Raw genomic sequence first — 57,671 nt, forward strand, 5'->3', positions numbered from 1 at the left:
AGGTAGGACAGGGTAAGGAAGAATGGATGGAGTAAAGATTTAAATTTGTATGTGGTTTTCAGAGTACATAAAAAATGAAAAAAGCACTTGCAAAATGCATGTAAAGTGTTTATAATAATAAAAGTAGTCCTCGATAGCTCAGCGGTAGAGCATTCGGCTGTTAACCGAAGGGTCGTTGGTTCGAACCCAACTCGGGGAGTTCTAAAATCTGTCAGCCAATTACTTGCAGATTTTAATTTTGAAAAAATCAATATCCGGCTCCGTGGTCAAGCGGTTAAGACATCGCCCTTTCACGGCGGTAACACGGGTTCGATTCCCGTCGGAGTCATCTGGCGCCATAGCCAAGTGGTAAGGCAAAGGTCTGCAACACCTCTATCACCAGTTCAAATCTGGTTGGCGCCTCTAGGAGAAATCTGGAAACAATTGTTTCCAGATTTTTTGGTATACAAATATAATATACCATATATAAAAATGCGGTATGTGAAGAATGTGCTTCCTACATCAAAAAATAACAGAAAATATATTGAAAATCAGCTTTCGGGTGCCATTGAGCAGATGGAAGAATATATCAGAAAGTATCCGATGTTTCTTGTTATGGATTATGTGTAAAACTATAGATTATTATAATAATTAAAATATTGTTTCGTCATCTTGAATATGCTATACTTGAATTATGTTTATAGGGGCAAAGCTGTTGAAAAACTGTGACGCAAAGCCAAAGGGACTAAGGCAGTACGCTATGTCAGCCGGTTGCAATAAGAAGATGCGGATAGGTTAATAGAGTAAGTGAAAAAAGCTATTCGGCTTAAATTTTAGTCACCTGTATAACGTAGGTGACTTTTTTGTTTCATAGGAAATTACATTTTCTATGTAGAAAAGCTTCCGGCAGAATGCATAGGAGATGAGGGAAATGAAAAAAGGAAAGAAATTGAAGCATTCTGCATTTTGCTCATTGTGACATTGTTGCTTATTTTTGTCAGAATACTGTATCAGCCGGGTACGGAGTCGGAAAGGGGCGAGTTGTACACCTTCAGCAATGGATGGTATCAGCTGGAAGTCTGCATAGGAGACCGGCTTCTCTACCAATATAAGGATAACAGATTTGAAAAAAACAGGCAGATGAAAGGGAAAATATGGGCAGATATTTCTTTGCCGGAGAAAATCGGGCAGGAAGTGTTATCAATCAGCTATGAAACTAAAAAGAATGCCAGACTATATGTGTATGCCCCGATGATCGGAGAGTTTTGTTTTATTTTTAGGCAGCATCTTCTAGGATCATTTTTTTCGATACTGATGATTTTGGGAATGACTGGTCTCGGTCTCGTCTCGGTGATTGTCTTTTTATATACCAGACACAGACAAATTGTAGAAAAGAAATTTTTAAATGTAGCACTGTTTTTGATTCTATGCAGTCTGTGGTGCATTTTTGATTCAGGGATTTATCAGATGTATGGAAGTCAGAACGCAGCAGGAACACTGATATCCTTTTATGCGTTTATGACGATGCCTGTTCCCATGCTGTTATTTGTACAAAATACAGTGAGTGAAAGTGTAAGATGGATACCGCAGGTCTGGATTTTTCTTCTTTATGCAAATGCTGTTTTACAGGGATTCTTGTATTTTCTGTTTAGGATTCCTTTTATAGACATGTTATTTATCACACATCTTTTATTATTTACGGGGGTTGTGTCTATGATTCTTCTTTTGTGGAAAGAGTATCGGAAAACGCAGGAGAAGGAAGTAAATCTCTGTCTAAAGGCATTTGGTGTATTAGGGATAAGCGGTGTAATCGCACTGGTACTGTACTGGGTATTATCCATTTACTGGTATGAATCTATTTTCCAGTTTGGCATTCTTCTTTATATTGCTGTTTTGTTTTGGGGATTGCTTTGTAAAGTATCCAACAACATTCAGTTTTGCCTGGAACAGGAGATTTATAGGAGAATGTCCTTGGAAGACCGGATGACAGATATGAAAAACCGGAAATCATTTGAGATGTATATTGAAGAGATCCAGGAGGGTGCGATTTTACTTGAAAATGTATTATTGTTGTTTGTGAAAATTGCAGAACTGAAGAAGATTAATGATATATCTGGAAGACAGATGGGTGATGAAACGGTTATCCGAACGGCAAGAAGCATCCAGAGTGCAGAAAGGAGTGTTCTGGAACAGCAGGCAGACGATATGCTTTGTTCAAATAAATAAAACCGGCGGAGGATAAATATGACTTATAATATAGATTTTCTTATTGCGGCAATGGTTATATTGTTGCTGGTTTTATGGTATTTTCTGGGACAGAAAAGAGCAGAGGATCTGAATAATCAGGTATTCCTTTTCTTTGCCATCATCGGTATTTTAGATGTGGTTGCGGAACTTGCCAGTAATTATTATATTTCTTTTCCAAATAGTAATTGTGAAATTGCTGCAATGCTTGCAACAACGATCTTTTATCTGCTTCAGGCATTGCTGCCGTTTACGGTGATCTGTTATATTCAGACATTACATGATAATAAGATCATTTCGGCAAAAAAGATGTTTTTATCAGGTGTGCCGACATTCATTCTGATGGGGATGATTCTGACAAACCCGTTCACGGAAAAGCTGTTTTATTTTGATATACCGGCAGGCTATATGAAAGGTCCATGGTATATGCTGATGTATTACAGTGCACTTTGTCATATGGCAGCAGCCTTGATCCTTATTGTCATATGGCGGAAAAAACTGGGCTATCAAAAAGTGAAGAGTCTGCTGGAAATCCTGTTGATATCCGGTGCGGGAGTGGTGATCCAGCTTTTATATCATCCGCTTCTTACAACAGGGTTTGGTATGAGTCTGGGAATTCTGGTACTATTTATTACGATCAACAATCCTCATGCAAATATCGATACACTTACCGGTTCACTTGAAGAATATGAATATTATCTTACGCAGCTGAAGAGAATGTTTGATGGAAACAGTAAGCTGAATGTCAACAATAAAATTATTACGATGCCTGTGATCATAAGCGGGATCATGAATGCGCAGAAACTCGGAGACAGCGGGCTTATTCTAGAATATGCTGAATATCTGGAAGCCTTATCTGCGAAAAATGGTCTGACAGAGGTGATACAGGATGATTATCAGACGATGAATGGTTTCCTTTATAATAAACGGGTAGAACAGTATTTGCATAAGGCGATTACAGAGGATCTGTTCGAGATATACTATCAGCCGGTTTACTCTACACGGAAAAAATGCTTTATCACACTGGAAGCGCTAAGTCGCCTTCAGCATCCGGAGCTTGGCTGGATCGCACCAGATGTATTTATTCAGATTGCAGAAAAAAATCATATGATCGAACAGATCACAGATCTACAGTTTAGTCGTGTCTGCAGATTTTTAGGAGAAAACCGATACCTGATGAGGCATCTTCTGAATGTAAAAGTGAACCTGTCTTCTCTGGATCTGATGAGAAATGACTGTAGCAGACATTTTATCCGGATTATGGATGCTTATAAGATTCCACATAACTGGATACAGTTTGAAATCACGGAAACGGTTGCGACTGAATGCAATGCGGGTCTAAGAAGAGTTGCGGAGGAATTTACGGACGCTGGCATTGGTTTGTGTCTGGATGATTTTGGTTCCGGATATGCGAATCTGAATACGGTAATGAGGCTTCCGTTTTCTGTGATCAAGGTTGACAGATCTCTGCTTTTTGATATCTGCAGGGATGAGAAACGGGCAATTTTCTATGAAAGTGTTGTAGAAACATTTCATAAAATGAATTATCATATTGTTTCCGAAGGGGTGGAAACACAGGAAGAAATGGAACAGATCAGCAGCTGGGGAGTCGAGATGATCCAGGGCTATTATTTTTCCAAGCCGCTTCCTGAAAAAGAGCTTTTGGAATTGCTGAAGAAGCAGGATAATATAGAAAGATAAAATTAAGAGGGAAGGGAGATAGTAGATACACATGGGGACATCCGATTGCGGAGGCAATTCATCAGGCAGACAAATTAATGTATGAAAATAAAAGAATGTCATAAAGAGGAGGAAAGAAAATGTTACTTATTAAAAATGCAAAAGTTTATGCACCGGAGTATGTTGGAAAAAAGGATCTTTTAGTATGTGGGGGAAAAATTGAATGTATGGAAGATAAGATCGAGGATTTTCCGATCGCATGTGAAGTTATTGATGCAGAGGAAAGAATTCTTACACCGGGGTTTATTGATCAGCATGTTCATGTTACCGGAGGCGGTGGGGAAGGAAGCTTTCATACCCGTACACCGGAACTTCAGTTGTCAGAACTGGTAAAAGGCGGAATTACAACGGTTGTAGGACTTCTTGGAACGGACGGACTTACAAGGAGTGTTGAAAATCTTTACGCAAAAGTACAGGCTTTATGCGAAGAAGGGGTAAGTGCGTATATGCTTACCGGTGCATATGGATATCCAAGTCCGACTATTACCGGAGAGGTAGATCGGGATATTATGTTTGTTGAAAAAGTACTTGGCGTGAAACTTGCCATTTCAGATCATCGGGCACCGAATGTGACGGAAAGCGAACTGATCCAGCTTGCGAGCAAGACCAGAACGGCAGGTATGTTAAGCGGAAAACCTGGAATCGTGGTGCTGCATATGGGAGATGCAGATGCTGGATTGTCGCCGGTGTTTGAAGCTTTGGAAAAGAGTATGATTCCGATCAAGATTTTCCGTCCGACTCATGTGAACCGCAGAAAAGGTCTTCTGGAAGAGGGCTATCAGTTGCTTGAAAAGGGTGGATACATCGATCTCACCTGTGGCATCAGTGAGGACTTTTGTCCGGGCGGATGCATTTTAGAAGCAAAAGAAAAGGGAATCCCGACGGAGCATATTACCATCAGCTCCGACGGACACGGAAGCTGGTCAAAATACAGAGAAGACGGAAGCCTGTTGGAAATCGGTGTTTCCTCAGTAGATGCGCTGCGGGAAGAACTTCTGTATATGGTACATGAGCTTGATATGAAGTTGGAAGATGCACTTCCATATATGACATCACATGTAGCGGAGGCACTGGGATTGCAGGGTAAGAAAGGGACAATACAAAAAGGAGCCGATGCAGATCTGCTTTTGTGGGACAATGACCTGAAGCTTGACAGTTATATTGCAGGTGGAAAAATCTTTATGCAAAAAGAAAAAATCATTTGCAAGGGAACCTATGAAAAATAGGAATTGAATAAAGTACAACGTTAGCCTGTTAAAATATTCCCTTGCGGAAATGCCGGAAAAGCCTTAAAATAAAGGAATCATGTGTATACAGAAAGGAATATGCTTTATGGAAAAAGGGACTATTTTTAAATTTCATAACGATCTGGATACAGACCAGATCATCGCATCCCAGTATCTGTTGCTGCCGAATCTTGAGGAGATGAAGAGCCACGCATTTGAATCTCTGGATCCGGATTTTGCACAGAAGGTAAAACCGGGAGATTTCGTGGTCGGAGGAGAGAACTTTGGATGTGGATCTTCCAGAGAGCAGGCTCCGGGTGTGTTAAAAGCGTTAGGTGTAAAAGCTGTTATCGCAAAATCATTTGCAAGAATTTTTTATAGAAATGCTATCAATATCGGACTTCCTGCTATTGTCTGTAAAGACCTTCCGGATGAAGTAAAGACCGGAGATCAGATGGAGCTTCATATGCTGGAAGGAACCGCTGAGGCAAATGGAAAGGTTTATTCCTGCACAAAACTGCCGGAATATATGCAGAATATTTTGAATCAGGGCGGACTTATTGCGTCTCTGAACCGTGAGGAGGAATAGACGATGGGAATGACAATTGCTGAAAAGATCATTGCAGCGGCAGCCGGTGTGGAAAGCGTAAAGCCGGGTGACATCCATACAGTAGAACTGGATCGTCTGATGAGTAATGACGGAACTACACATCTTACCGTTGATATGTATAATAATAAATTAAAAAATCCACATATTGCAGATACAGGCAAGCTGGTATTTATCGTAGATCACAACGTACCGTCTGACTGTCCAAAGACAGCCGCATCCCAGAAGAAGATGCGTGATTTTGCAAAGGCAAACCACATTGATTTCTGGGAAGGGAAAGGTGTATGCCACCAGATTATGATGGAAAATTATGTTCGTCCGGGAGAACTGATCTTTGGTGCAGACAGCCATACCTGTTCTTACGGTGCACTTGGTGCATTCGGAACCGGTGTTGGATGTACAGACTTCCTTTACGGTATGGTAACAGGAACTTCCTGGGTAATGGTACCGGAGACTGTGAAATTCAACCTGGTTGGAAAGCTGCCGGAAGGTGTATATGCGAGAGATCTGATCCTCACCATCATCGGTGAAGTCGGAGCCAACGGATGTAACTATCAGGTGATGGAATTTACCGGAGAGGGCGCGAAGACTCTGACAATCAGTGACCGTATCGCACTTTGCAATATGGCAGTAGAAGCCGGAGCTAAGACCGGTATTTTTGAAGTTGATGATGTGGCAATGGAATATTTAAAAGAGCATGGACGCGAGCCAAAGGCTGTATATCACAGCGATCCGGATGCGCATTATGTAAGAGAATATACATTTGACTTATCCAAGGTAGAGCCGGTTGTTGCAAAACCGGATTTTGTAGACAATCTTGCGCCGGCAAAAGACGTGCGCGGTATCAAGATTGATGAGGCATTCCTTGGATCCTGCAACAACGGACGTATCGAAGATCTCCGTGTAGGCGCACAGGTTATCAAAGGAAAGAAAGTATCTGAAAAAGTAAGATTCCTTGTTGTTCCGGCAAGTCAGACTATTTACAGACAGGCTCTGGAAGAAGGACTGATCGACATCTTCATGGATGCAGGTGCGATCGTGATGAACCCGAACTGTAGTGTATGCTGGGGAAGCTGCCAGGGCGTAATCGGTGAAAATGAAGTCCTGATCAGTACAGGAACCCGCAACTTTAAGGGACGTGCAGGACATCCGAGTTCCAAGGTATATCTTGGATCGGCTGCAACCGTTACAGCATCTGCCATTGCCGGAGAAATTGCACTGGCAAGTGATGTGTAAGAGACGAAATTACGTTTGACGAGGTGACATAAGATGGATAAATTTACAGGACGTGTATGGGTTCTTGGAGATGACATTGATACCGATATCATCATTCCAACTGAATACCTTGCACTCAAGACAATCGATGATATGAAGCAGTATGGCTTTTCTCCTCTTCGTCCGGAACTTGCCGGACAGATCCAGAAGGGGGATATCATTGTAGCAGGAAAGAACTTTGGTTGCGGTTCGTCAAGAGAACAGGCACCGGAGATCATCAAGGCAATGGGTGTGCAGTGTGTGATCGCCAAATCATTTGCAAGGATCTTTTTCCGTAATTCGATCAACAACGGACTTCTTCTGATTGAACAGCCGAATCTTTATGATGATATGAAAGAGGGCGACGAGATCACGGTAGTGATGAATGAGCATGTGGATTATAATGGTAAGGAATATCCGATTGCTTCTCTGCCGGAGAATCTGATGAGCATTATTCAGGCTGGCGGTCTGGTAAAAGCCATGCGCAAGCTGAATGGACTGGATTAACCGGAAAGGAGAAGAAAATGGGCGAGACGATTATTGAAAAAATTATCAGACACAATACAGGAAAAGCCGTAAAGCCGGGAGACATTGTGACGGTTAACGTTGACCGCGTGATGATCCATGATATTTTCATCCCCTTTGTGGCAGAAAAATTTGAAGAAATGGGATTTACGAAACTGCATGATCCGGACAAGGTTGTTCTGATCTATGATCATCTGGTTCCGGCAAGTCAGCAGGATGATACCAGACATTTTCGTACCGGAGATGCATTTGCAGATAAATACGGACTTACACATGTACACAGAAGTGACGGAATCTGCCATCAGCTGATGACAGAGGCTGGCTATGTTAAACCGGGTGATATCGCATTCGGAACCGACAGCCATACCACAACTTATGGTTGTGTTGGAGCATTTTCATCTGGTATCGGTTATACCGAGATGGCAAGTATCCTTGGAACCGGAACGATGTGGATCAAGGTACCGGAGACGATCAAAGTTGTGATCGATGGTGAACTTCCGGAAAATGTCATGTCAAAGGATATCATCTTACGACTGATCGGTGATTTGAGAGCAGACGGTGCGACTTACAGAGCACTTGAATTTGCCGGAAGCACCATTGAAAATATGACAGTTGCAAGCCGTATGACAATGGCAAACATGGCAATCGAAGCAGGAGCAAAATGCGCACTTTTCACACCGGATGAGAAAACTGCCGAGTATTGCAATATTGAATTAAATGATTATCAGAAGAGTCTGGTTGGTGATCCGGATGCAACTTATATGAGAACGATCACTTATAAAGCAGAGGACTTTGTACCGGTTATGGCCCTTCCGTCACAGGTTGACAAAATCAGAAATGTATCTGAGGTAGAAGGAACCGAGATCGATCAGGTATTTATCGGCTCTTGCACAAACGGACGTCTGGAGGATCTTCAGGCAGCAGCAGAAGTGTTAAAGGGCAAAAAAGTTGCGGATTTTGTAAAACTGATCGTGACTCCGGCGAGCCGTAAGATCTACAAACAGGCAGCAGATATGGGAATCCTTACGACTTTATCTGAGGCAGGTGCGATCATTACCCATCCGGGTTGCGGACTTTGCTGTGGACGTACCGGAGGAATTCTGTCAGACGGAGAACGTGTGGTTGCAACCAACAACCGTAACTTCCTTGGACGTATGGGAACTTCTAAGGTCGAGATTTATCTGGCATCTCCGAAAACAGCGGCAAGTTGCGCGGTGGCAGGAAAGATTGTAAGTCCAAAGTAGAGGAGTTCACTATGAAAAAAATTGGATTTATCGGTGTTGGCATCATGGGAAAATCCATGGTGCGCAACCTTATGAAAACAGGATATGAACTGCATATTTACGCAAGAACAAAAGCGAAAGTCGATGATGTGATCAGCGAGGGTGCAATTTTCCATGAATCTATCAAAGAATGTGTACCTGGATGTGATGCAGTGATCACCATCGTTGGTTTTCCGAGAGATGTGGAAGAGGTTTACTTCGATGAAGGCGGTATTCTGGAAAATGCAGATCCGGGAACCTATCTGATCGATATGACAACTACAAGCCCGATGCTTGCAGAAAAGATTTCAAAAGAGGGCACAGAAAAAGGATTCCATGTGCTGGATGCGCCTGTAACAGGTGGGGATACCGGAGCAAAAAACGCTACATTATCCATCCTTGTCGGCGGCGAGAAAGAAGATTATGAAGCTTGTATGGAGCTTTTCAAAGCAATGGGAACAAACATCAATTATCAGGGAAAAGCCGGATGTGGACAGCATGCAAAGCTTGCTAATCAGATTATGATCGCCGGTGCCTTAAGTGGTGTATGCGAGGCCTTTTCCTATGCGCAGGCCAAAGGACTGGATCTGAATGTCCTTTTTGATTCGGTCTCTACCGGGGCAGCAGGAAGCAAACAGTTGGATGTTTTCGGACCGAAGATCATTGCCGGAGATTATGCACCGGGATTCTTTATGAAGCATTTCATCAAGGATATGAAGCTTGCGCTGACTGAGGCGAATATGAGCGGACTGAGTCTTGAGGTGCTGAGTCTGGTACTGTCAAATTATGAAGAGTTGGCACAGGAAGGGCTTGGAGATCTTGGGACACAGGCGCTGATCAAGTATTATGATGTGCAGGATGTAGAAGAATAATCGTATGTGATTTAGGGAGCTGTTTTGCAGCTCCCTGATATTTTGTGTTTCATAAACAGTAACGAGAAAACCCGCTGATCTTTTGACCAGCGGGTTTTCTTGTGCTTTTATTTAATTTCTAAAGGAATGAGAGTAAAGTGCGGCAATCGGGGTAACCCGATTGCGCTTACTTTATGAGGGGGGAGATAGTTGTTTATCAACTATCTGACTCTTAGTATACAGATAAATTGTGTTCAAAATATGTCTATATCATAAAAGAAAAAGAAAATTTCTTAAGGAAAAATGAACTATCGATTAAGGAATATTGATTAGAGTACAATAAAAAAATCATTGCGAAAGTACTTTCAAATGTAATCAGATTCTTTTTACATCGTTGCAACTGCGGTAGTTTAATGGTATACTGGACATATTGCAAAAGTAGAAAATGGCAGCAGAAGCTGTCGGCAATGTTTACAAGGCTCATTGGGGTTATGTGAAATATATAAGAGAGTAATACGGAGGAACAGAACAGATGGATTTGGTAACAGTAAGAGAATTATACAGAAACAGAGAGGAATATCTGGATAAAGAAGTGACCATCGGGGGATGGGTGCGCAGTATCCGTGATTCTAAGACATTTGGATTTATCGTTGTAAATGATGGATCTTTCTTTGAAAACCTTCAGGTAGTATATCATGATAATATGGAGAACTTTGGCGAAATTTCCAAGCTGAATGTTGGTGCGGCAATCATTGTAAAAGGAACACTTGTCGCAACACCACAGGCAAAGCAGCCATTTGAGATCCAGGCAACAGAAGTTGTTGTAGAAGGTACCTCTGCACCGGATTATCCGCTTCAGAAAAAACGTCACAGCTTTGAATATTTAAGAAGTATTGCACATCTTCGTCCAAGAACCAATACTTTCCAGGCAGTGTTCAGAGTACGTTCACTGACTGCTTATGCAATCCACAAATTCTTCCAGGAAAGAGGATTCGTATATGTACATACACCGCTGATCACAGGAAGTGACTGTGAGGGTGCAGGAGAAATGTTCCAGGTAACAACACTGGATATGAACAATGTGCCGAAAAATGCAGACGGAACTGTTGATTATTCCAAAGATTTCTTTGGAAAAGAGACAAACCTTACCGTAAGCGGACAGCTGAACGGTGAAACTTATGCACAGGCATTCCGCAATATTTACACATTCGGACCGACATTCCGTGCGGAGAATTCCAACACCACACGTCATGCCGCCGAGTTCTGGATGATCGAGCCGGAAATCGCATTTGCAGATCTGGAAGATGACATGATCCTTGCAGAAAACATGCTGAAATATGTTATCCGCTACGTGATGGAAAACGCTCCGGAAGAGATGAATTTCTTCAATTCTTTCGTAGACAAAGGACTGATCGACCGTCTGAACAACGTTGTAAATTCTGATTTTGCAAGAGTTACTTACACAGAAGCAATCGAAATCCTTGAAAAGCACAATGACAAATTTGAATACAAAGTATCATGGGGAGCAGATCTGCAGACAGAGCATGAACGTTATCTGACAGAAGAGATCTACAAACGTCCGGTATTCGTTACCGATTATCCGAAGGAGATCAAAGCTTTTTACATGAAGATGAATGATGATAACAAGACCGTAGCAGCAGTTGACTGTCTGGTTCCTGGAATCGGTGAGATCATCGGAGGAAGCCAGAGAGAGGACGACTACGATAAACTTGTTGCAAGAATGAAAGAGCTTGGACTTAAGGAAGAAGATTACGGATTCTATCTGGATCTGAGAAAGTACGGATCTACAAGACATGCAGGATTCGGACTTGGATTTGAGAGATGCATCATGTATCTTACAGGAATGTCCAACATTCGTGACGTAATTCCGTTCCCAAGAACTGTGAATAACTGCGAACTGTAAAAAAGAAGAATGAAGAAAAAGGGGACCGGGAACTGCATCAAAAGGGTGTGTTTTCCGGTCTGCTGTTTTATACGCAAATCTTTCTATATACGGAAAGGAAAAGTGAAATATGAATATTTTAGTTGTAGATGATGAAAAAGAAATTGCGGATGTCGTAGAATTATATCTGCAAAATGAATACCATGTTTTGAAATTTTACACAGGGCAGGAAGCATTGGAATGTATTGAGAAGACAAATGTGGATCTGGCAATCCTGGATGTGATGCTGCCGGATATTGACGGTTTCACGATTCTGAGAAAGATCCGCGAGAAATACACATTTCCGGTGATTATGTTGACCGCGAAGACGGAGTACCGGGACAAGATCACCGGGCTTACGATGGGGGCTGACGACTATATTCCGAAACCATTCAACCCGCTGGAGCTGGTAGCGAGAGTGAAAGCACAGATGCGCAGATACACGCAGTACAACGATGGTAAGAAAAGTGATTCTGAGAATATCATTGATTTTGCAGGACTCTTGTTAAATAAAGAATCCCATGAATGCATCTATAATGAGCAGTCTCTTCCGCTGACACCGACGGAATTTGAGATTCTGTGGATTCTTTGTGAGAATCGCGGAAAGGTGATCAGCTCACAAAGATTATTTGAAGAGGTCTGGCATGAAGAGTATCTGAAGAACAGCAACAATACGGTGATGGTACATATCCGGCATCTGCGTGAGAAATTGAGTAAACCGACTGGAAAATCAGATCTTATCAAGACTGTCTGGGGAGTGGGATACAAAATTGAAGAATAATTACAGAAAATTAAAACTGAGCATATTGCTTCAGACGGTTTTTATTACGGCCCTGACGGTGCTGGTTGGAAGATTTATTCTGGAGTATTTTATCGATGGTATTTATAATGACAGCTTTGCCAATGGCTTTTTGCGAATATTGGAAGCTTTTCATGTGAGTGAAGAGACCGCAACATCTTTGTATTGGCAGTGGATCGGCAATAATAAAGTGTTCTTTATGATCCTCGGTTTTTTACTTTTATTTTCGTTGTTTTTTTATGTGGCACTTTCAAAAATGACGCGTTATCTGGAACAGGTAGAAGATGGGATTGAAAATATTATTTCTGCGTCTGACCAGCCAATCCGGCTGATTACGGAGTTAAAACCAATCGAGGATCGTCTCAATGAGATTAAAGAGACATTAAGGAGCCAGGAGGAAGAGGCAGAAAAGCTTGAGCAGAGGAAAAATGATGTCCTGCTTTTTCTGGCACATGATTTAAAAACACCGCTTACTTCTGTGGTGGCGTATCTGAGTATGCTGGATTCTCATCCGGAGATGCCGGCAGAGGAGCGCGCCAAATATACGCAGATATCTCTGGAGAAGGCGAATCGACTGGGGGATCTTTTGAAAGAGTTTTTTGAAAGTATAAAGTTGAATCTGCAGGATATTGAACTGGATAAGGTGGATATTGATCTGACCATGATGCTGGAACAGATTGCAGACGAACTCTATGGGGTACTTCAGGAGAAGATGCTGACCTGCAAGGTGGAAGCAGAGGAAGAGATCCTGATCGAGGGAGATCCGGATAAGCTTGCCAGGGTTTTTGATAATATTCTGCGAAATGCCATAGCATACTGCCGGGAGAAAAGTGTGCTTCTGATCCAGGCTGCCAAGGAGGAGAACCAGGTAAGAATCTGTTTTGAAAATGAAGGAGATACGATACCGGAAGAGAGCCTGAAGAGGATCTTTGATAAATTTTATCGCGCGGATGCGTCGAGATCCAGCAGTACCGGAGGAGCAGGACTGGGGCTTGCCATTGCAAAAGAGATTGTAGAGCTGCACAAGGGACAGATCATTGCCGAGAGCAGTGGGGGAAAGACACGTTTTATCGTGACACTTCCCCTTAAAGGAGGAGTAGAAAGTAATGAAATTCATACACACAGCGGACATTCATCTGGGGGCAGAGCCGGACGCAGGAAGTTCTTACACCGCAAAGCGACCGGAAGAACTGTGGAATAGCTTTGAGCGTCTTTTAAATATCTGTGAAGAAGAACAGACAGATCTTCTTCTGATCGCAGGGGATCTGTTTCACAGACAGCCGCTTTTAAGAGAGCTGAAGGAACTGGATTATTTATTTTCCAGACTGACACATACACAGGTCGTGCTGATGGCGGGCAACCATGATTACCTGAAAAGTACGTCCTATTACCGGAATTATAAATGGCAGGGACCGGTGCACATGTTTTTGTCTCAGAAACCTGCCTGTATGGAATTTAAAGAGCTTGGGGTCCGCATATACGGACTCAGCTATGAGGAACGGGAGATCACAGAACCGCTTTATGAGAAAATCCTTCCGGAAAAAAGAGGAATAGCCTCCATCCTTCTGGCCCATGGCGGCGATGAAAAGCATATCCCGTTCCGAAAGAACGAATTACTGAAGCTGGGATATGATTATATTGCTCTTGGGCACATTCATCTTCCGGCAGAGCTTGCAAAGGATCGGATGTATTACGCAGGATCCTTGGAGCCTACAGATAAAAATGACACCGGGAAGCATGGTTATATCAAAGGGGAGATTAAAAATGGAAGAACCCGGATGGAATTTATTCCTTTTGCATCCAGAGAATATGTGCATATGGAAGTAGAAGCAGGAAGAGAGATGACCGGACGGGAAATGAAAGAAAAAATAGCCCTTGCCATACGAGAAAGAGGTATACAGAACATTTATAAAATCATTCTGCGGGGATTTCGGGATCCGGATATGATCTATGATACCGACCGGATGGATTCCTATGGAAATATTGTCGAAATCCTGGATGAAACAAAGCCGGCATATGATTATGAAAAGTTGAAAAAACAAAATGCAGGAAATCTTCTGGGCTGGTATATAGAAAGCTTTGCAGAAGCAAAGGATGACAGTGTGGAGGCAATCGCATTGGCTGAGGGAGTACAGGCCATGCTGGAGGCAAAGGGGAGCAAATTATGAAGATAACAGAACTGATCCTGAAGAATTTCGGTAAGTTCACGAATAAGCAGATCCTGCTTTCGGATGGGATCAATATTATTTACGGAGAAAACGAATCGGGAAAAACAACGCTGCATACCTTTCTGAAGGGAATGCTTTTTGGAATGGAAAGAAAGCGCGGACGTGCCGCCGCAACAGATACATTTCGTACCTATGAGCCTTGGGAGAATCCAAACTTTTATGCGGGAATCCTGCGGTTTACCTGTGGCGGTCGAAAATTCCTGCTGGAGCGAAATTTCGATCGGTATGCAAAAGGCGGCTCTCTGATCTGTGAAGATGATGGAGAAGAATTGTCACTTGAGCATGGGGATCTGGAAATTCTGTTAGGTGGTATGACAGAAAGTGATTATGAAAATACAGTTTCGGTAGGACAGCTCCGGGTACAGACCGGAGAAATACTGGCGGCGGAGCTGAAGAATTATGCGGCAAATTATTATGCAACCGGGAACAGCGAGATTGACCTCGAAGGGGCGCTTGCCCTTTTAAAAGAGCGGAAGAAAGAGCTGGAAAAAGAAGAACGTGAAAAGAGGCAGCTGATCAGCGAAAAGAAAGAGCGGGCAGAGATGGAGGCATCCTATGTCTGGCGGGATCTGCATCAGTTAGAAAATGAAGCGGAACAGCTGAAAAGAAGCTGTGAAGAGAAACGCAGAGAATGGGAAAGCTGGGTAAATGAAGATAAAAAGCGGAAGAAACGGGAAGAGGCAGCAGGATATTTTGCCGGGTGGAGGATTCATCCACTGGAGGCAGTGAGTATGCTGGGGGCATTTTTTGTGACTTTTCTGCTTTTTCATAAGCCGTGGAATTTTCTTGTGGCAATCGTGGTGGCACTGGCTGAAGGGCTGTATGTCTGGAATTGTCTGAAAGATGGAAAGAAGAAAAAGAAAGCCAGATTACAGGAGATAAAAGAACAGGGCATTTCTCTCAAGGCAGATTATGAGAGGCAGAAAGGAAAGCTTGCAAAAGTACAGGAAACCTATCATGAAAAAGAAGTGTTGTATGAAAATCTGCAGGAACGAGTCGGCGAGTTCGATGAGATGAACAGTGAAGAGATAGAGCGATTAAAAAACAAGCAGGGTGTTGAACTTGCTATGGAACAGTTGACCAGACTTGCCGCACAGATGCAGAGCCGGACAAGCGATCTTATGAATACAGAAGTATCTGCAATCATGGATGCCATCACAGATGGAAAATATAACAAACTCTGGGTAGACGAAAATCTGCATGTGCAGCTTATGAGTAATGGGAAAAAGATATCCATGGATCAGGTAAGCCGTGGAACTCTGGAACAGATTTATTTTGCAATCCGGATGGCGGCAACAAAAATTCTCCACGAGGAAGAATGTCCGGTGATCCTGGATGATGCATTCGGCTATTATGATGACAGGAGACTTGCGCAGACCCTTCGCTGGCTGAAAGACAGTAAGCGGCAGATAATTATATTCAGTTGCCAGAAGCGGGAGATGGAAATGCTGGAAAAGATGGGATGCGTATATCATAAGGTGATGTTGTAAAGACAAGGAGGAAGATTTTATGATTCGGCTTCAGGATATTGCAGAAATGGCAGGTGTCAGCCGTACTACGGTATCTAATGTTATAAATGGCAATACCAAAAGAGTTTCCCAGAAAACGATTGATAAAATCACGACTATTCTTAAAGAACAGAACTATGTTCCGCATATGGGTTCCGTGATGCTTTCCGGCCATGGTTCCAGAATTATAGGTGTAGTACTCGGATTTTCTTATGCACATGGCATGCAGTCGCTTCAGGATCCATTTGTGGGAGAACTGATCGGAACGATTCAGATGGAAACGGAAGAAAATGGATATTATGTTATGCTTATTGGCGGTGAAAGTATTCAGAATGTAGTGGATATTGCCTCAAAATGGAATGTAGAGGGATTGCTTATCCTTGGCTACAATGAAGAACAGTATCGCAGTCTTTCGCGCAGATTAAACAAGAAAATGATTCTGATCGATGCTTATCCGGAAGGTGCTTATACGTTCCAGAATGTCGGTATAGATGATTATTCGGGAGGGTATCAGATCGGAGAATACCTGTATTCCTGTGGATATAAGAAAGCATTGTTTGTTGCGGAAACGGAGAGAGACAGTGATTACTATCGGTGGATGGGATTCAAACAGGCGATGGAAAAATCGGGGGGATTCTGCAGTCGTTCCCGATATATAATTATTCCGGGTGAAAAAAGATTGCGTCTCAGAAAATACAGAGAGCTTCTCCCACGTTTTTTAGAAGCAAAAGCACTTGCGTTTTCCTCAGATTATAATGCGATAGAAGCGATAAATTTCTTTTTTGATGAAGGCATCATGGTTCCGGATCAGATTTCTGTTACAGGATATGATGACAGTGTCTACGCAAGTATGGTTCGACCGAAACTGACAACGGTTCATCAGGATGTTCCGCAAAAGGCGCATGTGGCGCTGAAACGTCTGCTGAAATTAATTCAGGGAGAGACACTGGACGAATTAAATATAAAAAATCCAGTCTATCTGGTAAAGAGGGATTCTGTCAGGGAATGACAGGATCCTTTTTTTAACTTTGCATGTATACAGGTAAGCCGGTGGAATGGTCTGGTTGTTTTTGTGCAGACTGTATAAAAACAGGGAATAAACTTTGTTGTCTTTTATAGTTTCGCGAGAAACTCCTTGATTTTGCTAAGATGTATGGGGTATCATGAATAGTGTTGTTACAGGAGCGGTTAAATAATACTAAACAATTATAAACGAGGAGATTTGGCATGGAGAAAAAATGGTGGAAAGAAAGTGTAGTATATCAGATATATCCAAAGAGTTTTAAAGACAGTAACGGTGATGGTGTGGGAGATATCAGAGGAATCATACAGAAACTGGATTACCTTAAAGAACTTGGGGTAAATGTGTTGTGGATTTCTCCGATGCTGGAATCTCCTCAGGACGATAATGGTTATGATATTTCTGATTACCGCAGAATTTATGAAGAATATGGAACGATGGAGGATTACGAGGAATTGTTGTGTGAAGCACACAAAAGATCCATCAGGATTCTGATGGATCTCGTAGTCAACCATACTTCAGATGAACATAACTGGTTTATTGAAAGCAGAAAATCAAAAGATAATCCATATCGTGATTATTATATCTGGAAAGATCCGGTAAACGGAAAAGAACCTAATAACTGGGGCGGAGTATTTGGCGGTTCTGCTTGGGAATATGATCCGCAAACTCAGATGTATTATCTGCATCTGTTTTCAAAAAAACAGCCGGATCTCAATTGGGAAAACGAAAAAGTACGCCAGGAAGTTTATGACATGATGAAATTCTGGTGTGAAAAAGGAATCGATGGCTTCCGAATGGATGTTATCAGTATGATTTCCAAAGATCAGAGATTTCCGGACGGAGAAATGAATAACGGTCTTTATGGGGACTTTGGACCATATTGTGTACATGGTCCAAGGATCCACGAATTCCTTCAGGAAATGAATCAAAAAGTTCTTTCAAAATATGATATCATGACAGTCGGTGAGACCGCAGGAGTTACAATAGAAGAAGCACAGAAATATGCGGGTGATGACCGAAATGAATTGAACATGGTATTCCAATTCGAGCATGTGGAGAGTGGATGCGGAGATTATGGAAAGTGGACAACTGCAAAATATGACTTCAAAGAGTTCAAAAATATTATGATCAAATGGCAGGAAGAACTTCAGGGTAAGGCGTGGAACAGTTTGTTTTTAGGTAATCATGATCAACCGAGAAGTGTCAGCCGTTTTGGAAATGACAATCCGGTATACAGAGAAACCTCCGCAAAAATGCTGGCGACCTGTATTCATATGATGCAGGGAACGCCATATGTATATCAGGGTGAAGAGCTTGGTATGACAAACATTTACTTTGACAAACTGGAAGATTACCGTGATATTGAAAGTATTAATTACTTTGAAGAGTTTACGGAAGCAGGTCTTATGACTCCGGAACACATGATGAAATGTCTGATGCTGAGAAGCCGTGACAATGCGAGAACTCCGATGCAGTGGGACGACAGTAAACAGGCCGGATTCACAGAGGGCGAGCCGTGGATCAAAGTGAATCCGAACTACAAGAAGATCAATGCAGCACAGCAGCTTGAAGATCCGGATTCTGTTTTCCACTACTATCAGAAACTGATCCGATTGCGTAAAGAAAAAGACATTATTGTTTATGGTGAATTTGAACCTCTTTACCGTGAGGATGAACAGATTTTTGCGTACACAAGAAAACAGGATCAGGAAAAGCTTCTGACTGTCTGCAACTTCAGCGATAAGAATGCAGAAGTAGAAGTGCCGGAAGAATTTAAAGGCGCAGAGTGCCTGATCACAAACCTTGGAAGAAAAGAATTTGAAAGAAAAATTGTTCTGAATCCATATGAAGCATTTGTACTATATTATAAACACTAGGTGATAAAGAAATGATTAGAAAATATAGATATGGAACTCCGTTTGATACGGAGGCACTGACTGAAAAGATTGAAACAACTAAGGGCGTTCTCCCGTATGGAGAGGTCAGTCAGGAGGAAGGATTTGTTTTTACTTATATCATGGATGAAGATGACATTGTCTATGGTCTGGGTGAAGCCAATCGTGGAATCAACAAGAGAGGGTACTGTTATATCAGTAATTGTACAGATGATCCGGTACACACAGAGGACAAGCGTTCTCTGTACGGAGCCCACAACTTCATTGTTGTGAGCGGAAAGAGGACGTTTGGATTATTTTTCGACTATCCCTCAAAACTGACCTTTGATATTGGATATGACAGAGAGGATACCCTTAAGGTATCTTGCGAAAATGCTGACTTGGATATCTACGTGCTTGAAGGTGAGAATGCTTATGATATCGTAAAACAGTTCCGCCACGTAATCGGACGCAGCTATATCCCACCGAAGTTTGCCTTTGGTTTCGGACAGAGCCGCTGGGGTTATACGACGAAAGAAGATTTCCGTACTGTCGCAAAAGGATATCGGGAGAATCATATTCCGATCGACATGATTTACATGGATATTGACTATATGCAGTCATTCAAAGATTTCACAGTGAGTGAAGAAAATTTTCCGGATTTTCCGGAATTTGTACAGGAAATGAATGACCAGAGTATTCGCCTGATTCCGATCATTGATGCCGGTGTCAAGGTTGAGCCGGGATATGAGATTTACGAGGAAGGTGTCAAAAACAACTATTTCTGCAAAAGAGAAGACGGAAGTGATTTCGTTGCAGCTGTATGGCCGGGAGATACCCATTTTCCGGATATGCTGAATCCGGAAGCCAGAAAATGGTTCGGGGACAAATATCGTTTTCTGATCGAACAGGGAATAGAAGGTTTCTGGAATGATATGAACGAGCCTGCGATCTTTTATTCTTCCGAAGGCCTTGCAGAGGCAAGAGAACTTGCCGGAGAGTTTGCAAAGGATACCGAAGGCAAGACCCATCCCTGGGAAATGCAGGACAAGATGCTCAGTATTGCGAATAATCCGGAAGACTATAAAAGATTTTATCACAATGTGGATGGCAAAAAGATCCGCCATGACAAAGTACATAATCTTTTTGGTTATAATATGACAAGAGCGGCCGGAGAAGCATTTGAACGCATTGACCCGGAAAAACGTTTTCTGATGTTTTCCAGATCTTCTTACATCGGAATGCATCGTTATGGCGGAATTTGGACCGGAGATAATAAATCCTGGTGGTCACATATCCTTCTTAACCTGAAGATGCTGCCGTCTCTGAATATGTGTGGTTTCCTGTATACAGGTGCTGACCTTGGAGGTTTTGGTGCTGATACAACAAGAGAATTGTTGCTACGTTTTCTCGCACTTGGTGTATTTACACCACTGATGCGTAATCATTCGGCGACGGGAACAAGAGAGCAGGAGTGTTATCAGTTCGAAAATATCGAGGATTTCCGTGCTGTCATTAACACCAGATATCGTCTTGTGCCGTATCTGTACAGCGAGTACATGAAAGCTGCGCTGAGTGATGACATGTATTTTAAGCCGTTAGGGTTTGTTTATCCGGATGACAAGAGAGCAATCCGAGTAGAGGATCAGCTGATGCTCGGAAACGAGATTATGATTGCTCCGGTTTACGAGCAGAACGCAAGAGGCCGTTATGTTTATCTGCCGGAAGAAATGAAATTTGTCAAGTTTCTGCCGGATGGAAGCATTTCGGAAGAGATTCTCGCGAAAGGTATCCATTATGTAGATGTGGCATCAAATGAAGTACCGCTCTTCATTCGAAATGGTAAATGTATCCCGGTTGCAGAAGCGGCAGAGTGTGTGAAGGATATTGATACCGAACATCTGCAGCTTATCGGATACGAAAACAGCAGTTATACCATGTATGAGGATGACGGGATCCGCAAAGATTACGATAAAAAAGAGAATTACCGAGTATTCACAAATTAACGTTTAAGAGTAAAAAAATACTGCCTGAATATCAGAAATGATATTACGAAATCAATAACGGGAGAATGTAATTTGATGTGAATTACATTCTCCCGTTTGATTACCTTGGTATGCAAAAAAAGCTACCAGTTGCAGGTTCTCTTTATATTAAAAATCATATAACCATTTATTCTCAAGCCGCCTGAGTATCCGGCTATCGTCATCTGAAAGTGGTGTAAAAGCATGCGCTTTTTTGCGAACCGGTTCGTCCGGCAGTTTACACGCACCGGAGCAGTGCGCTTCAAAATCAAGGCAGTTATAAACACGTGCGCCGCAGAATGCACAGGTGCGGATGGAATAGACAAACCCTTTATAGTCAGGATTATAAAAATGCTGGTATAAATCTTTATCATAGGAGTGCATCCCATTCCGGCGGACATCCTGACACCATTCCGAAAAATCCTGTGCAGCATAATAAGCGGCGGAAGAAGAAAGATTGAAGAACTGTCCGACTTCATTTACAGATTTCAGATGAGCATAATACATGGCAATGCGCGGAGCCAGAATATTACTTGCAAAATAATTGGCTTCATCTTCATTGGAAGGAAGGTCATTTCTGTGTCTTAAAAGATGATGTCCAAGTTCATGCATCAGCGAAAAACGAATCCGGTTGGCTGATTTCTGGCTGTTGTAAGCAATTAAGTTCAGACTGTTTATACAAAATGCATCCTGAGAATAGGAAATACATAGATTGTAGAGCTCCGGCTTCTTCTTTTGGAGCTCAAGATAGGAATAAACACGAAAACCATATTGCTTCAAAATAGCAAAGCAGTCAATCGGAAAGGAATGGATATTGCAGGTAATCAGCGCATTAGCTGCCACTTTACGAATCTGGTTACAATCCAAAGCAAAGCCTCCTATAAGTCGATTTCAGATAACAGCTGAATGAGTTTCATCTTCTGTGTCGCAGAAAAACCATGACTGCCACGGGCAATCATCTGTTCAATATCTTCATATGATGGCTCTGTGTTATCGGATGTTACTGTAACTGAAGAGCCGAGAAGATAATTCATATCTACGTTGAAAAGCTTCGCAATCTTTTCAAGTGTCTCGAGATCGGGTTCGCGGTTCCCTGTTTCATACATACTGACAGCACTTCGGGAAATGCCGAGCAGATCCGCCATCTGTCCCTGCGTGTAATGATTCTGCATTCTTAAATTCTTAAATATATTGTGAAAATCACCCATTTTGTTACCTCCATATATGACTATAATAGCACGAACTGTGACAAAAGTAAAATGACATATGACACGTTTTGTGAATAAAAGGATTGACACATGACTTCTGTGGCTGTATAACAAAAGTAAGGACACAAAACGTGACAAAAATATAAAATCGACACAGAATGTGAGGTAATATGGATGAAAAGAATAAGAGTAAGAAATATTTCATGGAAAGATTATGGGATTTCCGTACAGACACAAAGAGAACTCAAAGAATTTTGTTTTTTATACGATGAGAAAAAGAAGCGGGGGAACAGCCAGGATCTGGCAGACTGCAAAATGATCGAAGAAGCGGCAAGGGAAAGCAGTGAAGAACTGGCGCCGTATCTTTTGAAAAGTGTTACGGATGATCTAAGCTATGAGTATCTGGAATTTGATGATACGCTGGGACGTATTCCGGTTGGAAAGACAGATTTTTATGGATACAGAAGAAAATTCTATGCGTGTCTGCTGAAAAAAATAGTATAAAAAGAGGGGACAAATCGGGGACAGCAAGAACGTACGTTCGATATACAATAACATCGAACGATACAGATACAGGACAGAGAGAAAGAGAGAAAGATATCTGATACGCGCGTTTTCTGACTGTAATGTTATTGTTCAAATACAAATCAGAACAGATCAGAAGGAGAAGACTATGAAAGAAAAAGTATTACAGGAAATTACAGAAAAACGTGACCGGTATACAAAGCATTTCATGCTGCCTGAAAAAGGAACTGCCGCGGCGGTCTATCCGGAACCGGTTCATTATGAGACGGAAAGTGGATGGGAAGAAATTGATAACCGGCTGGAAGCAGTATCAAAGGATGGAAAAGAGTGCTACCAGAATAAGGCATCTGACTTACAGGTATGTTTTGCAAAGCAGACCGGAGAGAATACGCTTGTAAGCATGGAAAAAGATGGAAAAAAAGTTTCATGGACAATGGAAGAAAATGTGGTATCGGCAAGAAGTGTAAGGCAGGCAAGAACAGGAAAAAGCAGTTTCAGGATTTTAACCGAAGAGGAATTCCCGAAAGGACCAGAAGAACTCTACGAGGAGACATGGAGAAAGGATATTCCGGAGGATGAGCCGGCAGAGGGTTCAGGTGACGAGACGGGGGATGAAGTTACCATCCTTCCACCGGCTTCAGAAGACACCCCGGCAGACGGAGGCAGTGAGGATATGCCGGAAGTCAAAGAAATCCAGCAGAAGATGGGAGTAAAGCATCTGACAAGTGAAGGGATGTATGAAGAAATTCTTCCGGGCGTGGATCTGCATTATACCCTTCAGAGTCAGCGCTTAAAAGAAAATATCCGTCTGAAAACGGCACAGGCTGCAGAGCAGGAGCTGATCTTCCATCTTAGATATACAGATATGGAAATGAAGAAGGAAGAAGACGGCAGTCTGGGACTTTACAGTGAGAATCAGAGAATCTTCTGGTTTGACAAGCCATATATGTATGATGCAAAAGGATGCGTGTCACAGGAAGTGGAACTGCTTATAGAAGCAGAAGAAGGAGGATGCAAAGTTACTGTCAAAGCAGAAAAAGAATGGCTGCTTGCCGATGACAGAAGTTATCCGATTATTATCGATCCGATGACAGAAACCAGTAAAACAAAAACCAATATTGAGGATACCTACATTTTTACAGGCGGAACGGATTCTTCGGCTGACCCGAGTAGTGTTTATGCATATGGCTCTTTTGTGGCAGGGAAGTCAACTGCACTTGGAAACTGCAGGTCATTGCTCCGATTCCGAAATCTGCCGGACATCGGAAAAGGTTCTATCCTGTATGCAGCGACCATGTATCTCTGGCAGTATGAGTATTCCAGTTATGGAATCGCAAAACTTCCGCTTGTTGCAAATGAGATCCTGAATAACTGGACAGAAAAGGATGTGCGCTGGCACAATCAGCCATCTGTATCAGGAAATGTACTGGATTATAAAGAAGTGAAACAGGTACAGAACGGCAATACGATTACGATCACGCCGATCGGGTTTGACGTGACTCGACTGGTAAGACAGTGGTACAATACGGGAAATAATTATGGAATCATGCTGCGCGGTATGTATGAAAATGAAAGCGATCTTACAAAGACAGCGTTTGCCAGATTTTATGCATCGGATTATCCAAAGATTTCAACAGATCAGTTTCCGAGCGGAGTCTTTTATTATCGAAATGTAAACGGACTGGAGGATTATCAGAGCTACCATGAGCAGTCTGCAGGACGTGCGGGAAATGGACATACCAATGACTTTACCGGCAATCAGGTATGGATCCATGAGGATGCAGTGACAACCGGCGGAGCCATGCAGGCAGAGATCAGTCATGTTTATAATTCCAGCGAAGCCGGAACGAATCTCGGACAGGGATACGGATGGAGACTGAGCTGTGTGCAGCGTCTGGACACAACCGGAATCAAAGAATATCCTTATGTATACACAGATGAAGACGGCACAAAGCATTATTTCTATAAAGACACAAATGATGGCAATAAGTTAAAGGATGAAGACGGACTTGGACTTGTGATTACGGTAGAATCCGGGTATGACGACAGCTATGCGAGAACCATGGAAACAAAAGACAGGGTACGGTACTGCTTTGGAAAAGACGGTTATCTGAGATTTGTCAGAGATCTGGATGAAAATCAGATCAAATATGTATATCAGACCAGTTCCGGAAAACAGGTGATCAGCTATGTGGAGGATTCCAGTGGAGCAAGACTGGAGATCCAGTATGAGACAGCAGGAAATACGGTACGTGTATCCGCAGTAAAAGATATGGCAGGCCGCCTTACAAAGTATGCATATGACAGTGCAGGCAATCTGACATCCATTACTTATCCGGATGGAAGGACAAGCAGCTTCGGATATGATGCAAGCCACCGTTTAACCAGTGTGACGAACCCGGATGGATATGGTCTTAAGTATGAGTATAAGAACGACTTCCGTGTACCAAGGGTTAGCCGGATCGCGGAATATGGTTCCGGTAATAAAGCAGGACAGGAGATGAAAGTATCCTACGCGAACGGGAATACTACTGTATTTGAGACTCCGGGATTGGACGGAGAGATTGCACAGACCGGAGATAACCGGAAAATCACCTATCATTTCGACAACATGGGCCGCCCGACCGATGTCATGGATCAGGATGGCTGTGCGAACAATTATACTTATTACACATCCGGAAGCAAGAACCATAAGCTGGACAAAGAAGGAAAGGTTCAGAAGACAGTCTGTCATTTACTGAAGAATCCATTATTTGACAGTGCTTACGGGGATGGAAACTGGTATCAGAAAAATCTGACGAACGGAACCAGAAGCAGTATTGCAAAAGCGGAGGGATATGCAGGAACTAAAAGTGCAAAACTGACCAAAACAGGAGCAGAATCTGAAGAAGGAATCTGTCAGGATGTAACGCTTGAGACGGGAACTTATACCTTTTCCGCATATCTGAAAACAGAGAATGCCGAAAACAGCAGGGCTGGTCTGATGATCCTCATGCCGGATGGAAGCAGAGCAGAAGAAGCTTCTGTAATCTCCGGGACGACAGATCCGGAAATGGAGAACGGATGGGAACGCCATCAGCTGCAGTTTACCTTAGCGGCAGCAGGAAGTGTTACGGTATGTGCCGGTATCACTGAGGGAACAGGAATCCTCTATGTCAGCGGAGCGCAGCTGGAAACAGGAAACGCTGCAAACAAGCTGAACCTGATCACAAATCCGGGATTCGAACTGGGCAGCACAAGTCAGCCGGACTGCTGGAATTATGCAGGAGATGTAACCGGATCCAGAGTTGCCGGTGTGACGGGAAAAGGAAGGTGCGCAACGATCTCCGGACGATGGGACAAGAGCTTATATTGCAGCCAGACGGTCCATGTCAGTGGGAAAAAAGATGAAGTCTACAGTGTGAGCAGCTGGGTAAAAGGATGCGGTATTCCGGGAAAGAAGTTCTCATTGTCAGTAAAAGTAACCGGCACATCCGGAAAAGAAAAATGGCATCATTTTAACTGCAATCCGAACATTCTTGACTGGCAGTTTGTCAGCGGCGTATTCCGTACCGAGGAGGCTTATAAAGAGATCCAGGTATATCTGTATTACGATAACCAGATGAATAAGGTGTACTATGATGGCGTGCAGCTGATACGCGATGACGGGGAAAGCTATGTATACGATGGAGAAGGCAACCTGTCGGGCGCAAAGGATGCAGCAGAGAAATCCGGCTTCAGTTACAACAAACGAGGAAATCTCACCCGGCTTGGAGAAATAGACGGGACATCTTTTGAGTACGGTTATGATGACAAAAATCATCTCAAACTGGCTGCCAATTCAGAAGGTGTCAGATATTCTTTTGAATACAATACAAAGAGAGTCCCAGTAACAGAGATCACAGAAGGAGAGCTGTATTACCTTCGGGAAAAGAGCTCCGGCAACTATATGGATGTGCGGGATGGAAGGACATCCTCCTGGACAACCGTTCAGCTGTTTGCCTTTAACGGTACGGTATCTCAGAGATGGAGAATTACCAAGGCAGAAGAAGGATACTGGAATCTGGAACCGCAGAATGCGCCGGACATGCGGTTAGATCTGAAAGATGCATCGACAGCAGACGGAGCTGCGATCCAGATCTTTGCCGATAATGGAACCGATGCACAGAAATGGAGGATGCAGAAGAACAGTGACGGCACCTGGAAAATTCTGAATAAACTGACGGGGACACAGAAATGCATTACAAACGAAAAGAAGAGTACGGCATCCGGAGAAGCACTGAAACATATAACTGTATCCGACAGCCATGGAGGTCAGAGCTGGTATCTCGAAAAGGTGGCAGACGAAGGGCAGCCGGTCCATATGCGTGTAGAAGGCGGCAGACATCTGAGGGCAGTTACTTCAGAGAGAATCTATTATATCCGTGAAAAAATATCCGGAAACTATCTGGACGTACAGAATGGTGGAACCGATTCCGGATCTGTTATTCAGTTGTTCCCGTTCAATGGAACTAAGGCACAGCAGTGGAAGGTGACAGCATGCGATGACGGATACTTCAAACTGCAGCCGCAGAATGCCCCGGCAATGTGTCTGGATGTGAAAAATGCAAATACGGCAGAAGGAACGGTGATCCAGATATTCGCTGACAATGGAACCGATGCACAGCGATGGAAGCTTCAACCAAAGAGTGACGGAAGTTATCAGATCAGTGAGAAATTCACATCGGATAAAAAGGGTCTGACCAATGAGAAAAAGAGCTCCGAAGCTAAGACTCCGGTGACAAGCTGTACATTGGCAGAAGACAATCCGGGACAGCGCTGGTACTTTGAACCGGCAGATGAAGGAACCGTCTCAGATGTTCCGGCAGACGGGCTGGTAGTAAGTGTACGAGTGCGCCATTCCGGTCAGTATATAGATGTCCATAATTATGGAACAGTGGAAGGCAACCGGGTAAATCAGTATTATAAGAACTGTAAAACGAATCAGATGTTCCGACTCAAAAAGAGAGAAGAGAAGTATTATACGATGGAGCCGCTTCACGCACCTGGAATGGTTCTGGCAAGAGCCACTTCCGCAGACACCCTGATCCTCCAGAAATATACAGCAGGTGCGGCAAACCAGCTGTTTGGTTTTACGGAGATCGAAGAAGGAAAAGGAACCGGATATCTTGTAATCTGTAAAGCAGGAGAAAAAGAACTGACGGTAAAAGGACAATCCTATACAGCGGGAACAGAGCTGGTATTTTCTGATCATTCCGGCACACCGACCTATAAATGGTGGATTCTGGAAAGCTACAGTGACCGCATGGAATCTTCGATGGAATATACTTCCGATGGAAGACAGGTCAAAAAGATCACGGATGGAAGAGGATACAGCAATACCTATGCCTATGATGAAAAGAATCGTCTGCTGACTTCTGTTACGGATGCGGAAGGATATACGACCACCTATGATTATGACAAAAATACAGATCAGCTGATCCGTGTAAGGAAGAATGCAGATGGAAAAGATTATGTGCTTCAGTACACTTACGAACAGGATAAGATCAAAACGATCACACGAAATGGCGTCACTTATGGTTATGCTTATGATGCATATGGAAACCAGACCGGTGTTACCTTGAATGGAAAGATTCTGAAGGAAGTGACCTACAGAAATAAAAACGGGCTGGAAGATCGGCTGACTTTTGCAACAGGAGAAACGCTCCGCAATGTCTACGATGCGGAAGAACGCCTGACCGGGCAGTATCTGATCCATAAAGATGATACAGAAGAAAAGCTTTTCACCAATGTGTATGATCATTATGGAAATATTGCAGTCCACAAAGATGAGCGGACACAGCTGGAAACCCGCTATCAGTATGACCTGATCGGAAGACTTCTGGAGAGCAGATCCACTGATGGATTGAAGGTGAAAGTCGCCTATGATGACAAGAACCGGGTGGCACAGAAGCAGTACCGTGTGGACGGAACCGGACATCAGACCAGGTATCTCTATGGAGACGTGGCAAAACAACAGAAACCGGGACTTGGATATGGCGTACAGGTAGACGGAAAGACCTGTATCGAGTATGCATATGACCTGCTGGGACGCTGTGAGAAGAAAACACAGATCTATCCGTCCGGCAAAAAGAAGGAGATCACATATACATATGTGCCGGGAGCAAAAGAAGGAACCACAACAGCACTGATAGGCACGATCACGGAAAATGGAAAAGAGACTGCTTACACATATGACGGACGTGGTAACATTCTGGAAATCTGTACAAAAGCACTGGATACAGGAAAAGTAACGGATCATATGCTCTATACTTACAATGGAATGAATCAGGTGATCCGGGAAGAAGATGCAGTCAGAGGAACCACTTATACCTATACGTATGATCTGGGAGGAAATCTTCTGGAAAACAAGAAATATGATCGGGTTAATGGAGTGGAAGAGCTGAGAGGCACGGATACCTATACCTACAGCTCAGGCTGGAAAGACCAGCTGACCTCTTTCAATGGAAAGGCTATAACCTATGATGCGATGGGAAATCCGCTTTCCTATATGGGAATGAACCTGACCTGGGAAAAGGGACGGCAGTTAAAGACTCTGAAGAAGAGCGGAACACTCAGCCAGTACATTTATGACAATGACGGAAGAAGAATCCGGAAAACCGTTGGAGACAAGGTAACGCACTTCTATCTGGATGGGGATAAGATCATAGCTCAGAAAGAAGAAGGCGGAGAGAGAATGGACTTCCTGTATGATGAGAAAGGGACACCGTTTGCCTTTGAGTATCAGGGAAAAATGTACTTCTACCAGACCAATCTTCAGGGAGACATCATCGGGATTGTTGACAGTAAAGGAAGTCAGGTTGTAGTATATAGATATGATGCATGGGGAGAAGTTCTGGTGTCATCAGATGCATCAGGATTCGGTCTTTCCAAGATCAATCCGCTGCGATACAGAGGCTACTATTACGATCAGGAGACGGGACTGTACTATTTGCAGACAAGATACTACGACCCGAAGGTGAGAAGATTCCTGAATGTAGATGATACGAGTGTACTGACGAAGGATCCAGAGCAGCTGACGGAGAAGAATCTGTATGCTTACTGTGATGATAATCCGGTGATGTATCGGGATGATGCTGGGATGTTTGATATTGTGTCAGGAATATTTGGTGCAGTAACCAACGTGGCAACAACTTATTTTGCAGCAAAAGTAACCGGTCAGGAGTGTGGAGTTGGAGATTTATTAATTGCAGCAACGGCAGGTTTTGTAGGTGGTTTGTTAATGAATAATTTCTATGCAACATTGGCAAATGCATGTATATCAGGAGCAGGAACAATTTTTTATAGTATTTGGTGTGGAGATGATTTGAGAACAGCATTATGGAAAGGCGGAACAACGGCATTATGTACAGCAGTTAGTGTCAATTTATTTATAGGAGTAAAAACAGATATATCTGGAATTGCAGATACAGTTGCAACCACTGTTTTTGGAGTGGGGAATGGATTGATTACAGCAGGGGCAGTGGGTGCATTATCGTATCGAAAGGCAAGTAACAAGAAAAATTATACACAAAATAAAAGAAAGTCAAATCCTGTGCTTAAAAAGAATTCAAAGACAAAAAAACAACAGGAGAGGGCTCGAAAATATTTTATGTTTAAAATGAATCAATTGAGAGAGAGATAAAAGTAATATAAAAATGGAACAAGAAAAAAGTAATGATGTATTGGTTGTAAAATCAGATAAGGAATGGATGCGTTATATTTACAGAGATAAAACAGTTGCATTATTGATGAGCATGGTATTGCTTAGTGGAACTTGGGTAGGTATATTTTTGTATGGCGTATCAAATGGAACAGTAAAAAAAACTAGTAATATAATATTATTTATCTTTGCGTTTATGATTATAGCAGAAACTATAGTTATATTATTAGATATTTATCGGTATTGGCGTGATATAGGACGGGAATTAGTATTAGATGAAACAGGCATTTTAGCCAAATTGTTGTTTTATGAAAAAAAGTATCAATGGAGCGATTTTAAAATTAAACAATTACGAAGTAATTTAGGAGAATACTATGATGAAGGGATGTTCTTTGCAATATATAAACGCCAACCGAGAACATATAGTAAGTGTGAATTTTTTCCAATAAGATATCCTTTTGGAAGCTTTAAGATTAATTTTAAAATGCATAAACCAATTATACTTCAGACAAGGTATTTATCTTGGAGTATAAATGGTGAAATAATGGCGGTCGAGAAGGAGGAGTTGCTTTCCAAATTAAAAGAATGGGGAGTTGATTTTGAAACAGAGCGCCCGAAAAACTTTGATATTTTTCAAGATAAAAAGGGAAGATTACAGTCCAGAAGAAATGGAACTGCCTGGATCTTACTCGCGGCAGCTGTTTGGCTTTTACTACTGATATCTATTGTATATCCGATTTTTATCTGGAAGAATCCAGTACTGATTGCTATTTTTATTCCATTTTTTATTGCTCTTGTTCCGGTTTATGTGGTAGTCACCAGTAGAAAAAGTTACCGTTTAAAGATGGATGAAAAAGGCTGTATCCGGAAGTTTCTTTTCCTGTCAAAACGTTATTTGTGGAAGGATTTGCGGGTAAAACTGGTTGCATCGGAGGAAAGCCATTGTGGAGAGGGAGTTTTATTCATCAAGAAAAAATCTGGGAATAGCAGTTCTGCAAGTGAAACTTTCAGCTATGCATCTTTGCACCCATACAGCAGCTTTGTAGCAAACTTTGAAGTGTTTGGGAAAATGTATGGAGAGAAGGATGCGTTGCATGAGATTAACAAGGAGCTGTTTCTGGAAAAAATGAAAGAATGGGGAGTGGAGGTAGAAGGACTGCCGAAAGAAGAGTAAAAAATTAAAGACAGAGTTAGAAAGCAGTTGGCTCCTTGGATGAGTGTAAAAGTTATGTTTTACATTTCAAAAGATCAGAGCCAACTGCTTTTTGTTGAAGGAGAAGATTTATACTGCCGTTTGGTGATGAAATGGAGAGATTAAAATGAGACAAAAGATATTTATAGCAGGAAGTGCGCTGATCAGTCTGGTAGTGAACTTATTCGGTGGATGGGATACAGCGCTTGAAACGTTGATCCTGTTTATGGGAATTGACTGGTTTACCGGAGGGATTTTATTGCCGGTTGTATTTAAAAAGAGCCCGAAATCAAAAAGCGGGACATTGGAAAGCAGAGCAGGGTGGAAAGGACTATGTAGAAAAGGGATGGTGTTGTTATTTGTATTGATTGCAGTAAGACTGGATCTGCTGATGGGAACAAGTTATCTGAGGGATACAGTATGTATTGCGTTTATAGCAAATGAAGCAGTGTCAATTGTGGAGAATGCAGGACTGATGGGAGTACCGATACCGGAGGTGATTTGCAAGACGATCGAAGTGTTGGAGGAGAAAGGGAAAGGTTCTGAAGGAAGTAATTTGCAGAAATAAAAACGGGCTGGAAGACTCCCTCAGGGAGATATCATCGGGATTGTTGACAGTAAAGGAAGCCAGGTTGTAGTATATAGATATGATGCATGGGGAGGACTTCTGGTGTCATCAGATGCTTCAGGATTCGGTCTTGCACAGATCAATCCGCTACGTTACAGAGGCTACTATTACGATCAGGAGACGGGACTGTATTATCTGCAGACAAGATACTATGACCCGAAGGTGAGAAGATTCCTGAATGCAGATGACGCAAGTGTACTGACGAAGGATCCAGAGCAGCTGACGGAGAAGAATCTGTATGCTTACTGTGATGATAATCCGGTGATGTATCGGGATGATGCTGGGATGTTTGTAATTACAGCAGCTCAAGTGGGGCTTGGTGTACTCGGAATGGTAACAAACGTGGCAACATGTTATATTGCTGCAAAGGCAACGGGACAGGAGTTTGGAATTGGAGACTTGGTAATTGCTGCCGCAGCTGGTTTCGTTGGTGGTTGCATAAAAAATAATTTTTATGCAACAGTAGCTAGTATTCTTATATCAGGAGTGGGAACTACTTTTTATAGTTTATTTTGTGGAGATAATTTGAAAACAGCATTATGGAAAGGTGGAATGACGATAGTATGTACGGCTGTAAGTGTTAGTTCATTAATAGGAGTGAAGTCAGATATACCTATAGTAGTGAATAAAATATCAACAGGCATTTTTGGAATGGGAAATAGTTTGACTACAACAAGTATAGTGGCATCATTTTCACATCAAAAAACAAATACGAAGAAAAATCATACGCAGAATCAAAGAAAGTCAAAATCAATAAATAAAAATAGTGGAAAGAAGCAAAAAGAGAGAGCGTTAAGGTATTTTATATTTAAGATGAATCAATTGAGAGAAAGATAAAAGCAATATAAGTATGGAAAGAGCAAAGATTTATTTGCTCTTTCTGTGAAAGGTCAGGTAATGGAACAAAAAGAAAATAGCGAAATAATAGTTATAAAATCAGATAAGGAATGGATACAGGAAATAAAGGCTGATACGACGTCACATGTTATTGGTAGTGTGGGGATAATAGCAGGGATTAGTTTTGTTTTGTTATATCCATCATCGGTGCCTAAATGGGAAATAGAATTATTAAGCAGTCCTTTGATAATAGTTACAATATTATTCATATTAGATATTTATCGTATTTGGCGAAATATAGGACGAGAATTAGTATTGGATAAAACGGGGATTTTGATTAAGTTATGGTTTAAAGAAAAAAAGTATGGTTGGAATGATTTTAAATTCAGACAAGTACGAAAAAATATAGGAGAGTATTGTTATGATGAGGGATTATTTCTTACGAAGCACAAGCATCAACCGAGACAAAACAGTAATTGTGAACTTTTTTCCATAAGATATCCTTCTGGCAGTGTTGTTATTAATTTTAAGATGCATAGACCTATTTTGGCTAATCAAAAAACTCAGCAATATATAAATGCTGAAATAATGGCGGTCGAAAAAGAAGAGCTGCTTTCAAAATTAAAAGAATGGGGAGTTGATTTTGAAACAGAGCGACCGAAAAACTTTGATATTTTTCAGGACAAAAAGGGAAGATTACAGTCCAGAAGAAATGGAACCGCCTGGATCTTACTCGCGGCAGCTGTTTGGCTTTTACTACTGATATCTATTGTATATCCGATTTTTATCTGGAAGAATCCAGTACTGATTGCTATCTTTATTCCATTTTTTATAGCTCTTGTTCCAGTTTATGTGGTAGTAACCAGTAGAAAAAGTTACCGTTTAAAGATGGATGAAAAAGGCTGTATCCGAAAGTTTCTTTTCCTGTCAAAACGTTATTTGTGGAAGGATTTGCGGGTAAAACTGGTTGCATCGGAGGAAAGTCATTGCGGAGAGGGCGTTTTATTCATCAAGAAAAAATCTGGGAATAGCAGTTCTGCAAGTGAAACTTTCAGCTATGCATCTTTGCATCCATACAGCAGCTTTGTAGCAAACTTTGAAGTGTTTGGAAAAATGTATGGGGAGAAGGATGCTCTGCATGAGATTAGTAAAGAGTTGTTTCTGGAAAAAATGAAAGAATGGGGAGTAGAGGTAGAAGGGCTGCCGAAAGCAGAGTAGGTGATGAGGAAATGGAAGAAGAAAAACTATACACAAAGTCAAAAAAAGACAAATACAGTGTTAAAAAATAGAACAAAGAAACAGCGGGAAAAAGTATGGAAGCATTTTATATTTAAGATGAATCAGCTGCGGTATAGATAAAATAGTATGTAGAAAGGGGCTGTGAAAAAAACATAGTCCCCCTTTCTTTAGAAGGAAAGAAAATGGAAAAAGATCAGGAGAAGTTAATTATACAATCAGATCAAGAGTGGATAGGCTATCTTATTGGAAAAATTTTTAGTATTGTAATAAGTGTAGTACTAATTTGTGTAATGTTAATATATTTTGTATTGACAGATATTATGAGAACAAAACAGGATGTGCAGAAATTAATATTTATGTTGACAATATTGGTCTTATTAGTGCTATCAAATATTTATCGATATTGGAGAAACATAGGAAGAGTTTTGATTTTAGACAAAACAGGTGTTTTGGCAAAAATGTGGTTTTACAAGAAAAAATATAAATGGAGTGATTTAAAAATTAAACAATTACGAAAAAATTTAGGGAAGTATTATGAAGAGGGAGTATTTCTTGCTGCGTATAATTATCAACCGAAACAAGATAGTAACTGTGAATTTTTTAATATAAGATATCCTTTTGAAAGTTTTAATATTAATTTTAAGATGCATAAACCAATTTTAGTCGAAACTAATTGGACTAAATATATAAATGGAGAAATGATGGCAGTCGAAAAAGAAGAGTTACTTTCAAAACTAAAAGAATGGGGAGTGGATTTTGAAACAGAGCGCCCGAAAAACTTTGATATTTTTCAGGACAAAAAGGGAAGATTACAGTCCAGAAGAAATGGAATCGTCTGGATTTTACTCGCGACAGCTGTTTGGCTTTTACTTTTAGGTTTTATCATATATCCGATTTTTATCTGGAAGAATCTAGTACTGATTGCTATCTTTATTCCATTTTTTATTGCTCTTGTTCTGGTTTATGTGGTAGTCACCAGCAGAAAAAGTTACCGTTTAAAGATGGATGAAAAAGGCTGTATCCGAAAGTTTCTTTTCCTGTCAAAACGTTATTTGTGGAAGGATTTGCGGGTAAAACTGGTTGCATCGGAGGAAAGCCATTGTGGAGAGGGAGTTTTATTCATCAAGAAAAAATCTGGGAATAGCAGTTCTGCAAGTGAAACTTTCAGCTATGCATCTTTGCACCCATACAGTAGCTTTGTAGCAAACTTTGAAGTGTTTGGGAAAATGTATGGGGAGAAGGATGCGTTGCATGAGATTAACAAAGAGCTGTTTCTGGAAAAAATGAAAGAATGGGGAGTGGAGGTAGAAGGACTGCCGAAAGAAGAGTAGGTGATGAGGAAATGGAAGAAGAAAATAATAGAATATTGGTTGTAAAATCAGATGAAAAATGGATGAAATGCAATATTATAGCTGTGATCGAAATAGGAGTATGTTGGATGGTTTCGATAATTTCTGGTGATGTAATATTCATAGTTTTTTTAGGAATTCTATTATCTACCATTTCGCTATGGATATTATGGAGCGAAGGAAAAGTTTTGATTTTAGATGAAACAGGATGTACTGTAAAATTTTTAAAGTATAAAAAATATATGAAGTGGGATGAGATAGAAACAAAACAGTTAAGAGTAAATATGGGAATGTATTACGAAGGGGTATTGCTTTCCAGGTGCAAGGAAAAACCTCCGAATACAGGGAAGAGTGATTGGTATGTTTTAAAACATCCGTTAAGTAGTTTTCAAGTGAATTTTACAGGTATGCATAATCCGCATTTGTCGCCTAATAGATACGTTTCAGTAAAAGCAGAAATGTGCGCTATTGATAAAGAACTTTTTTTGAAGAAAATGGAAGAATGGGGAGTTAAAATAGATTCTGTTCGTACATTAGATAGAAAAATATTCTTTGATAAAAAAGGGAAAATGCAAACAAAAAGGAATGGTTATGGCTGGAAATGTCTGACATTCTGTCTTGGAATTGTATTAATATATTTATTGGAATTATTTATCTTTGTATTAAAAAGTGGTGTACTGATAGTGGTATTTAGTCCGTTTCTTATTGCGTTATTTATTATTTTGAGTATTGTTTGCCTTGAAAAAAGTTATATTTTAAAGATGGATAAAAAAGGCTGTACCCGAAAGGTTTTCTTCCTGTCAAAACGTTATCCGTGGAAGGATTTGCGGGTAAAACTGGTTGCATCGGAGAAAAGTCATTGTGGAGAGGGTGTTTTATTCATCAAGAAAAAATCTGGGAATAGTAGTTCTGCAAGTGAAACTTTCAGTTATGCATCGTTGCATCCATACAGTAGCTTTGTAGCAAACTTTGAGGTGTTTGGAAAGATGTATGGAGAGAAGGATGCTCTGCATGAGATTAGTAAAGAGTTGTTTCTGGAAAAAATGAAAGAATGGGGAGTGGAGGTAGAAGGACTGCAGAAAGAAGAGTAAAAATTAAAAACAGAGTTAGAAAGCAGTTGGCTCCTTGGATGAGTGTAAAAGTTATATTTTACATTTCAAAAGGGTGGCGGCTGGTGTTGCAGCAGTGCCATATCTTAAGAAGAAAACATATGGTTCATCAATAAAAAATAATAATCAAGTACATTATAAGAATACGCTGAATAAAAGTCGTCAAACTACAGTGAATAAAACAAGAAGACAACAAGCTTGGAAACACTTTTTATTTAAAATGAACCAATTAAAACCATATTAATCATATGGGGAGATTGTCCGAAAACTCAAACGTCAGATTTAAATGTGGAAGTTAATAATCAATTTGCAATAGAATTAAAGAAAGATGAGGAGTCGGAAGACAGTTTAGCTATTCATTCTAAGCCAAAAGTGGATGATGTAAACTATGCTGGATTAGTTTTCGGACAGTCTGTGAGGGAAAGAAATGGAGAGGTGCTGTAAATGGCTGATGATCAATTAGTAGTAAAATCAGATCATAACTGGTTACAAACAATGATAGTGTATGCCGGTTCCATCGTTTTGTATTGTTCCATAATAATATTTTATAAAGGAAAAGGGAAGGTAGATTTTGAGTCTATAGTATTAGATCTGATATTGATTATAGTTGCAATAATGGTGATTCTTTGGTTTTGGTGGGAGGGAGGAAAAACTATAATTTTATCCAAAGATGGATGTATAGTTAAATTTGTAAACTATAAAAAGTATTATGCGTGGAATGAATTGGAAGTTTGTCAATTACGATGTGACTTTTTTAGATATGAAGAAGGAGTATTATTTGCAAGAAAATCCGATAAATTTCTCCAAAATGGTTATAGCGTAAGAAAATATATGACAGTGCATCCATTTAGTAGCTTTTGCGTAAACTTTAAAGGAAGATATAATTTAGCGCAAAGAACGCAAGGATATAGTATGAAATTAGAGGTTTGCCCAATTGACAGAGAACTGTTCTTTGAAAAAATGAAAGAATGGGGAGTAACCATTGAAGCTGTAAGAGTGATGGATGAGGCTGTATTTTATGACAAGTTAGGAGAGATCTGCACAAGACGAAATGGATATGGATGGAAAATACTTTCATTTGTTCTAGTATTGATAATATGTGCGTGTTTAATGTTTCCAATTCTTGTATTAAAAGATATGGGCACGCTATTTATTTCAATTCCATTTAGCATTATTTTTCTAATAATTTACATAGTAATAACCAGCAGAAAAAGTTATCGTTTAAAGATGGATGAAAAAGGCTGTATCCGAAAATTTCTTTTCCTGTCAAAACGTTATCTGTGGAAGGATTTGCGAGTAAAACTGGTTGCATCGGAGGAAAGCCATTGTGGAGAGGGTGTTTTATTCATTAAGAAAAAATCTGGGAATAGCAGTTCTGCAAGTGAAACTTTCAGCTATGCGTCGTTGCATCCATATAGCAGCTTTGTAGCAAACTTTGAGGTGTTTGGAAAAATGTATGGAGAGAAAGATGCTCTGCATGAGATTAGTAAAGAGCTGTTTCTGGAAAAAATGAAAGAATGGGGAGTGGAGGTAGAAGGACTGCCGAAAGAAGAGTAAAAAACTAAAAACAGAGTTAGAAAGCAGTTGGCTCCTTGGATGAGTGTAAAAGTTATGTTTTACATTTTAAAAGAAAGTCAAATCCTGTGGTTAAAAAGAGTTCAAAGACAAAAAAACAACAGGAGAGGGCTCGAAAATATTTTATGTTTAAAATGAACCGATTGAGAGAGTGATAAAAGCAATATGTAGACAGGAAGAGCGGAGAAAGATTCGCTCTTCCTGTAAAAAGGTAATCAAAATGGGACAGGAGAAAGATGTATTAATTATAAAATCGGATAAAAAGTGGAAAGACTTTTTTATAGACAGTATATGCGGATTTAGTATTTGTTTGATAGGGTTTGACATATTTTTGCTATATTGTGCAGTGAATATGCCGGATCCTAATAAGGAAGAGGGTAGAGCGATGAGCATTGTGTTTGCGATTGCCTATTCAATAGTGATAATCTTGCGTATTTATCTGCTTTGTCGAAATATAGATCGAGAGTTGATCTTGGATAAAACGGGAGTTTTGGTTAAAACATGGCTTTATAAAAGAAAGTATACATGGGAGGAATTTAAAATTAAACAATTGAGAATAAATGTGGGGGAATATTGTTATGATGAAGCCTTGTTTTTGGCAGCATGTAAGCATCAGCCGAGGCAAAGCAGTAATTGTGAACTTTTTCCAATAAGACATCCAATAGGGAGTTTCTGTATTAATTTCAAAATGCATAGACCAATATTAGCGGGGCAAAGATATTCTATTTATATAAACGGTGAAATAATGGCGGCAGAGAAGGAAGAGCTGCTTTCCAAATTAAAAGAATGGGGAGTGGATTTTGAAACAGAGCGACCGAAAAACTTTGATATTTTTCAGGACAAAAAGGGAAGATTACAGTCCAGAAGAAATGGAACCGCCTGGATCTTACTTGCGGCAGCTGTTTGGCTTTTACTTTTAGGTTTTATCATATATCCAATCTTTATCTGGAAGAATCTAGTACTGATTGCTATCTTTATTCCATTTTTTATTGCTCTTGTTCCGGTTTATGTGGTAGTAACCAGCAGAAAAAGCTATCGTTTAAAGATGGATGAGAAAGGCTGTATCCGAAAGTTTCTTCTCCTGTCAAAACGTTATCTGTGGAAGGATTTGCGGGTAAAACTGATTGCATCGGAGGAAAGTCATTGTGGAGAGGGTGTTTTATTTATCAAGAAAAAATCTGGGAACAGCAGTTCTGCAAGTGAAACTTTCAGCTATGCGTCATTGCATCCATATAGCAGCTTTGTAGCAAATTTTGAAGTGTTTGGAAAAATGTATGGGGAGAAGGATGCTCTGCATGAGATTAGTAAAGAGCTGTTTCTGGAAAAAATGAAAGAATGGGGAGTAGAGGTAGAAGGACTGCCGAAAGAAGAGTAAAAAACTAAAATTAAAATAATTCGCAAAAAGGATGTATCAGGAATTATTGACAGCATGGAAAATAAGGCGGTAAGATACAAGAAAGGAGAGCAGAGGGGTGAGAGAATGGAAAAGAATGAAGTATTAATTATCGAATCGGATAAGGACTGGATAAGTTTTATTAAAGGGGATACAGTTATATGGTTAGTGTGTATGGTAATGATTGGTGGATCGTGGGGAGGTCTTGGTCTGGTTGGAGTATCACGCAGAACCGTGATGGACACGGATGATATAATAGGAATGATATTTATAGTATTTTGTATTATAGCAGAAAGCTTATTTCTATTATTGTATATCTATCGTATGTGGCTAAATATAGGTCGAAAGCTGATATTGGACAAAACAGGAATTTTGGTTAAACTATGGTTTTATGAAAAAAAGTATAGTTGGGATGATTTTAGGATTAGACAATTACGAAAAAAGTTAGGAAAGTATTGTTATGATGAAGGACTATTGCTTGCAGTATATAAGCATCCACCAAGACAAAATAGTAATTGTGAACTTTTTACTTCAATAAGACATCCGTTTGGTGGTGGTATCGTTATTAATTTTAAGATGCACAGACCTATTTTGGTGCATGAAATAGCTAATTTGTATATAAACGGTGAAATGATGGCGGCAGAGAAGGAAGAGCTGCTTTCCAAATTAAAAGAATGGGGAGTTGATTTTGAAACAAAGCGCCCGAAAAACTTTGATATTTTTCAAGACAAAAAGGGAAGATTACAGTCCAGAAGAAATGGAACCGCCTGGATCTTACTCGCGGCTGCTGTTTGGATTTTACTTTTAGGTTTTATCATATATCCAATCTTTATCTGGAAGAATCCAGTACTGATTGCTATCTTTATTCCATTTTTTATTGCTCTTGTTCCGGTTTATGTGGTAGTCACCAGTAGAAAAAGTTACCGTTTAAAGATGGATAAAAAAGGCTGTATCCGAAAGTTTCTTTTCCTGTCAAAACGTTATTTGTGGAAGGATTTGCGAGTAAAACTGGTTGTATCTGAGGAAAGCCATTGTGGAGAGGGAGTTTTATTTATCAAGAAAAAATCTGGGAACAGCAGTTCTGCAAGTGAAACTTTCAGCTATGCGTCATTGCATCCATATAGCAGCTTTGTAGCAAATTTTGAAGTGTTTGGAAAAATGTATGGGGAGAAGGATGCGTTGCATGAGATTAACAAAGAGCTGTTTCTGAAAAAAATGAAAGAATGGGGAGTAGAGGTAGAAGGACTGCCGAAAGAAGAATGTTAAATAAAAATACTGCTTAGATATCAGAAAATGATATTCAAGCAGTATTTTTTGTCATATAGCGGAAAAATTTCGCTCGTATAAATTAATCGATCGCTTCCCCTTTTTTATATTTCTCAACTACATGCTGGATACGTTCGCTTGGATCAAGGATGCTGCTGATAGAAGCATCATGGTTCAGTGTATCGATTACCAGTGCGATGTACTTGCTCATGTCGCAGTTGATGTAGTAAGGACGGCTGAGCAGTTCCGGTGTCTGATAGATCAGGTTTGTTGTGAGGATTCCGTTGATCAGTCCTTCTTCATAAGCCTGGTCGAATTTTTCCATACCGTTTGTGAAAAGTCCGAAGGTTGCAGCAGCGTAGATACGTTTTGCTTTACGCATCTTGAGCTGGCGTGCTACATCGAGGATACTGTCACCTGACGAAATCATATCATCGAGGATGATTACGTCTTTTCCTTCTACGGAAGAGCCAAGGAATTCGTGTGCTACGATCGGGTTACGTCCGTCTACGATGGTTGTGTAGTCACGGCGTTTGTAGAACATACCCATGTCGAGTCCGAGTACGTTGGCAAAGTAGATTGCACGTCCGGTTGCACCTTCATCCGGGCTGATCGCCATCATATGGTCAGCATCGATCTGAAGATCCGGTACATGCTTTAAAAGTCCTTTTACGAACTGGTAAGTCGGGCGGATCGTCTCAAATCCGTTCAGCGGGATCGCATTCTGGACACGTGGGTCGTGTGCATCGAAAGTGATGATATTGTCAACACCCATGCGGACAAGCTCCTGCAGACCAAGTGCACAGTCCAGTGATTCACGGCCGCTTCTCTTGTGCTGGCGGCTTTCATACAGGAAAGGCATAATGACGTTCAGACGACGTGCTTTTCCTCCTACAGCGGCGATGACACGCTTCAGGTTCTGGAAATGGTCGTCCGGTGACATATGGTTGGTATTGCCGCTGAGCGAATAAGTCAGGCTGTAGTTGCAGACATCGACCATCAGATAAAGGTCTTTTCCTCGTACAGACTCATTGATAATACCTTTGGCTTCACCAGATCCAAAACGCGGTACCTTTGCGTTGATCAGATAGTTCGGCTTTTCGTAGCCGTTGAAAACAAGATTGTCTTTCTGGAAACGAGTCTCTTCCTTTCTCCATTTTACGAGATAGTCATTGACTTTATTTCCCATCTCTTCACAGCCGTCTACAGCAATAATGCCGAGAGAGCCAACTGGAATATTATCCAGAATTCGTTCACTTCGATGTAACATCAGTGTTCCTCCCTGTACATAAGTTTCTTTTGAATGCGGATATCATCACCGGCAAGGCGAAGTATCTTATAATGGTTGCTTATCCGGGAAAATGTACGTTCTGTATAGTTCGTCTTGATTTCCTCCAGAGTAAGATTAGTAGAAATGATCGTGGATTTCCTGTTCAGGATCCGATCATTTAAACACACAAAAAGCTGAGAAACGACAAAGTCTGTATTTCGTTCGGTTCCCAGGTCATCAATGATCAGCAGATCACACTGGTGGATCTGCTCATATAAAAGACAGCTCTCATCATTCCGGGTCAGTGCTTTTTCAAGGAGCGCATCGAAAAATTCAGAGGCAGTCAGGTAAAGAACGGAATGCAGAGAATCCATCACTTCTTTTGCAATGCAGTGACTGAGAAATGTCTTCCCAATACCAGTATTCCCAAAAAGGAGCAGATTACCATGTTCGGTATCAAAATTGTGGATGAAATTCATACATTCCTGATAAGCCCGCGTTGCAAGCTCGCGGGAATTCTGACCGGAAAGCCGGTCTCTATAATTGGATGAATAATAATCAAAATTAAAATGTTCAAAATTTTCCTGTTCGAGAAGCCCTTTTAAGTTGGACTGGGTGTAGAACAGATCAATGATCGCTTTTAAAAAGCAATGGCACTTTTTCGTGCCGACATAGCCGGTATCCTGACAGTCCGGACATTCAAAATGCTGTTCCAGATAGTCTTCCGGGAATCCGGCGTCGGAAAGGAGTCGGCGGCGTCTGTCAGAAAGAGACCGGATCCCTTCCTTCAAAGAAGCGAGGGCAGTGCCATCGCCTGCGAGCAGCTTTTTCGCCTGATCAAGACTGGCAGAAGAAATAGAGGCATCAATCGATGCAAGCTCCGGAACCTTCTGGCAGGCACGCTCGTAGTGAAGATTCGCGAGGTCGCGGCTCTTCGCTCTTTTTTCTTCATATACGCGCATCAGCGCATTGTATTGTGAATTAGTTAACGGCACAGTGTTCCCCTTTCTTAGTTACTGCGTAATAATTTTTTGGTAAGCTCGTCCATATTGTAAGAACGTTCTTCAAAATTACGGAATTTGGAAGGCTGCTGGGCAGAAGGTGTACGGTTTTGCCCCGAAGGAGTTTTCCTTCGGTCTTTTTCCTGCTCAAAGGCAGAATCAAGACGCTCAACATCTGCCAGTGTACGAACGTTGCCCGTCTTCCAGTTTTCGAGAATCTTGTCAGTATATTCAAAACTTGGCTGGTGGATTGCACTGATGGTGCGGTTGCATGCTTCCAGAATGAGATCCAGTTCGAAATTCCCATCCTCCAGCCATTTGCGGATATAATCCAGTTCGGCAGATGCAGGTCCCCGCCCTTTGATGCCAAATGCATTCAGGATAGAATAGCAGGTTTTGTTGTAAAATGCAGAGGAATTACGTGCCTGATCGACGGTTGTAATATGTTCATCTGCCCATGAAAGTGCTACTTTCTGAATGTAATGCATGCTCTTATGTCCGTTCTCCACACAGTATTCGATCAGATACTCGATCAGGTCTGCGGAAAAACCAAGGGAATCATAAAAGTAGGTAATCGCATCAACATCGGTACGGGATAAGGTTTTGCCAAGATATTGTTCAGCAATAAAAAGAATCTGCTTTAATTCTCTTCTTGCAGCAAGGGAACGTCTTGATGCAGGAAGATTCTGACCGGCAGCTTTGTCTGAAACAGTGGTATTTCCATCAGACTGCGCGACCGGAGATTTTTCATGAACGGAAGCAGACTGTGCGGAAGGTGTATGGAAAGCCGCTTTGACAGGTGTCTGATGAGTTGGTGCTTTTCCGATACAGATTCCGGCGAGTTCATTTGTTTCGTCATATTCGAGAGAAAGAATTCCTTCTTTTTCCCAGTATTTGAGTGCGCGCAGGATATCGCCTTCGGTATTCTCCAGAAGGTCTGCCATCTGCGGGATATCCGGAAGCTGCTCCGGGATATTCTGATAACGGAGAAGAAGAAGATAGACTTTTACATATTCTCCGTTCGCAGATACCATATAATGATCGATAAAGTCATTCTCCACGATCGTTATGTTATTGTGGGAATGATTGCGCAAAATAAGTGCACTCATAATTTCCGCTTCCTTTCTTTTCTGACTTTGTTCATTATAACATCATCCCAGATTGTAAAAAAGAATTTTCTGACGGAAATTTTTGTTATTACAGATAAAATTTCGCAAATATTGGAGAAAATCAGGCTTTTAACAGGTCTTCTCCAATAGTTACAACATCTCCGGCACCCATTGTGATCAGAAGATCGCCAGGCTGGCAATGGGTGGTGACGAACTCTTCGATGGCTGCAAAGCTTGGAAGATAAGTTGCGTCACATCCATGTTCTTTGACTGCATCTGCAAGCTGTGCAGAAGAGATGCCTAAAGTATCTGTCTCACGTGCTGCATAGATGTCAGCAAGGATTACATGGTCTGCATGTGCGAGTGCTTCAGCAAATTCTGAGAATAATGCTTTTGTACGTGTATAAGTATGTGGCTGGAAAATACACCACAGCTTTTTATGTGGATAATGTGCAGCACTTTTCAGCGTTGCAGCAATCTCTGTCGGATGGTGTGCGTAATCATCAATGATGGTCACTCCGCCGACTTCACCTTTGTATTCAAAACGGCGGTCTGTTCCGTGGAAGGAAGCAAGACCTGTCTGGATCGTCTCAGCAGGAACACCAAGAATATCGGCAACTGCGATTGCCGCAAGTGCGTTATATACGTTGTGCTCACCGCCAACTGCAAGAGCGAGATGTGCAACATTCTGTCCGTCTTTTACGACATCGAAAGAGGCATTGCCCTGTTCGCTATAAGTAATATTGGCTGCACTGTAATCCAGGGAAGCTTCTTTGCCAAAAGTGATAACACGACAGGAAAGATCGGAGGTGATCTCTTCAATTTTATCAATATCTCCGTTGATGACGAGAGTTCCGTTTTCCGGAAGAAGCTTAGCAAAAAGGTGGAAAGAATTACGGATATCGTCCAGGTCTTTAAAAAAGTCCAGGTGATCCGCATCCACATTCAGAATAATACCGATTTTCGGGAAAAAGTGCAGGAAACTGTTGGTATATTCGCATGCTTCCGTAATAAAAAGGTCAGGTCCGCCGACACGGATATTGCCTTCGATCGCTTTCAGGATACCGCCGACAGAGATTGTCGGATCCAGGTCTGCTGCAAGAGCAATATGAGAAAGCATAGAGGTTGTGGTTGTCTTACCGTGTGTACCGGATATAGCAACCGGTGTCTTATAGTTAGTCATAAGCTGACCGAGTAATTCTGCTCTGGATAACATCGGAAGATTCTGACGCTTTGCTTCTGCAAATTCTTCGTTGTCTTCGTGGATCGCTGCGGTATAAACTACAAGGTCGATACCGTCTATAATATTGGAAGCTTTCTGACCGTAAAATACGGTTGCACCATTCTGAGACAGATGATCCGTAAGTGCCGATTCTTTGTTATCGGATCCGGATACTGTGAAGCCTTCTTCAAGAAGGATCTCAGCGAGTCCGCTCATACTGATGCCGCCAATTCCGATGAAGTGGATATGGCAAGGCTGATTAAAATCAATTTTATACATAATGACACTTCCTGTTCTGTGAATTTGTTTCATAGTATTTGACTTACGTGCATAATTATAACATAGATAGGTCAAAAACCAAACCTTTTCTTTTTGTGATATTTCTATAAAAAAGATAGGTAAACAGAAATATTTTTGTAAAATATGTTCACTATATGTATGTAATATGTTATAATGAAAAAACCAGAATTACTGAGAAGGGGTGAAGACATGATAAAAAAGGAAATGATAGCAATGCTATTGGCAGGAGGACAGGGCAGCAGACTTGGCGTCCTGACTGCAAAAGTTGCTAAACCGGCTGTTGCATTTGGCGGCAAATACAGGATCATTGATTTTCCGCTGAGTAACTGTATCAACTCAGGAATCGATACAGTCGGTGTCCTGACCCAGTATCAACCACTCAGGCTTAATACACATATTGGAATTGGTATTCCGTGGGATCTGGACCGGAATATCGGAGGGGTGTCAATTCTTCCGCCGTATGAGAAGAGTACAAGCAGCGAATGGTATACAGGAACGGCGAATGCAATTTATCAGAATTTGGAGTATATGGAGACATTTAATCCGGATTATGTACTGATCTTATCAGGAGATCATATTTACAAGATGGATTACGAGGTCATGTTGGATTTTCACAAGGAGAATCATGCAGATGTGACGATCGCGGCAATGCCGGTTCCGATCGAAGAAGCAAGTCGTTTCGGAATCGTAATTACCGATGAAGACAAGAGAATCACCGAGTTTGAGGAGAAGCCGGCGAATCCGCGGAGCAATCTTGCGTCCATGGGAATTTATATTTTCAGCTGGCCGGTGCTCAAAGAGGCACTGATTAAGATGAAAGATCAGCCGGGATGTGATTTCGGAAAGCATATCATTCCGTACTGTCATGAAAAGAAGCAGAGACTGTTTGCATATGAATATAATGGTTACTGGAAGGATGTCGGTACATTGAGTTCTTACTGGGAAGCTAATATGGAACTGATCGACATTATTCCTGAATTTAATCTTTATGAGGAATTCTGGAAAATTTATACGAATAATTCAATTATACCGCCACAGTATATTTCAAAAGAAGCTGTGATCGACAGAAGCATCATTGGCGACGGAGCTGAGATATACGGCGAGATACATAACTGTGTGATCGGCGCAGGTGTTGTTGTTGGACAAGGCTGCGTGATCCGGGATTCGATCATCATGCAGGATGTTGCGATAGGAAATGACTGTGTGATCGACAAAGCGATCATTGCGGAGAATGTTAAGGTTGGAGATAATGTAACCCTTGGAATCGGCAATGAAGCACCGAACAAGCTCAGGTCTGATATCTACAATTCCGGACTGGTTACGATCGGTGAGAATTCTGTGATTCCGGCAGGAGTACAGATTGGAAAGAATACTGCGATCAGCGGTATTACCGTGAAGGAGGATTATGTACAGGGTGCTCTTGAAAGCGGCGGAGTATTGATAAAGGCGGGTGACAGATCATGAGAGCAGTTGGAATCATTTTAGCAGGCGGTAACAACAACAAGATGCGGGAGCTTACACAGAGGCGTGCAGTGGCAGCGATGCCGATCGCAGGAAGCTACCGGGCAATTGATTTTGCACTCAGCAATATGTCCAATTCGCACATCCAGAAGGTAGCAGTACTTACTCAGTATAATGCACGTTCACTGAATGAACATCTGAATTCTTCCAAGTGGTGGGATTTCGGACGTAAGCAGGGTGGTCTTTATGTATTTACACCGACGATCACCGCAGACAATGGCTACTGGTATCGTGGAACGGCAGATGCGATCTATCAGAACCTGGAGTTCCTGAAGAGGTGCCATGAACCTTATGTGATCATCACATCCGGTGATGCGGTTTACAAGATGGATTATAACAAAGTACTGGAATACCACATTGCCAAGAAAGCAGATATCACTGTGGTATGCCGGGATTTGGATCAGGGCGAGGATGCAACCCGTTTTGGCATTCTGAAGATGAATGAAAATATGCGGATCGAAGAATTTGAGGAAAAACCGATGGTGGCAAATTCCAACACGATTTCCACAGGAATCTATATCATCCGCAGACGTCAGCTGATCGATCTGATCGAGCATTCAGCTGAGGAAGACAGATATGATTTTGTAACGGATATCCTGATCAGATACAAGAATCTGAAAAAGATATACGGTTATAAGATAAAAGACTACTGGAGCAATATTTCCACGGTCGATGCCTATTATAAGACAAACATGGATTTCCTCAAACCGGAAGTCCGGAACTATTTCTTTAAGCAGCTTCCAAGTATTTATTCCAAGGTGACAGATCTGCCTCCGGCAAAATATAATCCGGGTGCGGTCGTTAAGAACAGCCTTGTGGCAAGCGGAAGCATTATCAACGGAACCGTTGAGAATTCGGTTCTGTTTAAAAAAGTGTTTGTTGGAAATAATTGTGTGATCAAAAACTCAATTATTTTAAATGATGTGTATCTTGGGGACAATACTTACATTGAGAACTGTATTGTAGAGAGCAGGGATACGATCCGTGCCAATACACGGCATGTTGGTGAAGATGGCGTGAAAGTAGTAATAGAAAAGAACGAAAGGTACGCATTATAAAAACTGAGGGGGACTTGTAAGAGTCCGGATCAGAAGGCATGCCGGTCAAATAAAGGAAAAGGAGCGGACCGGTATGTGCGTTACTGGAGAAAGGGGCTAGAAAGTTATGCAGATTACAGATGTACGCGTGCGCAAAGTAGCAAAAGAAGGAAAATTAAAGGCAGTAGTATCAATTACAATGGACGAAGAATTTGTTGTTCACGATATTAAAGTCATTGAAGGGGAAAAAGGACTTTTCATTGCAATGCCGAGTAAGAGAGCACTGGATGGGGAATATCGTGATATTGCGCATCCAATCAATTCCGGTACAAGAGACAGAATCCAGAAGATCATTCTGGACAAGTATGCGGAAGTACTGGAAGAGACTGACGACGCGGAAACTGCAGAAATCTAAGTACAGAAAAATACTGAAAACAAAAATCCCGGAGACTGGAAGTAAAACCAGTTCTCCGGGATTTTTATATTTTGAGAAATGATATTTCTACGACGGTCAATCGCGCATAAACTGATCGATTACATAGAGAACTCCGTCATCATCATTTGATTTTGTGATAAAATCTGCTTTTTCACGGACTAGTGGCTGTGCATTTTCCATTGCCACTCCAAGACCTGCGGTTTCGATCATAGTCAGGTCGTTGTATCCGTCACCGCAGCAGATCATTTCATCAGCAGTCAGACCGATGCTGGTAAGAAGCTTCAGAAGAGAGGCGGCTTTGTCTACATTCTTTGGAACAATTTCGAGGAAAAATGGATCCGAACAGTAAACATCGATATAACCATGGAAATGAGCGGACATTTCCTCTTTAGCAGCAGCGATGCTGTCTGGTTCTCCGGTCAGGAGAAATTTATTGTTTGGAAATGTGGATACTTTCTCGCAGAAATTATCAATTTGTACAATTGGTAAATGGTTGATCCGGGATTCTAATTCGGAATATTTTGTCGGGGTAAATCCGGACAGAAGCTGTCCATCCTCATAAGCCAGAATATCAACCGGGTAGTTGGAAGCGATCCGGTAGATATCCGGGATCACGTCCTGCGGAAGTGTTTTGTTGTAAATGACCTGGCCGGTGCGGCAGTCAGTGATCCGTGCTCCGTTGAAGGATAGGATATAGCTTCCGTAACGTTCCAGATGGAGCTGCCTGGCAAGGGGAACCACGCCGTATGTAGGGCGACCGCTTGCAAGAACAACTTTTTTTCCGGCTTCCTGGATCTCGATCAGAGCCTTTAACGTTGGTGGAGTGATTTCTTTCCTGGAGTTGGTAAGTGTTCCGTCCAGGTCAAGAACAAGTATCTGATATTTCATGTCTTACCTCTCTTAAAACTTCATCTGTCTGAGTACATCAATGATCTCAGGAAATTCCATACCGTGGGAAGCTTTGACCAGAATGGTATCATCTTTTTTGACAACATTCCGGATTTTTCCCAGGAAGTCCTGTTTGGTTTTAAAGTAAAGTACGGCACTGCTCTTTGCACAGGCTTTTGCACCTTCATATGCGTGGTGGGAAAGTTCTCCGATACAGCAGATCACATCAATGCCGATCTCGGCAGCATGTGCGCCGGTATTGTAGTGAAGTTCATTCTCCTTATCACCAAGCTCATACATATCGCCCATTACAGCTACGGTTCTTCCTGTTGCGGTAGAAAGTACATCCAGAGAAGATTTCATGGAAACCGGATTAGCGTTGTAGCAATCATCGATGATCAAAAGAGATCCTGTGTCGATCAGATTGGTACGTCCGGCAATCGTCTTCAGGGAAGAGATCCCGGTCTGGATTTCCTCCAGAGTAAGTCCAAGCTTCATGCCGACACATGCTCCGGCGAGAGCATTATAAACCATGTGATTTCCAGGTACCGGGATATGTACGTTGATTTCACCAAGTGGAAGGTGGAGTACAGCGTCAGTTCCGCGAAGTCCCTGACTTACGATTCCGTCTGCATAGGCATCCAGCTGGTCTGAAAGACCGAAGAAAACAGGCTTTTTCCCTTGTACCTCTGCGACTGTGGAAAGTTTGTCGTCATCTCCGTTTAAGATGACAGAAGCATTTGGACGTAGATGATCAAAAACTTCGGTTTTGGCTTTTAAGATTCCGTCGCGGCTTCCGAGATTTTCCATGTGTGCAAGACCGATGTTGGTGATTACACAGATATCCGGCTGGCTGATGGATGCAAGTTCATGCATCTCTCCGAAATGGTCAATTCCCATCTCCAGGACAGCGACTTCATGTTCTTCGGTAAGATTGAAGATGGTAAGCGGAAGTCCGATTCCATTGTTAAAGTTTCCCTCTGTCTTAAGAACATTGTATTTCCGGGAAAGGACAGAGGCAATCGTCTCTTTGGTGCTGGTCTTGCCAACACTTCCGGTGATGCCGACAACCTTGATGTCAAGCTGCATGCGGTAAAACGCTGCGATATCACGAAGTGCTTTTTCGCAGGATTCTACATGAATGCAGGGACAGGTAAGGGAAGAAGGATCTTCTTCTGTAAGAGTAGCAAGTGCACCCTGTTCCATAACCTGTGGGATAAAGGTGTGGCCGTCTACACGGGCTCCTTTGAGTGGAACAAAAAGAAATCCCGGTGCTGCTTTCCGGCTGTCGATTGCAACGCCGGTAATCTCTTTTTCAAGAAAACTGCTGTCGCCATGGAAGGTTCCATGGCAGGCAGCGGTTATATTTTTTAATGTCATATTTTTCATCGGTAATACCTCTTTTCAAATTGTAACCTAGTCATCAGCACTCATGCGGTCAAGAAGCTGTTTCTTTACTTCATAAAGTCTTGGAGACAGATCGATATACATCTGGTGAGGATTGAAGAGTCGTTTGGATTCATCCCACAGGGTATCTTTTTCCTGACGGCAGTAAGCGGCAATCTCTTTGACAGACGGGGAAGTGTAGACACATTCACCGTTGATGAAGATTGGCTGCATCATTTCGCGGACGGTATAGGTTCCGGCTTTCATCTTTGTCTTTTTCCATGTCTCGCTTGGATCAAAGAGGAGAAGATCTTCCTCCGGATTGATTTCTTCGTCTACAAAGCAGATATAATCAGCTTTCATCTTGCCGGTTTCTTTTTCGTAAATACGGTAAACCGTCTTGTTGCCCGGATTGGTGATCTTTTCTGTGTTCTCAGAAAGTTTGATTTTAGGTTCGAACTCACCATTCTTATTCTGGATGGCAGCGAGTTTATATACACCACCGAATGAAGGACAGTCTTTGGAGGTGATCAGATTGGTTCCGACACCCCATGAATCGATCGCTGCGCCCTGCATTTTGAGGTCGTGGATCAGATATTCATCAAGGTCGTTGGATGCGCAGATCGTTGCTTCTTCAAAGCCGGCCTCATCCAGCATTTTACGTGCTTTTTTGGACAGGTAGGCAAGATCGCCACTGTCAAGACGGATACCAAGCTTTCTCGGGCTGATGCCGGCATCTTTCATCTCCTGGAAGACACGGATCGCATTCGGCACACCGGATTTTAAGGTGTCGTAAGTATCGACAAGAAGGGTACATCCTTCAGGATAAAGATCTGCATAGGCTTTAAATGCGGTATATTCATCCGGGAAACTCATGATCCAGCTGTGTGCATGGGTTCCCATAACCGGAACGTCAAAAAGCTTGCCGGTAAGTACGCAGGAGGTTCCCACGCAGCCGGCGATCACGGCAGCACGTGCACCGTATAATCCGGCATCCGGTCCCTGGGCACGGCGAAGCCCGAATTCCATAACACCGGTATCACCGGCAGCGTATACGATACGGGAAGACTTGGTCGCGATCAGACACTGGTGGTTCAGAATGTTCAGGATTGCGGTTTCCACAAGCTGAGCTTCCATGATCGGGGCAACGACTTTGAGGATCGGCTCCTTTGGGAAGATCAGGCTTCCTTCTGGAATTGCGTAAATGCTTCCGGTAAAGTGATAGCCGCTCAGATACTGAAGAAAATCTTCAGAAAAAATGTGGAGACTGCGAAGGTAATCCACATCATCATAGCTGAAGTTCAGATTTTTCACGTATTCAATAACCTGTTCAAGTCCGGCTGCGATTGCATAACCGGAAGAAAATGGGTTGGAACGGTAAAATACATCAAAAATTACGGTAGGATTGTCCTGCTTATCGTAATAACCCTGCATCATAGTCAGTTCGTATAAGTCTGTAAGTAATGTTAAATTTTTAGAATGCATAATCGTACCTCTTTTCTGTTATAGGTTTAGATCAGACTGGCGTTTTTCTTAATTGTGTCCTGAATAAGATCATGACAATAGATTCCAAGATGTTTTCTTGTCTCTTTATCCAGTTCTTTTGGATAAATTGGTTTGCCGTATTCGATGACGACATGTACTTTTTTTACACGTGGGAAATGTGCTTCAAAAATGTCAGCAGTATTGTTCATGCTGATCGGAATGATCGCACACCCGGTCTTTTCGGCAATTTTAAGTGCACCGTCACGGAATGGAAGCATAGAAAGTTCTTCGCCATTGTTGCGGGTTCCTTCCGGGAAAATGCAGATGGAAATGCCATTTTTTACATAATCAATTGCCTGAAGGATCGTCTTCAGACCTTCTCTCATATTGTCTCTGTCAAGGAAGAGACAGTACAGATTCTTCATCCATGTGGAAAGAAGCGGAATTTTTTCCATTTCTTTTTTGGCAACATAACCGGTCAGACGCCTGCACCGGCTGTAAGTAAGGAGAATATCAAAATAACTGCGGTGGTTGCCGATAAAGAGTACCGGTTCATCCGGAACATTTTCTTCACCGATCACGGTTGTCGTGACACCGGTCATCTTAAGAATCACTTTAAAGCCCCACTGAACGATGCGCAGAGAACTGATATCTTTGGCTCTGCGATTGAATTTACCAATGATCCATTCCACCAGAAAAACCGGAATGGACAGGATCAGGTAAAGAATTAAAAAGACTGCGATACAGATAAATCGTATCATTACCCCAAAATCCTCTCTTTCATTGTATAAAGTAACATACTTTTCTTCGATTATACTATTCGAGGCATGAAAATACAAGGAAGATAATATGATAATAAAGAGACAAAAAAATGGAAAAGTTTGTGAATAATTATGAGAATAAAATGCCGTGTGACAGGGGTGATCTGGATGCTGATTTTCCTTGGCGGCTGTCAGGTCATGGAAAAAGAGGAAGCGGGTGGAGAAATGTTGGAATATTCCATTGTGGATGAGAAAAAAGTTCCGGCGGAAATGACCGAACGCATTGCCGGGATGGAAGAAACCCCATTTCAGATCATGTATGTGCAAGGAGACCGGCTGTATGTCGGACAGGGGTATGGGAGACAGGAAATGGAGGGATATGCGATCCGGGTTGATGGCTGTACGGAAGAAAAAGATGTGATCTGTGTACAGACAACACTTCTGGGACCGGGAAGTGACGAGACAGAAAAAGATGGGGAGGAGATGGGAAATATCTGTATGCGGGAAGATGGATTTTCCCAATACCCATATGTTGTCCTGGAAATGGCAAAAAGCGAAAAACCGGTGATATTTGAGTAGGAGGCTGACTATGGAACTGATAAGAAAACAGGTACGCATGAATCAGATGGGCAAAACAGTGACGGATCAGTTTATGATCGGTGGGGATTATAATGTACCAGATGCGAAAAGTGACGTGGGAAAAGTGCTTTCCGGTGAGGGAAGTCTGCGGATTGAAGAGACAAGAAGAGTGGAAAATTATCTCCGTGTGACGGGAAAACTGAATTTTAAAGTTTTGTATGTGACAGATTCGGGAGATCCGCGTCCCGGAGCTTTAGAGGGAATGATTCCGTTTGAGGAAATGGTCTACATGGAGGAAGAGAACGGAGAAGGCGAAGACATTGTGCAAGTTCAGCGGGTGGAATGCGGGGTATCACTGATCCATTCGAGAAAGCTTGCGGTAAAAGCGCTTGCGGAAATGACGGTACATACAGAGCAGATCACAGAAAAACAGGTGACACTTGATGTGGATGGGGAAGAGGGAATCTATCTGAAAAAATGTCCGGTGGAGCTGCTGCAGCTGTTTACCGCGAAGAGAGACATTTACAGGATCAAAGAGGAGATTAAGATACCGGGGACCAAAGAGAATATCGGAACGCTCTTGTGGACAGAGGTAAGCTCCCGGAAAATGGATACCAGACTTGTGCAGGATGCTATGCTGATAAATGGAGAATTGCAGATCTTTGTTCTCTATGAATCCCAGGAGGGCAAGACAGACTGGGTGGAGCAGACGGTTCCTTATGAGGGGCGGATCGAGTGTGCCGGAGCAGAAGAAGGTATGTATCATCATGTCTATGACCGGCTGGATGATATCAGTGTGGAAGTGCGGATGGATGAGGACGGTGAGATGCGTGCGCTTGGCATTGAAGCGGCACTTCAGGTTCGTCTTTTTGTCTATGGGGAAGAAAAGCTGGAGCTTTTAGAGGATGCGTATTCCCTTGATAAAAAATGTGTTTTGGAGACAGAAGAAGTTGTTGTTGAGGAGCTTCTGATGCAGAATCATTCAAAAAGTAAGATCACAGAACGATTAAGCCTGCCGGAGCTGAAAGATGAGATCCTTCAGGTGTGCCACAGCAGCGCAGATCTGCAGATAGAAAAAATGGAAGTGCAGGATGGAGGAATTCTGGCAGAGGGGATTCTCAATGTCAGCTTTCTGTATGTAAAGGCAAACGATGAAGTACCATTTGGTGTGTGGAAGGGGATGGTTCCGTTCTCGGCAATGCTTGAATGCCGGGAAGGAAGCAGCGATATGAAATATGACGTCACATATGCAGTGGAGCAGCTTGCGGTAGATCTTGCCGGAAATGATGAAGTAGAGATCAAAGCGGTCGTGGCGTTCAGAAGCTTCATGCGAAAAGCGGAAAAAATACAGATGGTGACAGAGGCTGCACTTGTGGATTATGAAAAAGAAGAGCGGATGAACCAGCCGGGAATTGTGGGATATATCGTAAAAGACGGAGATGATCTGTGGAGCCTGGCAAAGAAATATTCGACCACAGAAGAAAGCATTCTGCTTAATAATGAATTATTATCAAAAGAATTGAAAACGGGTGATAAAATATTGATTTTTCGGGAGAGTTTGAGTATACTATAGTAATGAAATGATGTATACAAGATACAAAAAAAGGTCGAAAAAATACAATAAGGAGATACACGCATGGATAAACTGGAGTTAAAAGCACTTGGGAAGATCAATCTTGGACTTGATGTGCTGGGGCGGCGGGAGAATGGTTATCACGATGTGCGCATGGTCATGCAGACGCTATATCTGTACGATAATGTGACGCTGCAAAAGAAGTCGGCCCCAGGTATCGAGATCGATTCAAATCTTTTTTATCTGCCGAATGATGAGGACAATATTGCATGGAAAGCGGCAAAGCTTCTGATCGATGAATTTGATATCAAAGACGGGATCAGAATCCATCTGGACAAGCATATACCGGTTGCAGCGGGAATGGCAGGCGGAAGTTCCAATGCTGCGGCAGTGCTTTACGGAATGAACCAGATGTTCCGGTTGGGACTTTCTCAAAAAGAGCTGATGGAAAGAGGCGTGAAGCTTGGGGCGGATGTTCCTTACTGCATTATGCGCGGAACGGTACTCGCAGAAGGAATCGGGGAAAAACTGACGCCGCTTCCTCCGATGCCGAAATGTCAGATTCTGATCGCCAAGCCGCCGATCAGTGTATCGACAAAGATGGTTTATGAAAAGCTGGATTCCTGTGAAATCAAGGAGCATCCGGATATAGATGGTATTCTGGACGGATTGAAGAACCAGGATCTTGAGCAAGTGGCAGCATCCTTGGGTAACGTGCTGGAAAAGGTTACGGTTGAAGCATATCCGGTCATTGCACAGATCAAAGAATGTATGATGGAAGCAGGTGCTCTTGGGGCGATGATGAGTGGAAGCGGTCCGACTGTATTTGGGATTTTCAGGGATCGCAGGACAGCGAAGGAAGCATTTACAAAAGTAAAAGCACAGAATCTGGCAAAACAGATTTATCTTGCAAATGTGCATAACGTCAGGAGGAGATAAGAATGGATATGGATTTTGAAGTAAATATGAATGAATACCTGCCGTTGAGAGATGTTGTGTTCAATACACTCCGGAAGGCAATTTTAAGAGGAGAACTGAAGCCGGGAGAACGGCTGATGGAGATCCAGCTTGCCAACAAGCTTGGAGTAAGCCGCACCCCGATCCGTGAAGCAATCCGTAAACTGGAGCTGGAAGGTCTGGTTCTGATGATTCCGCGAAAAGGGGCAGAAGTGGCACAGATCACAGAGAAGAATATGCAGGATGTGCTGGAAGTCAGAAAGGCACTGGAAGAGCTTTCCGTACAGCTTGCGTGTGAACGGATCACGCCGGAGCAGGTTGAAGAAATGAAGATGGCAGCTGAAGATTTCCGTAAAGTCTTAAAGAGTGGTGATGTGACGAAGATCGCTGAAGCAGATGTAAAATTCCATGATATTATCTTTGCCGCAACCAATAACCAGAGACTGATCACGCTGCTGAACAACCTGCGGGAACAGATGTACCGGTTCCGCGTAGAATACCTGAAGCAGAAGGAATGTTATCCACAGCTCCTGGAAGAACATGATAAGCTGATCGCACTGATTTCGGGTGGAGAGGTTGAAGAGGCATGTGAGCTCATGGGATGTCATATTGACAATCAGGCTTCTACAGTATCGGATGTTATCCGGAGAGATCAGGTAGAATATCACAGATAAAAATGTATAGTTTTCCATATGTTGTCAATACTCCTGGTATCAAAGACAGGAGGTACATACGAAAATGAAAAAAATAAAAGCAGTGGTGCTGGTACTGATCATGATTCTGTGTGGTGCGGCATTTGCAAGGGGAATGCAGGTGGAAGCGAAGGCGAATGCAGTGCAGGAAAAGTTATCCGGTGAGGTGTTCCGCTTTCATGTGCTTGCCAACAGTGACAGCAAAGAAGACCAGGAGCTTAAGATGAAGGTGAAAGAGGCTGTTGTAGATTATATGTGTGAGAATCTTTCGAATGCAGGGAATGCAGCGGAGGCGAAAGCATGGGCGATCTGCCACAAAGAAGAACTGATCCGGACGGCCAGGGAAGTCTTGCAGGAAGAAGGAT

48 protein-coding genes, 3 tRNA genes and 1 riboswitch (1 of these 52 running past the window's edge) are annotated in these 57,671 nt (G+C 42.0%); of the genes, 41 read left to right on the forward strand and 10 right to left on the reverse strand.

Features of this window, described 5'->3' with window-relative positions:
* Positions 1-127: 127 nt before the first annotated feature.
* From PGY05_RS02490 to PGY05_RS02585, 20 genes are all read left to right on the forward strand, one after another.
* Positions 128-199, forward strand: a tRNA-Asn gene (locus PGY05_RS02490).
* Between the two features lie 57 nt (positions 200-256).
* Positions 257-328 (forward strand) — tRNA-Glu (locus PGY05_RS02495).
* Positions 329-331: 3 nt separating this feature from the next.
* Positions 332-402 (forward strand) — tRNA-Cys (locus PGY05_RS02500).
* Positions 403-471: 69 nt separating this feature from the next.
* Positions 472-609 carry a hypothetical protein gene (locus tag PGY05_RS02505; protein WP_173795263.1) on the forward strand — a complete coding sequence of 46 codons (138 nt, stop codon included), beginning with the start codon at positions 472-474 and terminating at the stop codon, positions 607-609.
* A gap of 65 nt (positions 610-674) precedes the next feature.
* Positions 675-758, forward strand: a riboswitch (cyclic di-GMP riboswitch).
* Positions 759-954: 196 nt separating this feature from the next.
* Positions 955-2,205: a sensor domain-containing diguanylate cyclase gene (locus PGY05_RS02510; protein ID WP_270475298.1), complete on the forward strand. Its 1,251-nt coding sequence runs from the start codon at positions 955-957 to the stop codon at positions 2,203-2,205.
* Between the two features lie 18 nt (positions 2,206-2,223).
* Positions 2,224-3,924 (forward strand): EAL domain-containing protein, encoded by a 1,701-nt coding sequence (locus PGY05_RS02515; RefSeq protein ID WP_270475299.1) that lies wholly within the window; start codon positions 2,224-2,226, stop codon positions 3,922-3,924.
* Between the two features lie 119 nt (positions 3,925-4,043).
* Positions 4,044-5,189, forward strand: coding sequence for a beta-aspartyl-peptidase (gene iadA, locus PGY05_RS02520; RefSeq protein ID WP_055157883.1), 1,146 nt, complete (start codon positions 4,044-4,046; stop codon positions 5,187-5,189).
* 106 nt (positions 5,190-5,295) lie between these two features.
* A complete protein-coding gene (locus PGY05_RS02525; RefSeq protein ID WP_044998914.1) occupies positions 5,296-5,778 on the forward strand; it encodes a LeuD/DmdB family oxidoreductase small subunit in 483 nt (160 codons plus the stop codon).
* Positions 5,779-5,781: 3 nt separating this feature from the next.
* Entirely contained in the window at positions 5,782-7,032 is a 1,251-nt protein-coding gene (locus PGY05_RS02530) for a 3-isopropylmalate dehydratase large subunit (protein ID WP_055157885.1), read from the forward strand.
* 33 nt (positions 7,033-7,065) lie between these two features.
* A complete protein-coding gene (locus PGY05_RS02535) occupies positions 7,066-7,557 on the forward strand; it encodes a LeuD/DmdB family oxidoreductase small subunit (protein WP_195548925.1) in 492 nt (163 codons plus the stop codon).
* Between the two features lie 17 nt (positions 7,558-7,574).
* Entirely contained in the window at positions 7,575-8,819 is a 1,245-nt protein-coding gene (locus PGY05_RS02540) for a 3-isopropylmalate dehydratase large subunit (RefSeq protein WP_055157887.1), read from the forward strand.
* Between the two features lie 11 nt (positions 8,820-8,830).
* The gene (locus PGY05_RS02545; protein WP_173685935.1) at positions 8,831-9,709 is read left to right on the forward strand and encodes an NAD(P)-dependent oxidoreductase; all 879 of its coding nucleotides are present in this window, start codon (positions 8,831-8,833) and stop codon (positions 9,707-9,709) included.
* A gap of 511 nt (positions 9,710-10,220) precedes the next feature.
* The gene (gene asnS, locus PGY05_RS02550; protein WP_008371696.1) at positions 10,221-11,612 is read left to right on the forward strand and encodes an asparagine--tRNA ligase; all 1,392 of its coding nucleotides are present in this window, start codon (positions 10,221-10,223) and stop codon (positions 11,610-11,612) included.
* Positions 11,613-11,721: 109 nt separating this feature from the next.
* A complete protein-coding gene (gene vanR, locus PGY05_RS02555; protein ID WP_008371692.1) occupies positions 11,722-12,411 on the forward strand; it encodes a VanR-ABDEGLN family response regulator transcription factor in 690 nt (229 codons plus the stop codon).
* Positions 12,401-13,630 carry a sensor histidine kinase gene (locus PGY05_RS02560; protein ID WP_117836170.1) on the forward strand — a complete coding sequence of 410 codons (1,230 nt, stop codon included), beginning with the start codon at positions 12,401-12,403 and terminating at the stop codon, positions 13,628-13,630. Before vanR ends, PGY05_RS02560 begins: the two co-directional genes overlap by 11 nt.
* Positions 13,536-14,597 (forward strand): metallophosphoesterase family protein, encoded by a 1,062-nt coding sequence (locus PGY05_RS02565; protein WP_173692879.1) that lies wholly within the window; start codon positions 13,536-13,538, stop codon positions 14,595-14,597. Before PGY05_RS02560 ends, PGY05_RS02565 begins: the two co-directional genes overlap by 95 nt.
* On the forward strand, positions 14,594-16,147 hold the full coding sequence (locus PGY05_RS02570) for an ATP-binding protein (protein ID WP_055297437.1): 1,554 nt from the start codon (positions 14,594-14,596) through the stop codon (positions 16,145-16,147). The genes PGY05_RS02565 and PGY05_RS02570 overlap by 4 nt, the downstream gene beginning before the upstream one ends.
* Positions 16,148-16,166: 19 nt before the next feature.
* On the forward strand, positions 16,167-17,174 hold the full coding sequence (locus PGY05_RS02575) for a LacI family DNA-binding transcriptional regulator (protein WP_270475300.1): 1,008 nt from the start codon (positions 16,167-16,169) through the stop codon (positions 17,172-17,174).
* 218 nt (positions 17,175-17,392) lie between these two features.
* A complete protein-coding gene (locus tag PGY05_RS02580; protein ID WP_270475301.1) occupies positions 17,393-19,066 on the forward strand; it encodes a glycoside hydrolase family 13 protein in 1,674 nt (557 codons plus the stop codon).
* 11 nt (positions 19,067-19,077) lie between these two features.
* Positions 19,078-21,069 carry a glycoside hydrolase family 31 protein gene (locus PGY05_RS02585; protein WP_270475302.1) on the forward strand — a complete coding sequence of 664 codons (1,992 nt, stop codon included), beginning with the start codon at positions 19,078-19,080 and terminating at the stop codon, positions 21,067-21,069.
* A gap of 147 nt (positions 21,070-21,216) precedes the next feature.
* On the opposite strand, the gene PGY05_RS02590 is transcribed toward PGY05_RS02585, so the two are convergent.
* The gene (locus tag PGY05_RS02590; RefSeq protein WP_173687190.1) at positions 21,217-21,954 is read right to left on the reverse strand and encodes an ImmA/IrrE family metallo-endopeptidase; all 738 of its coding nucleotides are present in this window, start codon (positions 21,952-21,954) and stop codon (positions 21,217-21,219) included.
* Between the two features lie 11 nt (positions 21,955-21,965).
* Complete coding sequence (locus PGY05_RS02595; protein WP_195230927.1) at positions 21,966-22,295, reverse strand: helix-turn-helix domain-containing protein; 330 nt, start codon at positions 22,293-22,295, stop codon at positions 21,966-21,968.
* Positions 22,296-22,469: 174 nt separating this feature from the next.
* Here PGY05_RS02595 and PGY05_RS02600 point away from each other — a divergent pair, with 174 nt between their 5' ends.
* From PGY05_RS02600 to PGY05_RS02660, 13 genes are all read left to right on the forward strand, one after another.
* On the forward strand, positions 22,470-22,799 hold the full coding sequence (locus tag PGY05_RS02600; RefSeq protein ID WP_195368740.1) for a hypothetical protein: 330 nt from the start codon (positions 22,470-22,472) through the stop codon (positions 22,797-22,799).
* Between the two features lie 169 nt (positions 22,800-22,968).
* A complete protein-coding gene (locus PGY05_RS02605) occupies positions 22,969-30,483 on the forward strand; it encodes an RICIN domain-containing protein (protein ID WP_270475304.1) in 7,515 nt (2,504 codons plus the stop codon).
* Between the two features lie 13 nt (positions 30,484-30,496).
* Complete coding sequence (locus PGY05_RS02610; RefSeq protein ID WP_270475305.1) at positions 30,497-31,675, forward strand: hypothetical protein; 1,179 nt, start codon at positions 30,497-30,499, stop codon at positions 31,673-31,675.
* A gap of 145 nt (positions 31,676-31,820) precedes the next feature.
* Positions 31,821-32,261, forward strand: a complete 441-nt coding sequence (locus PGY05_RS02615) for a phage holin family protein (protein ID WP_195413286.1) — start codon at positions 31,821-31,823, stop codon at positions 32,259-32,261.
* Between the two features lie 102 nt (positions 32,262-32,363).
* Positions 32,364-33,158, forward strand: a complete 795-nt coding sequence (locus PGY05_RS02620) for an RHS repeat-associated core domain-containing protein (RefSeq protein WP_270475306.1) — start codon at positions 32,364-32,366, stop codon at positions 33,156-33,158.
* Positions 33,159-33,218: 60 nt separating this feature from the next.
* Positions 33,219-34,376 carry a hypothetical protein gene (locus tag PGY05_RS02625; protein WP_270475307.1) on the forward strand — a complete coding sequence of 386 codons (1,158 nt, stop codon included), beginning with the start codon at positions 33,219-33,221 and terminating at the stop codon, positions 34,374-34,376.
* A 203-nt stretch (positions 34,377-34,579) separates the two neighbouring features.
* Positions 34,580-35,728, forward strand: coding sequence for a hypothetical protein (locus PGY05_RS02630; protein ID WP_270475308.1), 1,149 nt, complete (start codon positions 34,580-34,582; stop codon positions 35,726-35,728).
* A gap of 11 nt (positions 35,729-35,739) precedes the next feature.
* Positions 35,740-36,837, forward strand: a complete 1,098-nt coding sequence (locus PGY05_RS02635; RefSeq protein WP_270475309.1) for a hypothetical protein — start codon at positions 35,740-35,742, stop codon at positions 36,835-36,837.
* Between the two features lie 34 nt (positions 36,838-36,871).
* Positions 36,872-37,099: a hypothetical protein gene (locus PGY05_RS02640; protein WP_147339273.1), complete on the forward strand. Its 228-nt coding sequence runs from the start codon at positions 36,872-36,874 to the stop codon at positions 37,097-37,099.
* A gap of 44 nt (positions 37,100-37,143) precedes the next feature.
* Complete coding sequence (locus tag PGY05_RS02645) at positions 37,144-37,299, forward strand: hypothetical protein (protein WP_270475310.1); 156 nt, start codon at positions 37,144-37,146, stop codon at positions 37,297-37,299.
* Entirely contained in the window at positions 37,300-38,412 is a 1,113-nt protein-coding gene (locus tag PGY05_RS02650; protein WP_270475311.1) for a hypothetical protein, read from the forward strand.
* 763 nt (positions 38,413-39,175) lie between these two features.
* Complete coding sequence (locus PGY05_RS02655; RefSeq protein ID WP_270475312.1) at positions 39,176-39,805, forward strand: hypothetical protein; 630 nt, start codon at positions 39,176-39,178, stop codon at positions 39,803-39,805.
* A gap of 105 nt (positions 39,806-39,910) precedes the next feature.
* Positions 39,911-41,089 (forward strand): hypothetical protein, encoded by a 1,179-nt coding sequence (locus PGY05_RS02660; protein WP_270475313.1) that lies wholly within the window; start codon positions 39,911-39,913, stop codon positions 41,087-41,089.
* Positions 41,090-41,171: 82 nt separating this feature from the next.
* On the opposite strand, the gene PGY05_RS02665 is transcribed toward PGY05_RS02660, so the two are convergent.
* The 4 genes from PGY05_RS02665 to murC form a co-directional block, all read right to left on the reverse strand.
* Positions 41,172-42,359 (reverse strand): ribose-phosphate pyrophosphokinase, encoded by a 1,188-nt coding sequence (locus PGY05_RS02665; RefSeq protein ID WP_055297435.1) that lies wholly within the window; start codon positions 42,357-42,359, stop codon positions 41,172-41,174.
* On the reverse strand, positions 42,359-43,354 hold the full coding sequence (locus PGY05_RS02670; RefSeq protein ID WP_270475314.1) for an ATP-binding protein: 996 nt from the start codon (positions 43,352-43,354) through the stop codon (positions 42,359-42,361). The genes PGY05_RS02665 and PGY05_RS02670 overlap by 1 nt, the downstream gene beginning before the upstream one ends.
* A gap of 14 nt (positions 43,355-43,368) precedes the next feature.
* Entirely contained in the window at positions 43,369-44,469 is a 1,101-nt protein-coding gene (locus PGY05_RS02675; RefSeq protein ID WP_055261721.1) for a DnaD domain protein, read from the reverse strand.
* 121 nt (positions 44,470-44,590) lie between these two features.
* Complete coding sequence (gene murC / locus PGY05_RS02680) at positions 44,591-45,970, reverse strand: UDP-N-acetylmuramate--L-alanine ligase (RefSeq protein ID WP_055261723.1); 1,380 nt, start codon at positions 45,968-45,970, stop codon at positions 44,591-44,593.
* A gap of 210 nt (positions 45,971-46,180) precedes the next feature.
* Here murC and PGY05_RS02685 point away from each other — a divergent pair, with 210 nt between their 5' ends.
* From PGY05_RS02685 to spoVG, 3 genes are all read left to right on the forward strand, one after another.
* Positions 46,181-47,455 carry a glucose-1-phosphate adenylyltransferase gene (locus tag PGY05_RS02685; RefSeq protein ID WP_055157904.1) on the forward strand — a complete coding sequence of 425 codons (1,275 nt, stop codon included), beginning with the start codon at positions 46,181-46,183 and terminating at the stop codon, positions 47,453-47,455.
* Positions 47,452-48,570, forward strand: a complete 1,119-nt coding sequence (glgD, locus tag PGY05_RS02690) for a glucose-1-phosphate adenylyltransferase subunit GlgD (protein WP_055157906.1) — start codon at positions 47,452-47,454, stop codon at positions 48,568-48,570. The genes PGY05_RS02685 and glgD overlap by 4 nt, the downstream gene beginning before the upstream one ends.
* Before the next feature lie 106 nt (positions 48,571-48,676).
* A complete protein-coding gene (gene spoVG / locus PGY05_RS02695; protein WP_008368997.1) occupies positions 48,677-48,964 on the forward strand; it encodes a septation regulator SpoVG in 288 nt (95 codons plus the stop codon).
* Between the two features lie 96 nt (positions 48,965-49,060).
* On the opposite strand, the gene PGY05_RS02700 is transcribed toward spoVG, so the two are convergent.
* The 4 genes from PGY05_RS02700 to PGY05_RS02715 are packed head-to-tail and all read right to left on the reverse strand — an operon-like array spanning position 49,061 to position 53,505.
* Positions 49,061-49,873 (reverse strand): Cof-type HAD-IIB family hydrolase, encoded by an 813-nt coding sequence (locus PGY05_RS02700; protein ID WP_055157909.1) that lies wholly within the window; start codon positions 49,871-49,873, stop codon positions 49,061-49,063.
* A 12-nt stretch (positions 49,874-49,885) separates the two neighbouring features.
* The gene (locus tag PGY05_RS02705) at positions 49,886-51,262 is read right to left on the reverse strand and encodes a UDP-N-acetylmuramoyl-tripeptide--D-alanyl-D-alanine ligase (protein ID WP_022221116.1); all 1,377 of its coding nucleotides are present in this window, start codon (positions 51,260-51,262) and stop codon (positions 49,886-49,888) included.
* Positions 51,263-51,289: 27 nt separating this feature from the next.
* The gene (locus PGY05_RS02710; RefSeq protein WP_055157914.1) at positions 51,290-52,744 is read right to left on the reverse strand and encodes a nicotinate phosphoribosyltransferase; all 1,455 of its coding nucleotides are present in this window, start codon (positions 52,742-52,744) and stop codon (positions 51,290-51,292) included.
* A gap of 26 nt (positions 52,745-52,770) precedes the next feature.
* Positions 52,771-53,505 (reverse strand): lysophospholipid acyltransferase family protein, encoded by a 735-nt coding sequence (locus PGY05_RS02715; RefSeq protein WP_022221115.1) that lies wholly within the window; start codon positions 53,503-53,505, stop codon positions 52,771-52,773.
* Between the two features lie 132 nt (positions 53,506-53,637).
* On the opposite strand from PGY05_RS02715, the gene PGY05_RS02720 reads away from it, so the two are divergent.
* The 5 genes from PGY05_RS02720 to spoIIR form a co-directional block, all read left to right on the forward strand.
* On the forward strand, positions 53,638-54,084 hold the full coding sequence (locus PGY05_RS02720; protein ID WP_008368986.1) for a protease complex subunit PrcB family protein: 447 nt from the start codon (positions 53,638-53,640) through the stop codon (positions 54,082-54,084).
* Positions 54,085-54,094: 10 nt separating this feature from the next.
* Positions 54,095-55,657 carry a DUF3794 and LysM peptidoglycan-binding domain-containing protein gene (locus tag PGY05_RS02725; RefSeq protein WP_270475315.1) on the forward strand — a complete coding sequence of 521 codons (1,563 nt, stop codon included), beginning with the start codon at positions 54,095-54,097 and terminating at the stop codon, positions 55,655-55,657.
* Positions 55,658-55,720: 63 nt separating this feature from the next.
* Positions 55,721-56,596, forward strand: coding sequence for a 4-(cytidine 5'-diphospho)-2-C-methyl-D-erythritol kinase (ispE, locus tag PGY05_RS02730; RefSeq protein WP_055297431.1), 876 nt, complete (start codon positions 55,721-55,723; stop codon positions 56,594-56,596).
* A gap of 2 nt (positions 56,597-56,598) precedes the next feature.
* On the forward strand, positions 56,599-57,288 hold the full coding sequence (locus tag PGY05_RS02735) for a GntR family transcriptional regulator (RefSeq protein ID WP_008368980.1): 690 nt from the start codon (positions 56,599-56,601) through the stop codon (positions 57,286-57,288).
* Positions 57,289-57,352: 64 nt separating this feature from the next.
* Positions 57,353-57,671, forward strand: the 5' portion of a protein-coding gene (spoIIR, locus tag PGY05_RS02740) for a stage II sporulation protein R (protein ID WP_022221114.1). Its footprint extends 299 nt past the window's final position; 319 of the gene's 618 nt are visible here — the first part of the coding sequence; the start codon lies at positions 57,353-57,355; the stop codon falls past the right edge of the window.

This window comes from Coprococcus sp. AF51-11b1 (genome assembly GCF_027682785.1).
Classification (GTDB): Bacteria; Bacillota; Clostridia; order Lachnospirales; family Lachnospiraceae; genus Allocoprococcus; species Allocoprococcus comes.

Bases quoted from the DNA above. Each gene is read 5' to 3' on its own strand.
- PGY05_RS02505 (WP_173795263.1), top strand. From the start codon at position 472: ATGCGGTATGTGAAGAATGTGCTTCCTACATCAAAAAATAACAGAAAA.
- PGY05_RS02515 (WP_270475299.1), top strand. From the start codon at position 2,224: ATGACTTATAATATAGATTTTCTTATTGCGGCAATGGTTATATTGTTG.
- iadA (WP_055157883.1), top strand. From the start codon at position 4,044: ATGTTACTTATTAAAAATGCAAAAGTTTATGCACCGGAGTATGTTGGA.
- PGY05_RS02525 (WP_044998914.1), top strand. From the start codon at position 5,296: ATGGAAAAAGGGACTATTTTTAAATTTCATAACGATCTGGATACAGAC.
- PGY05_RS02530 (WP_055157885.1), top strand. From the start codon at position 5,782: ATGGGAATGACAATTGCTGAAAAGATCATTGCAGCGGCAGCCGGTGTG.
- PGY05_RS02535 (WP_195548925.1), top strand. From the start codon at position 7,066: ATGGATAAATTTACAGGACGTGTATGGGTTCTTGGAGATGACATTGAT.
- PGY05_RS02540 (WP_055157887.1), top strand. From the start codon at position 7,575: ATGGGCGAGACGATTATTGAAAAAATTATCAGACACAATACAGGAAAA.
- PGY05_RS02545 (WP_173685935.1), top strand. From the start codon at position 8,831: ATGAAAAAAATTGGATTTATCGGTGTTGGCATCATGGGAAAATCCATG.
- asnS (WP_008371696.1), top strand. From the start codon at position 10,221: ATGGATTTGGTAACAGTAAGAGAATTATACAGAAACAGAGAGGAATAT.
- vanR (WP_008371692.1), top strand. From the start codon at position 11,722: ATGAATATTTTAGTTGTAGATGATGAAAAAGAAATTGCGGATGTCGTA.
- PGY05_RS02565 (WP_173692879.1), top strand. From the start codon at position 13,536: ATGAAATTCATACACACAGCGGACATTCATCTGGGGGCAGAGCCGGAC.
- PGY05_RS02570 (WP_055297437.1), top strand. From the start codon at position 14,594: ATGAAGATAACAGAACTGATCCTGAAGAATTTCGGTAAGTTCACGAAT.
- PGY05_RS02575 (WP_270475300.1), top strand. From the start codon at position 16,167: ATGATTCGGCTTCAGGATATTGCAGAAATGGCAGGTGTCAGCCGTACT.
- PGY05_RS02580 (WP_270475301.1), top strand. From the start codon at position 17,393: ATGGAGAAAAAATGGTGGAAAGAAAGTGTAGTATATCAGATATATCCA.
- PGY05_RS02585 (WP_270475302.1), top strand. From the start codon at position 19,078: ATGATTAGAAAATATAGATATGGAACTCCGTTTGATACGGAGGCACTG.
- PGY05_RS02595 (WP_195230927.1), bottom strand. From the start codon at position 22,295: ATGGGTGATTTTCACAATATATTTAAGAATTTAAGAATGCAGAATCAT.
- PGY05_RS02600 (WP_195368740.1), top strand. From the start codon at position 22,470: ATGAAAAGAATAAGAGTAAGAAATATTTCATGGAAAGATTATGGGATT.
- PGY05_RS02605 (WP_270475304.1), top strand. From the start codon at position 22,969: ATGAAAGAAAAAGTATTACAGGAAATTACAGAAAAACGTGACCGGTAT.
- PGY05_RS02610 (WP_270475305.1), top strand. From the start codon at position 30,497: ATGGAACAAGAAAAAAGTAATGATGTATTGGTTGTAAAATCAGATAAG.
- PGY05_RS02615 (WP_195413286.1), top strand. From the start codon at position 31,821: ATGAGACAAAAGATATTTATAGCAGGAAGTGCGCTGATCAGTCTGGTA.
- PGY05_RS02625 (WP_270475307.1), top strand. From the start codon at position 33,219: ATGGAACAAAAAGAAAATAGCGAAATAATAGTTATAAAATCAGATAAG.
- PGY05_RS02630 (WP_270475308.1), top strand. From the start codon at position 34,580: ATGGAAAAAGATCAGGAGAAGTTAATTATACAATCAGATCAAGAGTGG.
- PGY05_RS02635 (WP_270475309.1), top strand. From the start codon at position 35,740: ATGGAAGAAGAAAATAATAGAATATTGGTTGTAAAATCAGATGAAAAA.
- PGY05_RS02650 (WP_270475311.1), top strand. From the start codon at position 37,300: ATGGCTGATGATCAATTAGTAGTAAAATCAGATCATAACTGGTTACAA.
- PGY05_RS02655 (WP_270475312.1), top strand. From the start codon at position 39,176: ATGGCGGCAGAGAAGGAAGAGCTGCTTTCCAAATTAAAAGAATGGGGA.
- PGY05_RS02660 (WP_270475313.1), top strand. From the start codon at position 39,911: ATGGAAAAGAATGAAGTATTAATTATCGAATCGGATAAGGACTGGATA.
- PGY05_RS02665 (WP_055297435.1), bottom strand. From the start codon at position 42,359: ATGTTACATCGAAGTGAACGAATTCTGGATAATATTCCAGTTGGCTCT.
- PGY05_RS02675 (WP_055261721.1), bottom strand. From the start codon at position 44,469: ATGAGTGCACTTATTTTGCGCAATCATTCCCACAATAACATAACGATC.
- murC (WP_055261723.1), bottom strand. From the start codon at position 45,970: ATGTATAAAATTGATTTTAATCAGCCTTGCCATATCCACTTCATCGGA.
- PGY05_RS02685 (WP_055157904.1), top strand. From the start codon at position 46,181: ATGATAAAAAAGGAAATGATAGCAATGCTATTGGCAGGAGGACAGGGC.
- glgD (WP_055157906.1), top strand. From the start codon at position 47,452: ATGAGAGCAGTTGGAATCATTTTAGCAGGCGGTAACAACAACAAGATG.
- spoVG (WP_008368997.1), top strand. From the start codon at position 48,677: ATGCAGATTACAGATGTACGCGTGCGCAAAGTAGCAAAAGAAGGAAAA.
- PGY05_RS02700 (WP_055157909.1), bottom strand. From the start codon at position 49,873: ATGAAATATCAGATACTTGTTCTTGACCTGGACGGAACACTTACCAAC.
- PGY05_RS02705 (WP_022221116.1), bottom strand. From the start codon at position 51,262: ATGAAAAATATGACATTAAAAAATATAACCGCTGCCTGCCATGGAACC.
- PGY05_RS02710 (WP_055157914.1), bottom strand. From the start codon at position 52,744: ATGCATTCTAAAAATTTAACATTACTTACAGACTTATACGAACTGACT.
- PGY05_RS02715 (WP_022221115.1), bottom strand. From the start codon at position 53,505: ATGATACGATTTATCTGTATCGCAGTCTTTTTAATTCTTTACCTGATC.
- PGY05_RS02720 (WP_008368986.1), top strand. From the start codon at position 53,638: ATGAGAATAAAATGCCGTGTGACAGGGGTGATCTGGATGCTGATTTTC.
- PGY05_RS02725 (WP_270475315.1), top strand. From the start codon at position 54,095: ATGGAACTGATAAGAAAACAGGTACGCATGAATCAGATGGGCAAAACA.
- ispE (WP_055297431.1), top strand. From the start codon at position 55,721: ATGGATAAACTGGAGTTAAAAGCACTTGGGAAGATCAATCTTGGACTT.
- PGY05_RS02735 (WP_008368980.1), top strand. From the start codon at position 56,599: ATGGATATGGATTTTGAAGTAAATATGAATGAATACCTGCCGTTGAGA.